Source organism: Streptomyces sp. NPDC046203 (assembly GCF_040646255.1).
GTDB lineage: Bacteria > Actinomycetota > Actinomycetes > Streptomycetales > Streptomycetaceae > Streptomyces.
On the sequence record NZ_JBEYZX010000003.1, the window covers coordinates 171,752 to 229,262 of the forward strand.

The 57,511-nt window shown below is 72.2% G+C and carries 46 protein-coding genes and 2 pseudogenes (1 of these 48 only partly in view); 13 read left to right on the plus strand and 35 right to left on the minus strand.

Features of this window, described 5'->3' with window-relative positions; all coding sequences use genetic code 11:
* Positions 1 to 36 precede the first annotated feature (36 nt).
* The 9 genes and pseudogenes from ABZ990_RS04050 to ABZ990_RS04090 form a co-directional block, all read right to left on the minus strand.
* Positions 37 to 489 carry a hypothetical protein gene (locus tag ABZ990_RS04050; RefSeq protein ID WP_361224838.1) on the minus strand — a complete coding sequence of 151 codons (453 nt, stop codon included), beginning with the start codon at positions 487 to 489 and terminating at the stop codon, positions 37 to 39.
* A 69-nt stretch (positions 490 to 558) separates the two neighbouring features.
* Entirely contained in the window at positions 559 to 1,581 is a 1,023-nt protein-coding gene (locus ABZ990_RS04055; protein WP_361224841.1) for an agmatine deiminase family protein, read from the minus strand.
* A 68-nt stretch (positions 1,582 to 1,649) separates the two neighbouring features.
* Positions 1,650 to 3,332, minus strand: a complete 1,683-nt coding sequence (locus ABZ990_RS04060; protein WP_361224844.1) for an urease subunit alpha — start codon at positions 3,330 to 3,332, stop codon at positions 1,650 to 1,652.
* Between the two features lie 242 nt (positions 3,333 to 3,574).
* Positions 3,575 to 4,294 (minus strand): annotated as a pseudogene (gene ureA, locus ABZ990_RS04065) (urease subunit gamma); the annotation flags it as partial.
* Positions 4,295 to 4,585: 291 nt separating this feature from the next.
* Positions 4,586 to 5,698, minus strand: coding sequence for a branched-chain amino acid aminotransferase (locus ABZ990_RS04070; protein WP_361224847.1), 1,113 nt, complete (start codon positions 5,696 to 5,698; stop codon positions 4,586 to 4,588).
* A gap of 262 nt (positions 5,699 to 5,960) precedes the next feature.
* Positions 5,961 to 7,001, minus strand: a complete 1,041-nt coding sequence (locus ABZ990_RS04075) for a 3-isopropylmalate dehydrogenase (RefSeq protein ID WP_361224850.1) — start codon at positions 6,999 to 7,001, stop codon at positions 5,961 to 5,963.
* 168 nt (positions 7,002 to 7,169) lie between these two features.
* Positions 7,170 to 7,301 (minus strand): hypothetical protein, encoded by a 132-nt coding sequence (locus tag ABZ990_RS04080; RefSeq protein ID WP_361224853.1) that lies wholly within the window; start codon positions 7,299 to 7,301, stop codon positions 7,170 to 7,172.
* 589 nt (positions 7,302 to 7,890) lie between these two features.
* Complete coding sequence (pruA, locus tag ABZ990_RS04085) at positions 7,891 to 9,531, minus strand: L-glutamate gamma-semialdehyde dehydrogenase (protein ID WP_361224856.1); 1,641 nt, start codon at positions 9,529 to 9,531, stop codon at positions 7,891 to 7,893.
* A gap of 33 nt (positions 9,532 to 9,564) precedes the next feature.
* A complete protein-coding gene (locus ABZ990_RS04090; protein ID WP_361224859.1) occupies positions 9,565 to 10,491 on the minus strand; it encodes a proline dehydrogenase family protein in 927 nt (308 codons plus the stop codon).
* A gap of 192 nt (positions 10,492 to 10,683) precedes the next feature.
* Here ABZ990_RS04090 and ABZ990_RS04095 point away from each other — a divergent pair, with 192 nt between their 5' ends.
* Complete coding sequence (locus ABZ990_RS04095; protein ID WP_361224861.1) at positions 10,684 to 11,907, plus strand: helix-turn-helix domain-containing protein; 1,224 nt, start codon at positions 10,684 to 10,686, stop codon at positions 11,905 to 11,907.
* Positions 11,908 to 12,005: 98 nt separating this feature from the next.
* Here ABZ990_RS04095 and serA read toward each other — a convergent pair whose 3' ends face one another.
* The 6 genes from serA to ABZ990_RS04125 form a co-directional block, all read right to left on the minus strand.
* Entirely contained in the window at positions 12,006 to 13,595 is a 1,590-nt protein-coding gene (gene serA, locus ABZ990_RS04100) for a phosphoglycerate dehydrogenase (RefSeq protein ID WP_361224864.1), read from the minus strand.
* Between the two features lie 362 nt (positions 13,596 to 13,957).
* Positions 13,958 to 14,956: a ketol-acid reductoisomerase gene (gene ilvC / locus ABZ990_RS04105; protein WP_361224866.1), complete on the minus strand. Its 999-nt coding sequence runs from the start codon at positions 14,954 to 14,956 to the stop codon at positions 13,958 to 13,960.
* 158 nt (positions 14,957 to 15,114) lie between these two features.
* Positions 15,115 to 15,642 (minus strand): acetolactate synthase small subunit, encoded by a 528-nt coding sequence (gene ilvN, locus ABZ990_RS04110; protein WP_361224869.1) that lies wholly within the window; start codon positions 15,640 to 15,642, stop codon positions 15,115 to 15,117.
* 38 nt (positions 15,643 to 15,680) lie between these two features.
* Positions 15,681 to 17,528 (minus strand): acetolactate synthase large subunit, encoded by a 1,848-nt coding sequence (locus ABZ990_RS04115; protein ID WP_361224872.1) that lies wholly within the window; start codon positions 17,526 to 17,528, stop codon positions 15,681 to 15,683.
* 233 nt (positions 17,529 to 17,761) lie between these two features.
* A complete protein-coding gene (locus tag ABZ990_RS04120; RefSeq protein ID WP_361224875.1) occupies positions 17,762 to 20,905 on the minus strand; it encodes an EAL domain-containing protein in 3,144 nt (1,047 codons plus the stop codon).
* A 611-nt stretch (positions 20,906 to 21,516) separates the two neighbouring features.
* Entirely contained in the window at positions 21,517 to 22,479 is a 963-nt protein-coding gene (locus ABZ990_RS04125) for a 2-hydroxyacid dehydrogenase (RefSeq protein ID WP_361224878.1), read from the minus strand.
* Between the two features lie 74 nt (positions 22,480 to 22,553).
* Here ABZ990_RS04125 and ABZ990_RS04130 point away from each other — a divergent pair, with 74 nt between their 5' ends.
* Complete coding sequence (locus tag ABZ990_RS04130) at positions 22,554 to 23,555, plus strand: aldo/keto reductase (protein ID WP_361224880.1); 1,002 nt, start codon at positions 22,554 to 22,556, stop codon at positions 23,553 to 23,555.
* A 197-nt stretch (positions 23,556 to 23,752) separates the two neighbouring features.
* Here ABZ990_RS04130 and ABZ990_RS04135 read toward each other — a convergent pair whose 3' ends face one another.
* Positions 23,753 to 24,343 carry a hypothetical protein gene (locus ABZ990_RS04135; protein WP_361224883.1) on the minus strand — a complete coding sequence of 197 codons (591 nt, stop codon included), beginning with the start codon at positions 24,341 to 24,343 and terminating at the stop codon, positions 23,753 to 23,755.
* A 148-nt stretch (positions 24,344 to 24,491) separates the two neighbouring features.
* Here ABZ990_RS04135 and ABZ990_RS04140 point away from each other — a divergent pair.
* Positions 24,492 to 24,656, plus strand: a pseudogene (locus ABZ990_RS04140) (DUF6191 domain-containing protein); the annotation flags it as partial.
* Between the two features lie 75 nt (positions 24,657 to 24,731).
* Here the strand turns inward: ABZ990_RS04140 and ABZ990_RS04145 are convergent.
* Complete coding sequence (locus ABZ990_RS04145) at positions 24,732 to 27,773, minus strand: AAA family ATPase (RefSeq protein ID WP_361225096.1); 3,042 nt, start codon at positions 27,771 to 27,773, stop codon at positions 24,732 to 24,734.
* A 71-nt stretch (positions 27,774 to 27,844) separates the two neighbouring features.
* Complete coding sequence (locus ABZ990_RS04150) at positions 27,845 to 28,030, minus strand: hypothetical protein (protein WP_361224885.1); 186 nt, start codon at positions 28,028 to 28,030, stop codon at positions 27,845 to 27,847.
* Between the two features lie 390 nt (positions 28,031 to 28,420).
* On the opposite strand from ABZ990_RS04150, the gene ABZ990_RS04155 reads away from it, so the two are divergent.
* Positions 28,421 to 29,476: an AraC family transcriptional regulator gene (locus ABZ990_RS04155; protein ID WP_361224888.1), complete on the plus strand. Its 1,056-nt coding sequence runs from the start codon at positions 28,421 to 28,423 to the stop codon at positions 29,474 to 29,476.
* A gap of 132 nt (positions 29,477 to 29,608) precedes the next feature.
* Entirely contained in the window at positions 29,609 to 30,019 is a 411-nt protein-coding gene (locus tag ABZ990_RS04160) for a peptidoglycan-binding domain-containing protein (protein WP_361224890.1), read from the plus strand.
* Between the two features lie 95 nt (positions 30,020 to 30,114).
* Here the strand turns inward: ABZ990_RS04160 and ABZ990_RS04165 are convergent, their stop codons facing one another.
* Together ABZ990_RS04165 and ABZ990_RS04170 are read right to left on the minus strand one after the other, a co-directional pair.
* On the minus strand, positions 30,115 to 30,720 hold the full coding sequence (locus ABZ990_RS04165) for a GNAT family protein (RefSeq protein WP_361224893.1): 606 nt from the start codon (positions 30,718 to 30,720) through the stop codon (positions 30,115 to 30,117).
* An 89-nt stretch (positions 30,721 to 30,809) separates the two neighbouring features.
* Entirely contained in the window at positions 30,810 to 33,098 is a 2,289-nt protein-coding gene (locus ABZ990_RS04170; RefSeq protein ID WP_361224896.1) for an MMPL family transporter, read from the minus strand.
* A gap of 250 nt (positions 33,099 to 33,348) precedes the next feature.
* Between ABZ990_RS04170 and ABZ990_RS04175 the strand changes: the two genes are divergently transcribed.
* Positions 33,349 to 34,092 carry a hypothetical protein gene (locus ABZ990_RS04175; RefSeq protein WP_361224899.1) on the plus strand — a complete coding sequence of 248 codons (744 nt, stop codon included), beginning with the start codon at positions 33,349 to 33,351 and terminating at the stop codon, positions 34,090 to 34,092.
* A 73-nt stretch (positions 34,093 to 34,165) separates the two neighbouring features.
* Here ABZ990_RS04175 and ABZ990_RS04180 read toward each other — a convergent pair whose 3' ends face one another.
* A complete protein-coding gene (locus ABZ990_RS04180) occupies positions 34,166 to 34,615 on the minus strand; it encodes an ATP-binding protein (RefSeq protein ID WP_361224901.1) in 450 nt (149 codons plus the stop codon).
* Positions 34,616 to 34,727: 112 nt separating this feature from the next.
* On the opposite strand from ABZ990_RS04180, the gene ABZ990_RS04185 reads away from it, so the two are divergent.
* From ABZ990_RS04185 to ABZ990_RS04195, 3 genes are all read left to right on the plus strand, one after another.
* Entirely contained in the window at positions 34,728 to 35,552 is an 825-nt protein-coding gene (locus tag ABZ990_RS04185) for a helix-turn-helix transcriptional regulator (RefSeq protein WP_361224904.1), read from the plus strand.
* Positions 35,549 to 35,791 (plus strand): DUF397 domain-containing protein, encoded by a 243-nt coding sequence (locus ABZ990_RS04190; RefSeq protein ID WP_361224906.1) that lies wholly within the window; start codon positions 35,549 to 35,551, stop codon positions 35,789 to 35,791. The genes ABZ990_RS04185 and ABZ990_RS04190 overlap by 4 nt, the downstream gene beginning before the upstream one ends.
* A 126-nt stretch (positions 35,792 to 35,917) precedes the next feature.
* Positions 35,918 to 36,220, plus strand: coding sequence for a DUF397 domain-containing protein (locus tag ABZ990_RS04195; RefSeq protein WP_361224909.1), 303 nt, complete (start codon positions 35,918 to 35,920; stop codon positions 36,218 to 36,220).
* 83 nt (positions 36,221 to 36,303) lie between these two features.
* On the opposite strand, the gene gatB is transcribed toward ABZ990_RS04195, so the two are convergent.
* From gatB to ABZ990_RS04230, 7 genes are all read right to left on the minus strand, one after another.
* Complete coding sequence (gene gatB / locus ABZ990_RS04200) at positions 36,304 to 37,815, minus strand: Asp-tRNA(Asn)/Glu-tRNA(Gln) amidotransferase subunit GatB (RefSeq protein ID WP_361224912.1); 1,512 nt, start codon at positions 37,813 to 37,815, stop codon at positions 36,304 to 36,306.
* 15 nt (positions 37,816 to 37,830) lie between these two features.
* Positions 37,831 to 38,073, minus strand: coding sequence for a hypothetical protein (locus tag ABZ990_RS04205; RefSeq protein WP_361224915.1), 243 nt, complete (start codon positions 38,071 to 38,073; stop codon positions 37,831 to 37,833).
* Complete coding sequence (gene gatA, locus ABZ990_RS04210; protein ID WP_361224918.1) at positions 38,070 to 39,572, minus strand: Asp-tRNA(Asn)/Glu-tRNA(Gln) amidotransferase subunit GatA; 1,503 nt, start codon at positions 39,570 to 39,572, stop codon at positions 38,070 to 38,072. Before gatA ends, ABZ990_RS04205 begins: the two co-directional genes overlap by 4 nt.
* 7 nt (positions 39,573 to 39,579) lie before the next feature.
* Entirely contained in the window at positions 39,580 to 39,876 is a 297-nt protein-coding gene (gene gatC / locus ABZ990_RS04215; RefSeq protein ID WP_361224921.1) for an Asp-tRNA(Asn)/Glu-tRNA(Gln) amidotransferase subunit GatC, read from the minus strand.
* 115 nt (positions 39,877 to 39,991) lie between these two features.
* Positions 39,992 to 42,229, minus strand: coding sequence for a bifunctional diguanylate cyclase/phosphodiesterase (locus tag ABZ990_RS04220; RefSeq protein ID WP_361224924.1), 2,238 nt, complete (start codon positions 42,227 to 42,229; stop codon positions 39,992 to 39,994).
* 431 nt (positions 42,230 to 42,660) lie between these two features.
* A complete protein-coding gene (gene ligA / locus ABZ990_RS04225; RefSeq protein WP_361224927.1) occupies positions 42,661 to 44,850 on the minus strand; it encodes an NAD-dependent DNA ligase LigA in 2,190 nt (729 codons plus the stop codon).
* Positions 44,851 to 44,882: 32 nt separating this feature from the next.
* The gene (locus ABZ990_RS04230) at positions 44,883 to 45,857 is read right to left on the minus strand and encodes a methionine synthase (RefSeq protein ID WP_361225099.1); all 975 of its coding nucleotides are present in this window, start codon (positions 45,855 to 45,857) and stop codon (positions 44,883 to 44,885) included.
* Positions 45,858 to 46,185: 328 nt separating this feature from the next.
* Between ABZ990_RS04230 and ABZ990_RS04235 the strand changes: the two genes are divergently transcribed.
* Entirely contained in the window at positions 46,186 to 46,404 is a 219-nt protein-coding gene (locus ABZ990_RS04235; protein WP_361224930.1) for a hypothetical protein, read from the plus strand.
* Positions 46,405 to 46,590: 186 nt separating this feature from the next.
* On the opposite strand, the gene ABZ990_RS04240 is transcribed toward ABZ990_RS04235, so the two are convergent.
* The 4 genes from ABZ990_RS04240 to ABZ990_RS04255 all read right to left on the minus strand — a co-directional run bounded on the left by ABZ990_RS04240 (position 46,591) and on the right by ABZ990_RS04255 (position 50,762).
* Complete coding sequence (locus ABZ990_RS04240; protein WP_361224933.1) at positions 46,591 to 47,280, minus strand: SDR family oxidoreductase; 690 nt, start codon at positions 47,278 to 47,280, stop codon at positions 46,591 to 46,593.
* Positions 47,281 to 47,404: 124 nt separating this feature from the next.
* The gene (locus tag ABZ990_RS04245) at positions 47,405 to 48,025 is read right to left on the minus strand and encodes a hypothetical protein (RefSeq protein WP_361224936.1); all 621 of its coding nucleotides are present in this window, start codon (positions 48,023 to 48,025) and stop codon (positions 47,405 to 47,407) included.
* Entirely contained in the window at positions 48,022 to 49,809 is a 1,788-nt protein-coding gene (locus ABZ990_RS04250) for an alpha/beta hydrolase (protein ID WP_361224941.1), read from the minus strand. The genes ABZ990_RS04245 and ABZ990_RS04250 overlap by 4 nt, the downstream gene beginning before the upstream one ends.
* A gap of 416 nt (positions 49,810 to 50,225) precedes the next feature.
* Positions 50,226 to 50,762: a TIGR00730 family Rossman fold protein gene (locus ABZ990_RS04255; RefSeq protein ID WP_361224944.1), complete on the minus strand. Its 537-nt coding sequence runs from the start codon at positions 50,760 to 50,762 to the stop codon at positions 50,226 to 50,228.
* Positions 50,763 to 50,868: 106 nt separating this feature from the next.
* On the opposite strand from ABZ990_RS04255, the gene ABZ990_RS04260 reads away from it, so the two are divergent.
* Positions 50,869 to 51,528, plus strand: a complete 660-nt coding sequence (locus ABZ990_RS04260; protein ID WP_361224947.1) for an alpha/beta hydrolase — start codon at positions 50,869 to 50,871, stop codon at positions 51,526 to 51,528.
* Positions 51,529 to 51,799: 271 nt separating this feature from the next.
* The gene (locus ABZ990_RS04265; protein ID WP_361225102.1) at positions 51,800 to 52,801 is read left to right on the plus strand and encodes an endonuclease/exonuclease/phosphatase family protein; all 1,002 of its coding nucleotides are present in this window, start codon (positions 51,800 to 51,802) and stop codon (positions 52,799 to 52,801) included.
* A 147-nt stretch (positions 52,802 to 52,948) separates the two neighbouring features.
* Here the strand turns inward: ABZ990_RS04265 and mnmA are convergent, their stop codons facing one another.
* Positions 52,949 to 54,085, minus strand: a complete 1,137-nt coding sequence (mnmA, locus tag ABZ990_RS04270; protein ID WP_361224950.1) for a tRNA 2-thiouridine(34) synthase MnmA — start codon at positions 54,083 to 54,085, stop codon at positions 52,949 to 52,951.
* Between the two features lie 247 nt (positions 54,086 to 54,332).
* Here mnmA and ABZ990_RS04275 point away from each other — a divergent pair, with 247 nt between their 5' ends.
* Positions 54,333 to 55,016, plus strand: coding sequence for a peptidoglycan recognition family protein (locus ABZ990_RS04275; RefSeq protein WP_361225105.1), 684 nt, complete (start codon positions 54,333 to 54,335; stop codon positions 55,014 to 55,016).
* A gap of 97 nt (positions 55,017 to 55,113) precedes the next feature.
* On the opposite strand, the gene ABZ990_RS04280 is transcribed toward ABZ990_RS04275, so the two are convergent.
* Complete coding sequence (locus ABZ990_RS04280) at positions 55,114 to 56,277, minus strand: cysteine desulfurase family protein (RefSeq protein WP_361224953.1); 1,164 nt, start codon at positions 56,275 to 56,277, stop codon at positions 55,114 to 55,116.
* Positions 56,278 to 56,692: 415 nt separating this feature from the next.
* A protein-coding gene (locus ABZ990_RS04285) for a thioesterase family protein (protein WP_361224956.1) crosses the window boundary here: on the minus strand, positions 56,693 to 57,511 show its 3' portion. The gene runs 69 nt beyond the window's last position; only the last 819 of its 888 coding nucleotides appear in the window; the start codon falls outside the window, past its right edge; it ends in the stop codon at positions 56,693 to 56,695.

A 57,511-nucleotide genomic window follows, 5' to 3' on the forward strand; every position in this document is an offset into this window, starting at 1 on the left:
CTTCCCTGTCAGGGATCCTCCCCAGGGGATCCCCTGTCAGGGGCCCTCCGGCAGGCTTCCGTCCGCTCCACGCCCGAAGGCGTGGTGCATCACGTCGGCCAGATCGGCCTCGGGTACGGTGCCGCGCAGCCCGGCGAGCACGGGGGCGACCTCTTCGTCGCCGATCACGCCGAGGTACTCCTCGCGCAGGGTCCGGATCGCCTCGACGGTCTCCGGCCGAAGCGCCATCCACGCGCGCGAGGTGCGGATCTCTTCCTCGACGTTTTCCAGGAACCAGCGCATGACGTCGTACGGGATGTCCTGGTGGCCGGCGACCGGGTCGTAACGGACGGTCGGCTCGCGCGCCGGGTCCTCGTCGGGCACGACCCCGGTCAGCACCGTCCGCCCGCCGGCGGCGAGGTCGTCCAGCTCCACGTACCAGGCGTCGTCGGGCAGGGAGTAGTGGAAGGTGAGCGCGTACGCGCCGGGGCGGGGGTTCGGGCCGGGCATGCCGGTCAGCCTGGCACGCCCACTCCGTGCCCCGCACCCGCGTTTCCCCGGGCCTTTCTCAAGGGAATCTCACCCGGCGGGCTGCTGCTGGGTGATGCAGTGGACGCCTCCCCCGCCCGCGAAGATCGGGCGGGCGTCGACCAGGACGATCTCGCGCTCGGGGAAGAGCCGGCGGAAGATCCCGGCCGCGATCTCGTCGTGCGGGTCGTCGAAGGCACAGAGGATCACGGCGCCGTTGCAGAGGTAGTGGTTGATGTACGAGTAGTCGGCCCAGCCGCCGTCCTCGTTCTTCAGGACGGTCGGGGCCGGCACCTCCACGACCTCCAGCGCGCGGCCCCGGGCGTCGGTCGCGCCGCGCAGCAGGTCGGCGTAGAGGCGGGAGCGCTCGTGGTCGGGGTGCTCGGGGCTGCGCTGGCTGTGGACCAGCACGGTGCCGGGGCGGGCGAAGGAGGCGACGATGTCGACATGGCCCTGGGTGCCGTAGCGGCCGTAGTCGCCGGTCAGTCCGTGCGGGAGCCAGATCGCCTTGGTGGTGCCGAGCCGGGCGTGGATCTCCCGCTCGACGTCCTCGCGGGTCCAGCCGGGGTTGCGGTCCGGGCCGAGCTGGACGGTGTCGGTGAGCAGGACGGTGCCCTCGCCGTCGACGTGGATCGCGCCGCCCTCGTTCACCAGTGGGGACGGCAGGACGGGCACCCCGGCCGCGCCGGCGACCCGGCGGGCGATCTCGGCGTCGTGTTCCCAGCGGGCCCAGTCCTGGTCGCCCCAGCCGTTGAACACCCAGTCCACGGCGGCCGGCCGGCCCTCCTCGTCGAGGACGAAGGTGGGGCCGATGTCGCGCATCCAGGCGTCGTCGAGCGGGCATTCCAGCAGGTCGACGTCCTCCCCCACGAGGGCCCGGGCGGACGGTGCGTCGCCGGGCGCGACGACCAGCGTCACCGGTTCGAAGCGGCGTACGGCCCGGGCGACCGCCGCCCAGGCGGCGCGCGCCCCGGCGAGTTCGGCGTCGTTCGCGAAGGTGGGGTTGGGGCTGGGCCAGGCCATCCAGGTGCGGGCGTGCGGGGTCCACTCGGCGGGCATGCGGTAGGTCGTCATGAGGGGCTCCTGGCGAAGGCGGTACGGGGGCGCGGAGGCGGCGCGGGGCGCGGAAGCGGGGGAGGAAGTCAGAGGAAGTACAGGCGGTTGAGCGCGACCGACTCGGCGGCGTCCGCGCGGATCGGCGCGCCGTCGAGCGAGACGAGTCCGGTGCGGTCGTCGACCTGGACGTGTCCGGTACGGGAGTTGAGCCGGAGGTCCGCCGGGCCGATGCCACGCGTGCCGCGTACCGGGACGCGGCGTCGGCGGGTGGGCATCCGGTCGGCGCCGAGGCCCACCGCCGCCTGGGCGACGAAGGCGACGGACAGGTCCGCGGCGGTGGCGCCGTGGGCGCCGAACTGGGGCCCGAGGACGAGGGGTTCGCAGGCGTCGGTGGCGGCGTTCGGGTCGCCGACCACGCCGTACGCCGGGAAGCCGGACTTCAGCACCAGCTGCGGCTTCGCGCCGAAGAACGCGGGCCGCCACAGCACGATGTCGGCGAGCTTGCCGACCTCGATCGAGCCGATCTCGTGCGCGAGCCCGTGGGCGATCGCCGGGTTGATGGTGAGCTTGGCCAGATAGCGCAGCACGCGCGCGTTGTCGTCGTGCGGGCCGTCGTCCGGCAGGGGGCCGCGCTCGGCCTTCATCTTCCCGGCCATGGCGAAGGTCCGGCGTACGGTCTCGCCGGCCCGTCCCATCCCCTGCGCGTCGGAGGAGGTGATGCCGATCGCGCCGAGGTCGTGCAGGACGTCCTCCGCGCCCATCGTGCCGGCCCGGATCCGGTCGCGGGCCATGGCGGCGTCGCCGGGCAGGTCGGTCTTGAGGTCGTGGACGGAGACGATCATCCCGTAGTGCTCGGCGACCGCGTCGCGCCCGAAGGGCAGCGTCGGGTTGGTGGAGGAGCCGATGACGTTCGGGACGCCCGCCATTCGCAGCACGTTGGGGACATGGCCGCCGCCGCAGCCCTCGATGTGGAAGGCGTGGATCGTGCGGCCGTCCAGGACACTCAGGGTGTCCTCGACCGACAGGCACTCGTTCAGCCCGTCGCTGTGCAGGGCGACCTGGACGTCGTGCTCCTCGGCGACCCGCAGCGCGGTGTCCAGGGCCCGGGTGTGGGCGCCCATGTCCTCATGGACCTTGAAGCCGCAGGCGCCGCCCTCGGCGAGGGCCTCGGTCAGCGGGGCCGGGTCGGAGGAGGAACCCCGGGCGAGGAAGCCGATGTTGACGGGCCAGGCGTCGAAGGCGTTGAAGGCGTGCCGCAGCGCCCACGGCGAGTTGACGCCGACGCCCCACACCGGCCCGAACTCCTGACCGATGACGGTGGTGACACCGCTGGCCAGCGACGCCTCCATGATGCGGGGCGAGAGCAGATGGACATGGGTGTCGATGGCGCCCGCGGTGGCGATCAGGCCCTCGCCGGAGACGATCGACGTCCCGGTGCCGACGACGACGTCCACACCGTCGAGGGTGTCGGGGTTCCCGGCCCGCCCGATGGCGTGGATCCGGCCCTCGCGGATGCCGATGGAGGTCTTGCGGATACCGGCGACGGCGTCGATGACCAGGACGTTGCTGATCACGATGTCGCAGGTGTCGCGGACGGCGGCGGCCTTGAGGTGCAGTCCGTCGCGGGCGGTCTTGCCGAAGCCGGCGAGGAACTCGTCGCCGGGCTTCTGGGCGTCGGACTCGACGCGGACGACGAGCCCGGAGTCGCCGAGGACGACACGGTCGCCGGCCCGGGGGCCGTGCACGGAGGCGTACTCGTAGGGGTCCATCACTCGCCTTCCTGAGGGGATGCCGTACGGGACACCGGCAGGGGTGCCGTACGGGACGGCTCGCGGGATCCCGTACGGGATGCCCTACGGGACCCTGTACGGGATGCCGGATCCGGCACGGAGTCCGATACGGCGTACGGCTCGACGCCCGGCACGGCCCCCGGTCCCGCACCCGGCCCGACTCCGTCCCCGCCTCCGCGCCCGTCCCCGTCCCCGCCCCGGTCCCCGTCCGCGTCCGGCCCGGCGCCGAGGTAGCCGCAGGCGGCGGCCCGGCGCAGGGCCTCCGCCCGGGCGCCGGGGGCGTCCAGCGGACCGTCGACCAGACCCGCGAAGCCGACGGCCACCCGGGCTCCGCCGAGCGGGACGAGCCCCACCTCGGCGCTGCCGCCCGGGTCGAACCGGAAGGAGGCCCCGGCCGGGAGCGCGAGCCGCATCCCGTAGGCGGCGGCGCGGTCGAAGGCGAGGCGCGGGTTCGCCTCGAAGAAGTGGAAGTGGGAGGTGACGCTGACCGGGACGGTGGCGGTGTTGCGTACGGTCAACCGGACGTCCGGCACGGTCTCCTCGTACCCCTCCCCCGGCCCGGGCAGCAGAGCGCCCGGCACCGGCGCCGACCCCGCCCCCGACACAGACACCGGCTGCGACTCGGGCGCCCCGACCTCCCCGCCTATGGGGTCGGTGACGACCGCGAGCCGCGAACCGTCGTCGAAGACGGCCTCGACCTGCACCTCGGTGACGATGCCGGCCACGCCCGGCAGCACGTCCGCCGGTCCGAGTACGGCCCGGGCCGCCTCGATCGCCTCGGCGAGTCGCCTGCCGTCGCGGGCCGCCTCGCAGACGGTGTCGGCGATGAGCGCGGTCGCCTCGGGCACGTTGAGCCGCAGACCGCGGGCACGCCGGGCGCGGGCCAGCTCGGCGGCGCCGAAGAGCAGCAGCCGGTCGCGCTCGGTGGGGGTCAGTCGCACGCCGTACACCTCTTGATCGAACCGGTCCAACATTTAGAGCAGCACTCTAAATGCCGAACAGGGATCTTCCAAGGCGTGATCACCAGCTGGACCACAGCACACCGGCACCGCACCCACAGAGCGATCAGAAGTCATTGAGCAGCACTCGAACCACCCCTCCGGACGCTACTCGCCCGACACAGCCCCGGATACGCCGGAGCGCCCGGGCGGTGAAACCACCCGGGCGCTCCGATCGAAGGACCACTCCGGCCCTCCCGCGGGCCTTCCTCCGGCCCTTCGAGCCCTTACTTCTTACTTCTTGCCGAGTTCGTGCATCCAGCCGTGGACGTCCTCGACCTTGCCGGTCTGGACGGCGAGCAGCGCCTCGCGCAGCTTCATCGAGACCTCGCCCGGCTCGCCGCCCGAGTGCTGCCACTCGCCGCGCTCGGCCTTGACCGTGCCGACGGGGGTGATGACGGCGGCGGTACCACAGGCGAAGACCTCGGTGAGGGTGCCGTTCTCGGTGTCGTTCTGCCACTGGTCGATGGAGACGCGCGCCTCCTCCGACTCGTACCCGAGGTCGCGGGCGATCTTCAGGAGCGAGTCACGGGTGACACCCGCGAGCAGCGAGCCCGTGAGGGTCGGGGTGACGATCCGCGTCGGAGCGCCGTCGCGGCCCCCGTACACGAAGTACAGGTTCATGCCGCCCAGTTCCTCGACCCACTTGTGCTCGACGGCGTCGAGGTAGCAGACCTGGTCGCAGCCCTTCGCCGCCGCCTCGGCCTGCGCGAGCAGGGAGGCCGCGTAGTTGCCGCCGGTCTTGGCGTCGCCCATGCCGCCGGGGACGGCGCGGACGCGGTCCTCGGAGGCCCAGATGGAGACGGGCTTCACGCCGCCCGGGAAGTACGGGCCGGCCGGGGAGGCGATGACCACGAACAGGTACTCGTTGGCCGGGCGGACGCCCAGGCCGACCTCGGTCGCGATCATGAACGGGCGCAGGTAGAGGGATGCCTCGCCGCCGTGCGCCGGCACCCACTCCTTGTCCTGCTGGACGAGGAGGTCGCAGGCCTCGATGAAGGTCTCGACCGGCAGCTCGGGCATGGCGAGCCGGGCGGCCGACGCCTGGAAGCGGCGGGCGTTGGCGTCGGGACGGAAGGTGGCGACCGAGCCGTCGGGGCGGCGGTACGCCTTCAGGCCCTCGAAGATCTCCTGCGCGTAGTGCAGGACGTTGGTCGCGGGGTCCAGGGCGAGCGGGCCGTACGGCACGAGCTGGCCGTCGTGCCAGCCGCGGCCCTCGGTCCAGCGGATGGTGACCATGTGGTCGGTGAAGTGCCGGCCGAATCCCGGGTCGGCCAGGACGGCCTCGCGCTCTACGGCGGACAGCGGGCTGGAGGAGGGCTTGAGCTCGATCGTGGGCGTCGTCATGTGCGTGTCCTTCACCGTTGTGTGTGTCGGACCGCGCTCACGCCGCTCCGCAGCCACTCACGTCACATGTCATGTCACGTGAGCCACTGCCAGGACGTCCGAGCATTCACGCATGCCGCGGCCCCACGTTCGATTATCGCGCGTGACGGCCGGTGCACGAAACGGTGTGGACGCGGTCCGAAGTGATGGTGCCCTCCGCGACCGTCGTCGGTACAGCCGCCGGGCGTCTGCGACCCGGCGGCTGCCTTGCGGAACCGGCGGGTCAGCTCGCTACGCGTACCACGAGCGCGTCACCGATCTCGTCCGTCGTACGGACGCGGTCGCCGCGCTCGATGAGGTCGGCGGCGACGGCCGCCTCGACCCGGGCGGCCTCGGACTCGTGTCCGAGGTGGCGCAGCAGGAGGGCGACCGAGAGCACGGTGGCCGTCGGGTCGGCCTTGCCCTGGCCCGCGATGTCCGGGGCGGAGCCGTGCACCGGCTCGAACATGGAGGGGAACTCGCCGCTCGGGTTGATGTTGCCCGAGGCGGCGACGCCGATGCCACCGGAGACGGCGGCGGCGAGGTCGGTGATGATGTCGCCGAAGAGGTTGTCGGTGACGATCACGTCGAACCGGGCCGGGTCGGTGACGAGGAAGATCGTCGCGGCGTCGACGTGCAGATAGTCGCAGGTCACCTCGGGGTACTCACGGCCGACCCGCTCGAAGACGTCCGTCCAGAGGTGGCCCGCGAAGGTGAGCACGTTGTTCTTGTGGACCAGCGTGAGCTTCTTGCGGGGGCGGGCCTGGGCGCGGGCGAAGGCGTCGCGGACGACCCGCTCGACGCCGAAGGCCGTGTTGACGGAGACCTCGGTGGCGACCTCGTGCGGGGTGCCCTTGCGGATGGTGCCGCCGTTGCCGGTGTACGGGCCCTCGGTGCCCTCGCGGACCACGATGAAGTCGATCGCGGGCTGGCCGGCGAGCGGAGTGGCGACGCCGGGGAGCAGCTTCGAGGGGCGCAGGTTGACGTGGTGGTCGAAGGCGAAGCGGAGCTTCAGCAGGAAGCCCCGCTCCAGGACGCCGGAGGGGACCGACGGGTCACCGATCGCGCCGAGCAGGATGGCGTCGTGCCGCTTGAGGGCGTCGAGGTCGGCGTCGGTGAGGGTCTCGCCGGTGGCGTGGTAGCGCCGGGCGCCGAAGTCGTACGTGCTGGTCTCCAGCTTCACATCCTGCGGGAGGACGGCCGCGAGGACCTTGAGGCCCTGGGCCACGACCTCCTGGCCGATGCCGTCGCCGGGGATGACTGCGAGATCGATGCTGTGAGACATGCGGGTACCTTACGTGCCGTCCCACCGTCTGACACATGACGTCCACGATGCGGACGGCTCCGCTTCCTGGATCGCGGACCCGGCGCTCCGGGGAGCACCGGCCGTACGCCGGAGCCCGAGAGATGCCGGTCCCCCGGGAAGACGGGGTACGACGGGGGCGAAGAGGGATCAGTGACCGGTGGAGCCGCCGTTGTCGCGGCGGTCGAGGGCGCGCTGGAGGGCGGCCGCGGCGTTCTGGCGGGCCTCGTCGGTGGAGCGGGCGGCGGAGTGGCGGACGCGGCGGGCGGTCTGAGCGGCCATGAGAGATCGACTCCTTGAGATCCACGATCATCCGGACGTGCGGAGATCCACGGTGAGCGAAGGTGCGTACGTGCATACGTGCGTACGTGCATACGTGCATACGTGCGTGCAGGCGCCGGAAGGGGCGGAGAGCGCCGCCGCAGGGGTTGCCTGCGCGGGGCGTCGCGCTCTGGGCCGCCATTCGCTGATGAAGCGAGACGTTCGGCTTCTACAAAGCTAGGACAGACCTTCGCACTTGTCTCCACAAATACTCGGGCTTCCTACTATCTGAGACGGCCGCGCGAGCGCCCTGCCGGACCGCCACCGGAACGCGCCCTTCCGACAGACGTACGACAAGCCTGCGGGAGCCGAGAGCGGGAGCCGAGAGCGGGAGCCGAGAGCGGGAGCCGCTGCCGACAGCGGGAGTCATGTCCCCTGTGCCGAAAAGTAAGAACCCCGGCCGCTGGAACCAGGACCCGCCGCGAGAGCCGGGTCCGGCACCGACACCGGGAAATGGAAACCGCCCCCGTCCTCGGTTGGGGGACCGGGGAAGGGGGCGGTGTCAGGGGCCGGGCCGCACGCGCGGGGCGGCGGCCCGGAAGAGGGCTGGTCAGCCCATGTGCGGGTAGCCGTACTCGGTCGGCGAGACCAGGCTCTCCTTGATGGCGCGGGTCAGCGTCCAGCGCATCAGGTTCTGCGGGGCGCCGGCCTTGTCGTTGGTGCCCGACGCGCGGCCGCCACCGAAGGGCTGCTGGCCGACGACGGCACCGGTCGACTTGTCGTTGATGTAGAAGTTGCCGGCCGCGAAGCGCAGCTTCTCCATCGTGTACGCGGCGGCGGCGCGGTCACCGGAGATGACCGAACCGGTGAGGGCGTAGTCCGAGACCGACTCCATCTGGGTCAGCATCTCGTCGTACTTCTCGGCAGAGCTGTCGTCGTATACGTGGACTGCGAGGATCGGACCGAAGTACTCGGTCGTGAAGACCTCGTTCTCCGGGTCGGAGCACTCGATGACGGTCGGGCGGACGAAGTAGCCGACCGAGTCGTCGTAGGTGCCACCGGCGACGATCGTGCAGGTCTCGTCGGCCTTCGCACGGTCGATCGCGGCCTTGTTCTTGGCGAACGATCGGTCGTCGATGACGGCGCCGATGAAGTTCGACAGGTCGGTGACGTCACCCATGGTGATGCCGTCGACCTCGGCCGCGAACTCCTCCTTGAACCCGTCGTTCCAGATGGAGGCCGGAACGTACGCACGCGAGGACGCGGAGCACTTCTGGCCCTGGAACTCGAAGGAACCGCGGGTCAGGGCGGTCTTCAGGACGGCACGGTCGGCGCTCGGGTGGGCGACGACGAAGTCCTTGCCACCGGTCTCGCCGACGATCCGCGGGTACGAGCGGTAGTTCTCGATGTTGTTGCCGACCGTCTTCCACAGGTGCTGGAAGGTCTTGGTCGAGCCGGTGAAGTGGATGCCGGCCAGGTCGCGGTGGTTCAGGGCCACCTCGGAGACGGCGATGCCGTCACCGGTCACCAGGTTGATGACACCCTTCGGCAGACCGGCCTCCTCCAGGAGCTCCATGAGGAGCACGGCGGAGTGGGTCTGGGTCGGGGACGGCTTCCAGACGACCACGTTGCCCATGAGGGCCGGGGCGGTCGGCAGGTTGCCGGCGATGGCCGTGAAGTTGAACGGCGTGATCGCGTAGACGAAGCCCTCGAGCGGGCGGTGGTCCAGACGGTTCCAGACGCCCGGCGCGTTCGCCGGCGGCTGCTCGGCCAGGATCTGGCGAGCGTAGGACACGTTGAAGCGCCAGAAGTCGACGAGCTCGCACGGGGTGTCGATCTCGGCCTGCTGGGCGGTCTTCGACTGGCCGAGCATGGTGGACGCGGCCAGCGTCTCGCGCCACGGGCCGGCCAGCAGCTCGGCGGCGCGCAGGATGATCGCGGCGCGGTCGTCGAAGGCCATCGCGCGCCACGCCGGGGCGGCGGCCAGGGCGGCGTCGATCGCGTCCTGGGCGTCCTGCTGGGTGGCACCGCGGAGGGTACCGATGACGGCCTTGTGGTTGTGCGGCTGGACGACCTTGAACTCGTCGCCGCCGCCCATGCGCTTGACGCCACCGATGGTCATCGGGAGGTCACGCGGGTTGTCGGCCAGCTCCTTGAGCTTGACCTCGAGGCGCGCGCGCTCGGGGGAGCCGGGGGCGTAGCCGTGCACCGGCTCGTTGACGGGAGTGGGGACCTGGGTTACAGCGTCCATGTCTCTCGGGACTCCTTCAAAGAGGTAGTGGGCTCAGCCCTTGGTCAGGATGGAGCGGACGAAGAAGAGCAGGTTGGCCGGCTTCTCCGCCAGACGGCGCATGAAGTAGCCGTACCAGTCGGTGCCGTACGCGGTGTAGACACGCATCCGGTGACCCTCGGCCGCCAGCCGGTTCTGCTCCTCGGTGCGGATGCCGTAGAGCATCTGGAACTCGTACTCGTCCAGCTTGCGGCCGGCCTTCCGGGCCAGCTCCTGGGCGATGGAGATCAGGCGCGGGTCGTGGGACCCGATCATCGGGTAGCCCTCGCCGTCCATCAGGATCTTCATGATCCGGACGTACGCCTTGTCGATCTCCGCCTTGTCCTGGATGGCGACCGACTCGGGCTCCTTGTAGGCACCCTTCACGATACGCACCCGGGAGCCGGCGGCGGCCAGACGGCGCGCGTCCTCCTCGGTACGGAAGAGGTAGGCCTGGATGACACAGCCGGTCTGCGGGAAGTCCTTCCGCAGCTCCTCGTGGATGGCGAACATCGAGTCGAGGGTGGTGTGGTCCTCGGCGTCGAGGGTGACCGTGGTGCCGATCTCGGCGGCGGCCGCGACGACCGGGCGGACGTTCGCGAGGGCCAGCTCGTGGCCGTTCTCCAGGGACTGGCCGAACATCGACAGCTTGACCGACATCTCGGCGCGGGCGCCGAGGCCGAGGTCCTTCAGCTTGCCGATCAGCTCGAGGTACGCGTCACGGGCGGCGTAGGACTGCTCGACGGTGGTGATGTCCTCACCGACGACGTCGAGGGTGATCTCCAGGCCGCGGGCGGACAGGTCCCGCACGATCGGGACCACGTCGTTCACCGTCTCACCGGCGATGAAGCGTGCCACGACCTGCTTGGTCCCGGGGGCGGCCGAAACGAAACGGCGCATTTTGTCGCTGCGCGACGCGGCGAGGATCACGGGAGCCAGCACGAGGCACCTCCAAAGGCAAGGGTGACGAATGTGCCGTACCCGATCTTTGCGAATCGCCGGGAACAGCACGAAGAACCACTCTGAAACCTATGGACCACTCGCGTCGCCCGCCATCTACAGCTGTCACGCATCCATGACCACGCGCTTGGACATGTGTCTGAAATATGACGCCCACGGTGCGAGAATGGCGCCGTGAAGGGCGATTACCAGGAGCTGGTGGACGAGATCTCGACACTGCTCGACACCCCGGCGACCCTGGAGAACCGCGATTTCGGGCTGATCGCCTTCGGTGCGCACGACAGCGACGACGACAGCGCCATGGACCCGGTCCGTACCCGGTCGATCCTCACCAAGAAGTCCACCCCGGCGGTCCGCGCCTGGTTCGAGGGCTTCGGGATCACCCGGGCGACCGGCCCGGTGCGGATCCCGGCCACCCCGGACGCGGGTGTCTACCGGGACCGGATCTGTCTGCCCGTACGCCACCGGGGCGTGGCCCTCGGTTACGTGTGGCTGCTCGACGCCGAGCCGGGCCCCTCACCCGAACGGCTGAGCGCCGCGATGGACGTCGCGGCCCGGATCGGCGATCTGCTGGCCGCCGAGGAACGGGCCGGTGCGGACGTCTCCCGGGAGCTGCGGACCACCCTGACGGCGGAACGCGGCCGGCAGTACGACACGGCGGTGGCCGACCTGCGTGCGGCGCTCGGCCCGGACGCGGACGGGCTGCACGCGCTGGTCTGCCTGGCGCCCTGGCCCGGCGAGGACTCCCCCTCGCCCCGGTCCGTCCCGGCCGCCTCGGCCCTGTGCACGGTGCCGTGGACCGCGCCGGGCGGTCTGCTCACCGGTGGCCCGGCCGCCCACGGACCCGACGGATCCGCCGACCCCGCCGGACCCGCGCCGGGCGCCCCGGCGGGACGCGCGCTCGCCGTGCTCGTACGGCTGAGAGCGGCCGACAACCTCTCCCCCGCCGCCACCGCGGCCGGCCGGCTGCGCACCGCCGCGGGCGACGCCGCCGGGATGGCCGGGATCGCCGCGCCCCGGCGGGGGCTCGCGGACCTCGACGTCTCGTGGCGCGAGGCGTCCTCGGCCGCCCGCGCGGCGACCGCGCATCCGCACCTCGGACCGCTCGCCGAATGGTCGGCCATCGGCCCGTACCGGATGCTCACCGCGCTCCCCCGGACCGGGCCCGACCCGGTGGTGCGCGCCCTGCTCGCCCCCGCCCACACCGAGCTGGCGCGCACGGCCGAGGCGTTCCTCGACCACGCGGGACAGGCGGGGCGGACGGCGACCGTGCTCGGGATCCACCGCCAGACCTTGTACTACCGGCTGTCGCGGGTCGAACAGCTGACCGGTCTCGACCTCGACGAGGGCGAGGACCGGCTGCTGCTGCACATGGCGCTCAAGGCGGCCCGGCTCTGACGTCGCTCTCCGTCGTACCCGGCCGAAGGGGCCGGGTACGACGGCTGCGGGATCCGCGAAAGAGCAGGTCAGGGCAGGTCAGAGCGAGTCAGGGAGGGTCAGACCAGGTTGACCGAGCTGGCCGCGGCCGCGCCGATCGCCTCCGAGATCTCGGCGAGCACGCCCGCCGGGACGTTGTCGTCGACCGAGAGCACGACGAGCGCCTCGCCGCCCTCCTCGGTACGGGAGACCTGCATGCCCGCGATGTTCAGCCCGGCCTCGCCGAGGATCCGGCCGACGGTGCCGACGACGCCCGGACGGTCGTCGTAGCGCAGCACCAGCATGTGGTCGGCGAGCGCCAGGTCGACGTCGTAGTCGCCGACGGCGACGATCTTCTGGAGGTGCTTCGGGCCGGCGAGCGTGCCGGAGACCGAGACCTCCTGGCCGCCGGCGAGGGTGCCGCGCACGGTGACCATGTTGCGGTGGTCGGGCGACTCGGAGCTGGTGGTCAGACGCACCTCGACGCCGCGCTCCTGCGCGAACAGCGGGGCGTTGACGTACGACACGGTCTCGTCGACCACGTCCTCGAACACGCCCTTGAGCGCGGAGAGTTCGAGCACCTTGACGTCGTGCTGGGTGATCTCGCCGTACACCTCGACGTCGAGCCGGACGGCGACCTCGCCGGTCAGCGCGGTGAAGATGCGGCCGAGCTTCTCGGCCAGCGGCAGACCCGGCTTCACGTCCTCGGCGATGACGCCGCCCTGGACGTTGACCGCGTCCGGGACCAGCTCGCCGGCGAGCGCGAGGCGCACCGACTTGGCGACGGCGATGCCGGCCTTCTCCTGGGCCTCGTCGGTGGAGGCGCCCAGGTGCGGGGTGCAGACGACCTGGTCGAGCTCGAAGAGCGGGGAGTCCGTGCAGGGCTCCTTGGTGTACACGTCGAGGCCGGCGCCGGCGACCCGGCCCTCCTTGATCGCCGCGTACAGCGCGGCCTCGTCGACGATGCCGCCGCGGGCGGCGTTGACGATGCGGACGCTCGGCTTGACCTTGCGCAGCGCCTCGTCGCCGATGAGACCGAGGGTCTCCGGGGTCTTCGGCAGGTGGACGGTGACGAAGTCGGCGACTTCGAGCAGCTCGTCCAGGGAGAGCAGCTTGACGCCCATCTGGGCGGCGCGGGCGGGCTGCACGTAGGGGTCGTACGCGACGACCTTCATGCCGAAGGCCGACATGCGCTGGGCGACCAGGACGCCGATGCGGCCGAGGCCGACGACGCCGAGGGTCTTCTCGCTCAGCTCGACACCGGTGTACTTCGAGCGCTTCCACTCGCCGTTCTTCAGCGCGGTGTTCGCCTGCGGGATGTTGCGGGCGGTGGCGAGGAGCAGACCGCAGGCCAGCTCGGCGGCGGTGACGATGTTGGAGGTCGGGGCGTTGACGACCATCACGCCGGCCTTGGTGGCGGCGGAGACGTCGACGTTGTCCAGGCCGACCCCGGCGCGGGCGACGACGCGCAGCTTCTTCGCGGCCGCGATGGCCTCCGCGTCGACCTTGGTGGCCGAACGGATGAGGATGGCGTCGACATCGGCGATCGCGGGGAGCAGCTCGGCGCGGTCGGCGCCGTTGCAGTGCCGGATCTCGAAGTCCGGTCCGAGTGCGTCGACGGTGGCGGGCGACAGCTCTTCAGCGATGAGTACGACGGGTTTCGAGCTCACGTGAGTCCTCACAAGGGCAGTGCGGACGGCCGTCCCGACGGCCGAAGCGGTGGAGGGGGCTTGCCGCGTGGAAGCGCACGACGCTGTGGGCTGGACGCGATGTTGTTGTGCAGTGTAGGTGGTGCGCCGGAAGGTCTTGTACGCCGCGTTGGAAGGATCACCCGTCCGTGGTTGGCCGGGGTGTCCAAGCGCCGTACGGGGCGGGCGACCTGGGCCGTACGGGGTCCGGCGCGGCCCGCAGGAAAAGGGTGACGCGCCCCGTACGGGGAGGTGGCGTGTCCCGTACGAGACGCCGATTCGGCCCCGTACGGGACATGCCGAGGTGCGGGCCGGACGCAACGTCCGGCCCGCACCCAGGAGGCTTACGCCTCGTCGTTCACCCAGCTCATGAGCTTGCGCAGCTCCTTGCCGGTGGTCTCCAGGAGGTGCTGCTCGTCCTGGGTCTTGTACTCGTTGTACTTCTTCAGACCGCCGTGGTACTCGTCCATCCAGTTCTTGGCGAAGGTGCCGTCCTGGATCTCCGTGAGGACCTGCTTCATCTCGGCCTTGGTGGCGTCGGTGATGATCCGCGGGCCGGTGATGTAGTCGCCCCACTCGGCGGTCTCGGAGACGGACCAGCGCATCTTCTCCAGGCCGCCCTCGTACATGAGGTCCACGATCAGCTTCAGCTCGTGCAGGCACTCGAAGTAGGCGATCTCCGGCTGGTAGCCGGCCTCGACCAGGGTCTCGAAGCCCGCCTTGACCAGGGCGCTGGCGCCGCCGCACAGCACGGCCTGCTCGCCGAAGAGGTCGGTCTCGGTCTCCTCGGTGAAGGTGGTCTTGATGACACCGGCGCGGGTGCCGCCGATGGCCTTGGCGTACGACAGGGCCAGGGCGAAGGCGTTGCCGGTGGCGTCCTGCTCGACGGCGGCGATCGCCGGGACGCCGCGGCCTTCCTCGTACTGACGGCGGACCAGGTGGCCCGGGCCCTTCGGGGCGACGAGGGCGACGTCCACGCCGGCCGGGGGCTTGATGAAGCCGAAGCGGACGTTGAAGCCGTGCGCGAAGAAGAGGGCGTCGCCGTCCTTCAGGTTCGGCGCGATGGACTCCTCGTAGACCTTGGCCTGGATCGGGTCCGGGATCAGGATCATGATCAGGTCGGCCTCGGCGGCGGCCTCGGCCGGGGTGACGACGCGCAGGCCCTGCTCCTCGGCCTTGGCCTTGGACTTCGAGCCCTCGTGCAGGCCGACGCGGACGTCGACGCCCGAGTCACGCAGCGACAGCGCGTGGGCGTGGCCCTGGCTGCCGTAACCGATCACCGCGACCTTGCGGCCCTGGATGATGGACAGGTCGGCGTTGTCGTCGTAGAACAGCTCGGCCACTGGGGGTCTCCTTGAGGTGCTGGTGATGCGTCCCACCGTACGGTGCGGCGCGGAAGGTCGGGGTGCCGGGTCTTGCCTGGTCGGCCGCCCGATGAGGGGGCGGCCGGGGCCTTTTGACGGCATGACACGCGGCGGTCGTGCCGGGTGCTGCGGGAGGGTCAGGCGCTGCGGTCGTGGGCCCGCAGGGACCGGTCGGTGATGGACCGGGCGCCGCGCCCTATGGCGATGGTGCCGGACTGGACGAGTTCCTTGATTCCGAACTGGTCCAGCATCTTGAGCATCGCTTCGAGCTTGTCACCCGAACCGGTGGCCTCGATGGTGACCGCCTCCGGCGAGACGTCGACGGTCTTCGCGCGGAAGAGTTCGACGATCTCGACGATCTGGGAGCGGGTCTCGTTGTCGGCGCGGACCTTCACCAGGACGAGCTCGCGCTGGATCGCGGCGCCGGGCTCGAGTTCGACGATCTTGAGGACGTTGACCAGCTTGTTGAGCTGCTTCGTCACCTGCTCAAGGGGCAGGTCCTCGACACTGACCACGATGGTGATGCGGCTGATGTCGGGGTGTTCGGTGACACCGACCGCGAGCGAGTCGATGTTGAAGCCTCGTCGGGAGAACAGGGCGGCGATCCGGGCGAGGATGCCGGGGGTGTTCTCGACCAGGACGGAGAGCGTGTGCTTGGTGGACATGGTGGGGATCTCTTCCTGTCTTCCGGTTCGCTCTGCCGTCAGTCGTCCGCGCCGTCGCCGAAGTCGGGGCGCACCCCGCGGGCGGCCATGACCTCGTCGTTGGACGTGCCGGCGGCGACCATCGGCCAGACCTGGGCGTCCTGGTGGACGATGAAGTCGATCACGACGGGGCGGTCGTTGATGGCGTTCGCCTCGGCGATCACCCGGTCGAGGTCGGCCGGGTCCTCGCAGCGCAGCGCGACACAGCCCATGGCCTCGGACAGCTTGACGAAGTCCGGGACGCGGGTGCCCTTGGCCGCCGGGTCGACGTTGTCGGGGCCGGAGTGCAGGACGGTGTTGGAGTAGCGCTGGTTGTAGAACAGGGTCTGCCACTGGCGGACCATCCCGAGCGCGCCGTTGTTGATGACGGCGACCTTGATCGGGATGTTGTTCAGGGCGCAGGTGGTGAGTTCCTGATTGGTCATCTGGAAGCAGCCGTCGCCGTCGATCGCCCAGACGGTGCGCTCGGGCATGCCGGCCTTGGCGCCCATGGCGGCGGGGACGGCGTAGCCCATGGTCCCGGCGCCGCCGGAGTTGAGCCAGGTGGCGGGCTGCTCGTAGCCGATGAAGTGGGCGGCCCACATCTGGTGCTGGCCGACGCCGGCGGCGAAGATGGTGCCCTCGGGGGCGAGTTCGCCGACCCGCTGGATGACCTGCTGCGGCGACAGGCTGCCGTCCTTCGGCAGGTCGTAGCCGAGCGGGTAGGTCTCGCGCCAGCGGGCGAGGTCGCTCCACCAGGCGGTGCAGTCGCCCTTGTTGCCCTCGCTGTGCTCGGCCTGGACGGCCTGGACCAGGTCGGCGATGACCTCGCGGGCGTCGCCCACGATCGGGACGTCGGCGGCGCGGTTCTTGCCGATCTCGGCCGGGTCGATGTCGGCGTGGACGATCTTGGCGTACGGGGCGAAGCTGTCCAGCTTGCCGGTGACGCGGTCGTCGAAGCGGGCGCCGAGGGCGACGATCAGGTCGGCCTTCTGCAGCGCGGTGACGGCGGTGACCGAACCGTGCATGCCCGGCATGCCGACGTGCAGCGGGTGGCTGTCGGGGAACGCGCCGAGCGCCATCAGGGTGGTGGTGACGGGGGCGTTGGTGAGCTCCGCCAGCACCTTCAGCTCGGCGGTCGCGCCGGCCTTGATGACACCGCCGCCGACGTACAGGACGGGCCGCTTGGCGGCGCTGATCAGCTTGGCGGCCTCGCGGATCTGCTTGGCGTGCGGCTTGGTGACGGGGCGGTAGCCCGGCAGGTCCAGTTGCGGCGGCCAGCTGAAGGTGGTCTTCGCCTGGAGGGCGTCCTTGGCGATGTCGACGAGGACGGGGCCCGGGCGGCCGGTGGAGGCGATGTGGAAGGCCTCGGCGATCGTCTTCGGGATGTCCTCGGCGCGGGTGACCAGGAAGTTGTGCTTCGTGATCGGCATCGTGATGCCGCAGATGTCGGCTTCCTGGAAGGCGTCGGTGCCGATGGCGTGCGAGGCGACCTGACCGGTGATCGCGACCAGCGGGACGGAGTCCATGTGGGCGTCGGCGATCGGGGTGACCAGGTTGGTGGCGCCGGGGCCGGAGGTGGCCATGCAGACGCCGACCTTGCCGGTGGCCTGGGCGTAGCCGGTGGCGGCGTGGCCCGCGCCCTGCTCGTGACGGACCAGGATGTGGCGCACCCGCCGCGAGTCCATCATCGGGTCGTACGCCGGCAGGATCGCTCCGCCCGGAATGCCGAAGACGGTGTCGGCCCCTACTTCCTCGAGAGAGCGAATGAGGGACTGCGCACCCGTGACGTGCTCGACGGGGGTGGCGGTCGGTGCGCCGTGACGGGTCCGCGGCTGCGGATGGTGCCCGGTGGCCTGCTCGGTCATCAGCAATCTCTTCTCGAAGCAGAGGGTTTGTGCGAGGTGTCTTACGGGGGTTTGAGACGACTTCGGGGTGAGCCAGTGCAACAAAAAACCCCTCGTGCCCGGAGGCAAGCGAGGGGAGCGCGTCGGTGTTGTGTCAGGGGGCCTTTCGCAGGCCCTCCTCAACCGACGCGCTGTCCAAGTACGAGAATTCGGGTGCGCATGTCACTGACCCTCCCCCCGGCGCACGGTTACTGTCAAGTGGGTGGGATGGGCGTCTCATCATGTGAGCGCAGCGAGGGTCCGTTTCCGGCGGTCACGGGGACGCCCGCCTCCGCCGCCACCGGCAGCGGGTAGCCGCCCCTGACCAGGGCACGGCGCAGCCGGTACTCGTCGAGCGGGCCGGCGAAGGCGGCGCCCTGGGCGTGGGTGCACCCCATGGCGCGCAGGGCGAGCACCTGCTCCGGCTGGTCCACGCCCTCGGCGACGGACTGCATCCCGAGATCGCCGGCGATCCGCAGCAGACCGCTGGTGATCTTGCGCAGTCTGGCCGATTCCACGATGCCCTCGACGAGGTTGTGGTCGATCTTGAGGATGTCGACGGGGAGGCCGCGCAGGGCGTCGATGGCGGCGTGTCCGCTGCCGAAGCCGTCCAGGGCGATCCGGACGCCGAGGCGGCGCAGGGCGGCCAGGCGCTGTTCCAGTTCGGCGAAGGCGACCCGGGGGTCCCGGACGTCCCTGGGACCTTGGGGGTCGCAGTCGGCGAGCTCGACGATCAGGGCGCCGGAGGGCAGCTTGTGCCGGGTCAGCAGGGCTTCCACGGTGCCGAGCGGCATGGACCGGTCGAGCAGCCTGCGGGCGGTGAGCCGGACGGTGACGGGGGTGCGGTGGCCGCTGCTCACCCGGTCGGCGGCCTGCTCGACGGCTTCCCGCAGGAGCCAGTGGCCGAGTTCGGCGGTGCGTTCGCCGTCGTCGGAAGCGCGCAGGAACTCGGCGGGGGTGAACAGGATGCCCTGGGTGGAGCGCCAGCGGGCCTGGGCGGCGACGGCGGCGATCCGGCCGGTGGCGAGGTCGACCACGGGCTGGTGCAGCAGGGCGAACTCGCCGTCGTGCAGGGCGGTGCGCAGCCGGGTGGCCAGTTCGGTACGGCGTTCCACCTCGGCCTGCATCTGCGGGGCGTACAGCTCGACCCGGTTCTTTCCGGCGGCCTTGGCCCGGTACATGGCCAGGTCGGCGTTGCGCAGCAGGTCCCCGGAGCCGACGCCGGGGTCGGCGAAGGCCACGCCGATGGAGGCGGCGACCCGCACCTCGGCGCCGCCGCCGACGCGGTACGGCTGGGACAGGGTGGCGCGCAGCCGGTCGGCGATCTCGTGGACCCGGTGTTCGCGGGCGGACCGGTCGTGGGTGCCGTCGCCGAGGATGAGCGCGGCGAACTCGTCGCCGCCGAGCCGGGCGGCGGTGTCCCCGGCGCGGACGGAGTCCTGGAGGCGGTGAGCGGCCTGGACGAGCAGGTCGTCGCCGGCCTGGTGGCCGAGGCGGTCGTTGACGGCCTTGAAGCCGTCGAGGTCGATGAAGAGCACGGCGGTGCCGGGGTCGGTGGCGCGCCGCCCGCTGAGCGCGCCGCGGACCCGGTCGGTGAACAGCGCCCGGTTGGGCAGGCCGGTGAGCGGGTCGTGTTCGGCGTTGTGGCGCAACTGGGCCTGGAGCCGGACGCGTTCGGTGACGTCGCGGCTGTTGAAGAGCAGCCCGCCCTGGTGGCGGTTGACGGTGGACTCCACGTTGAGCCAGCTGCCGCCGCCGGAGCGGAAGCGGCACTCGATGCGGGTGGTGGGCTCCTCGGCCGGGGCGGCGGCGAGGAACCGGCGCACCTCGTGGACGACGGCGCCGAGGTCCTCGGGGTGGATGAGGGAGGCCAGCGCGGAGCCGACCAGTTCCTCGGCCTCGCGCCCGTAGACCCCGGCCGCGGCGGGGCTGACGTAGCGCAGCACTCCGGAGGGCGCGGCGATCATGATGACGTCGCTGGAGCCCTGCACGAGGGACCGGAAGTGGTTCTCCTTCTGGGCCAGTTCGTGGGTGAGGGCGATGTTGTCGACCAGCATGATCGCCTGGCGGACGACGAGCGCGAGGACGACCGCGCAGCCGGTGAGGACGACGACCCGGTCCACCCGGCGGCCCTCGACCACGTTGTACAGGATGCTCAGGGTGCAGACGGCGGCGGCGAGGTACGGGGTGAGCGCGGCGAACGGACGGCTGCGCGGACCGCGGGGCCGCGGGGCGGGCGGGGGTACGGGGGCGCGGTGCGCCTCGGCGGCGCGGCGGGCGCCCCAGGGCGCGTAGGCGAGGAGCAGGGAGCCGGCGAACCAGCCGGCGTCCAGGAGCTGGCCGGAGCTGTAGTGCTCGCGCAGCAGCGGCGAGGTGAACAGGGCGTCGCACAGCACGGTGAGCGCGAGGGCGGCGATGGCGGTGTTGACCGCCGAGCGGTTCAGGTGCGAGCGGCGGAAGTGCAGGGCGAGCACCATGCTGACCAGGACGATGTCGAGCAGCGGGTACGCGAGGGAGAGCGCGGCCCGGGTGACGCTCTCGCCCGGCAGATAGGCCGTGTGCGCGAGCGCGAGGCTCCACGACAGGGTGAGCAGCGAGCCGCCGATCAGCCAGGAGTCGAGGCCGAGGCAGACCCATCCGGCCCGGGAACGGGGCCGTTGGGCGAGGACGAGCAGGCCGACGATGGCGGGCGGTGCGAAGAGTAAGAAGCAGAGGTCGGCGAGGGACGGGCTGGGCACCGGGCGGTCGAGGACGACCTCGTACCAGCCCCAGACGCCGTTGCCGACGGCGGCCATGAACGAGGAGACGGCGAAGAGCAGCCAGGCGGGGCGGACCCCCCGGTGGGGGTGCTGGAGGCGGGCGTAGAGCAGGCAGGAGACCGTGGCGGCGAGCGCGGCGCCGCTCAGTCCGAAGTCGCCCATGACGACCGCCAGTTCGGCCGAGCCCCAGCCGAGGGCCGCGCCGGTCGCGTATCCCCCGCAGATCAGCCCGAGGCCGATCTGGGCGAGCACCGTGCCGAGGCCGGGAGCGGAGCGGGCGGCCCTGCCGGGCGGTCCGCCGACGCCCTCGGGGTCTTCGGGGCCTTCGGAGCCTTCGTGAGCGGCGCCACGGGACCGATCGGCATGACCCGTGTGACCGGTGCGACCGGCGGGACCGGTGCGATCCGCCGGGTCGGCGAAGTCCGTGAAGCCGGTGAAGTCGGGGTAGTCGGCCGGGCCGAACCGGTCGTCGGGGTCGGGGTGGCCGATCCACGGAGCGTGTCCGGTCGTGCCGACCACGCCCTTGGTGCCGGCCGTGCCTTCGGCGAGCGCCCCGGCGATCATCGCCCACCCCCGCGTCTCACCCGGGTGCTGCCGCACCCTCTGGCCTCCGCCGCCCTCGTCCGCTCCGGCGGCCGTGTGCCCGCCGCGCGGGGCGGGCACACCGCGACTGAGCGCGGAGCGGCTCGCCTCCGGGTCCGGCCACGCCAGGGCGGCATGACCACCGCCCGCGGCGCAGCCACAGCCGCATCCGCAGCCGCAGCCCCGGTCCACGCGGGCGGCGTCACCGGGGCCGTCGGCGGCCCCGGGCGGCGGCGCTCCACCCGCCGCGGGGCGGATGCACACACAGGTCCCCGCCCCCTCGGCCGCGCGGGGGGCCGGGAGGGCGATGCGGTATGAGAGGGCGGCCGGCGGCGGCATCGCGGCACCGGACCGGCGGTCGTCCGTCCGTACGTCATCCGTCGCCCCCCTCGGAATCTGATGTCCCGTCACGTCACTCCCCAGCGTCCGCTCGTACTCGACGCAGTCCCCCGCTCCGGGACCATACACCAGGTTCGTCACTCAGGGACAGGGTCGCAGCACTCTCCGTGACGGCCTGGGGGTGGCGCGATGCGCACGCGGGGGCGCACGCCGTCGCAGCGCCCTGCGGGGGGTGCCGTGCCGATCATGCCCAGCTCGCACGGTCGCCAAGACACCCCCTATCGGGCAACTCAGGTCGTGAGGACGACGTTCACCGGCTCCTCGCCCGCCGCGAAGCGGGTGAGCTGGGCCGCGAGCAGCCGCTTGGCGCGCGGCATGAAAGCGGAGGTGGAGCCCCCCACATGCGGGGTGACCAGGACACCCGGCGCGTGCCACAGCGGGTGTCCGGCGGGCAGCGGCTCCGGGTCGGTGACGTCCAGGGCGGCCGTGATCCGGCCCGTCTCGACCTCCTTCAGGAGCGCCTCGGTGTCCACCACCGGCCCACGCGCCACGTTGACGAGCAGCGCGCCGTCCTTCATCCGGCCGAGGAAGGCCGCGTCGGCGAGATGCCTGGTCTGCGGGGTGAGCGGCGTGGACAGCACGACGACATCGACCTGCGGGAGCAGTTCCGGCAGGTCGTCCAGGGCGTGCACCGGTCCGTGCTCCCCCATGCGCGGGGAACGTGCGACGCGTACCACCCGCGCACACTCGAAGGGCGTGAGCCGGTCCTCGATCGCGGCGCCGATGGAGCCGTACCCAACAATCAGAACTGTTTTGTCGGCGAGGGCGGGGTAGAAGCCGGACCGCCACTCCTCCGCGTCCTGACCTCGGACGAAGCCGGGGATGCCGCGCAGCGAGGCGAGTATGAGGGCGAGCGTCAGTTCGGCCGTGCTGGCCTCGTGGACGCCCTTCGCGTTGCAGAGCCGGACGCCGGACGGCAGCAATCCGATTCCGGGGGTCACATGGTCGATGCCGGCCGACAGCGTCTGCACGACGCGGACCCGGCTCATCCCGGACAGCGGGCGCACCGCGATCTTCTCGCCCTTCATGTACGGCACGACATAGAAGGCGCAGTTCGCCGGATCACCGGGAAGATCCGGTCCGCCGTCCCAGAAAAGGTAGTTCAGGCCGGACACGCCCGGTTCGGGGAGTCCGTCGATCTCGTCGGCGGGAATCGGAAGCCATACGTCCAAGGGAGTCTCATGCACAGTCATGACCGGGAGGCTATGCGAAGAATCCCGCACCTCATTGGTTACTTTGGGGGAGGCACAGGGAGGGGTACCGGCAAGTGGAGCGCAGGACGATCGGGGCGACGGCGCTCGGTGTGGGTGCGGTGGGCCTCGGATGCATGCCGATGAACTGGGCGTACAGCGCCTCCCAGCGGCGTGGCGACCTCTCGTTGCGGACGGTGCACGCGGCGCTGGACGCCGGGGTGAACCTGCTCGACACAGCCGACATGTACGGGCCCTTCACCAATGAACTGCTGCTGGGCCGGGTGCTGCGGCAGCGCCGGGCGGACGCCTTCGTGTCCACGAAGTGCGGGCTGCTCGTGGGCGATCAGCACGTGGTGGCCAACGGCCGGCCCGGTTATGTCCGGCGGGCCTGCGACGCCTCGCTGCGGCGGCTCCAGACGGATGTGATCGACCTCTACCAACTGCACCGGGCCGACCCCGAGGTGCCGATCGAGGAGACCTGGGGCGCCATGGCCGATCTGGTCCGGGCGGGCAAGGTCCGCGCGCTCGGGCTGTGCGCGGTCGGCGCACGGACCACCCGCCGGCGCACCCTCGGCGGCGGCCATGCCGGAACGATCCGCCAACTGGAGCGGATCCAGCAGGTCTTCCCGGTCAGCGCGGTCGAGGCCGAGCTGTCGGTGTGGTCGCCGGAGGCCCTGGAACGGCTGCTGCCCTGGTGCGCGGCGCGCGGGGTGGGGTTCCTCGCCGCGATGCCGCTGGGCAGCGGTTTTCTCACCGGCACGCTGACGCCGGGCGTCGGCTTCGAGGCGGACGACCCGCGCGCCCGGCACCCCCGGTTCACGGCCGAGATGATGGCCGCGAACCAGGCGCTGCCGGCGGGCCTGCGCCGGGTCGCGGCCCGGCACGGCGCCGGGGTCACCGCGGCGCAGGTGGCACTCGCCTGGGTGCTCGCCCAGGGGCGGCACGTGATCCCGATCCCGGGCACCAAGCGCGAGTCGTGGGCCGTGGAGAACGCGCGCGCGGCGGAGCTTGTCCTGGACGCGGCGGATCTCGCGGAGATCGCGGCACTGCCGGTGCCCCGGGGCTCCTGGGACTGACGGGAGATGGGAGGGGGCGCGGGGTTCGGGGTTCGGGGTGCGGGGTTCGGGGTGCGGTGGCCCCGCTGTCTCCGGACCCGGGGAACATCACGCTTCACTCGGTGGGGTTCAGGGGGTGATGCGGGACGGCCGGGGGTGGGACGGCGAGGGCGGGCCGCCGGATCTCGCGTACCGGAACGGCCGGCTGTACGCCTGCCTCACCACCCGCCCTGGGACTCCCCCAGCACGGTGCTGCCGAGATACGCGGCGAGGCTCTCGGCCCGGGGAAGATCGCCCCGCTTGTCGACGTGAACGAACACCGTGTGGCGATCGCTTGGCCGCAACCAGTTCACGTCGTCGCAGTTGAAGAGGACCTCCACGCCGTCGTACGTCGAGCAGCCGTACGCATCCGTCTCCGGATCCTCGGGCCACCTGCCCCGCAAGCCGATCGAGGCGATGCCCCGGCCCACCGCCTCCACGAACCGGCGCTCCACGGTGCCCGGTGCGACGCAGTGAAGGAAGGACAGCGGAAGTTCCTTCTCCAGGGCGGAGTGCTCCGCGGTGCCGATGTCCAGGCCGAAGGTCAGGAAGTCACCCGTCGCCGGGTCCGTCCGGGGCTCCTCGTAGTCGAATTCCGCGTCGGGCAGCACCGCGGCCATCCGCCGCGCGTCCTCGACGGTCAGCAGATCGGCCATCAGGATCACCTCGTCGTCCCGCTCCTCCAGCAGGGCGTTCAGGCGAAGTGCCTGCGCCCATGCCTCTTCGGCGCTGGTGGTACGGAGAACCGGATAAGCCCGCGAGTTGCCCATGCGTGCCACCCTCGCACGCCGTCCCCGGCCCCTGCCTGCGGGTTTCGGAGTGCGGCGAGGACCCCTCGCGGGAACGGAACTCCCCGGGCGGCCCCGGGCGTTCTTCACGCGGTAGGCACTCCTGGTAGCCGGTGCGGTGGGAGGAAGCATGTTCAACGTCGCGGAGGAGTTCTTCGCTCCCGGTCGCAAGCACACGGACGACGAGCGGCAGCGTCTGGCGCTCACCCGGGAGGATCTGGGTGACGCCGATCCGTACCGGGGCCCGATAGATCTCGCCTCGGGCAAGGTGACGATACGGATCCCGGCCCCGGCCGGTCCCGCCCCGGCCGGGGCTACGGAACCGGAGCCCGAGCCGGGACCAGGATCGGATCGGGGACCAACTCCGGGATCAGACCGGGCTCTCCAGAAGCCGCAGCCGGTGCGCCAGCGCGGCGGCCTCGCCCCGGCCGGAGACACCGAGCTTGGCGAGGATGTTGGAGACGTGGACGCTGGCCGTCTTCGGTGAGATGTAGAGGGTCTCGGCGATCTGCCGGTTGGTGCGGCCCTCGGCGACCAGCCGCAGCACGTCCTGTTCGCGCGGGGTGAGCCCGAAGGTGTCGTCCTGCCCCGGCTCGGGTGCGGCGGGCGCGGCCGGTTCGCCGGTGAGCGGGGCCAGCCGGGCCCGGGCGGCGAGGAGTTCGGTGTCCTCGCGCAGCGGCTGCGCCCCGAGGCGTACGGCGGTGGTGTGGGCGTCGCGGAGCAGGGCGGCGGCCTCGTCGCGCCGGCCGCCTTCGGCGAGCTGGGCGTCGGCGAGCCGGTAGCGGACGCGGGCCAGCTCGTGGGGCCGGTCCAGGGGGGCGAAGGCGGCGGCGACCTCGGTCCAGCGGGCGGCGGTGTCGCGGCCCTCGGCGCGGGCGAGTTCGGCGGAGACGTAGAGGGAGTACGCCTGCCAGACGGGGTGCGGGGCGGCCAGGCTCAGCAGGCAGCGGCGGATCCGTTCGAGGGCGTCGGCCCGGCCCTCGTCGGCGGCCGGCAGGCCCCGGAGGTCGGCCTCGGCGACGGCGGCGGCGAGCAGCAGCGGCCATCCGTAGCGGTGGGTGCCGGGCGGGAAGCCGCTCTCGACGGCGGCGGCGAGGCCGTCCCGTACCTCTTCGATCCGGCCCTCGACGGCCGCGACGGCGACGGCGGCCCGGGTCGTGGGCAGGGTGTACTGCGGGATGGGGTCGTGGGCGGTGCCGTACCGGGTGCGGGCCTCGGCGACCTGGGCGGTGGCCGTCGCCGTGTCGCCGCGCAGCAGGGCCAGCCGGGCGAGCTGGAGCAGGGCGGTGCCGCCCGGCTTGGAGGACGCGGCGGCGGTGCGCAGCAGCAGTTCCGACTCCTCCTGGACGCGGTCCCACTCGCCGAGCGCGAAGAGCGACTCGACGAGGTTGGCGCGGATCCAGCCGCCGGATTCGAGCAGGCCGTGGGCGCGGACGAAGGCGATCCCGTCGGTGGCGACCTTCACGGCCTCCCGGGAGCGGCCGAGTCCTTCGAGGCTGGAGGAGATGTTGATGTAGGCGCGGGCGGCCTCGTGCAACTGGCCGAGGACGGTGGTCCGTTCGCGTACGGCGTGCATCTCGGCGAGTCCGGCCTCGGTGTCCCCGGCGGCGACCATGATGGTGCCGAGGGTGAGCCGGGCGGTGAGTTCGGTTCCCTCGGCCTTGACCAATCGGGCGTATTCGACGGCGCGTTCGGCGGCGGCGAGGGATTCCGAGCCGGGCAGACGGAGCATGCCCCAGCCGGCGGCGATGGCGAGCACGAGGGCGTGTACGGCGGACGGCGGCAGGCCTCGGACGAGTTCCTGGGCGCGGCTGATCTCGGCCCAGCCGTCGCCCCGGCCGAGCTGGGATTCGAGGCGGGCCCGCTCGACGTGGAACCAGGCGGCGCGCAGCGGGTCGTCCGCCTCCTCGCCGCCGAGGAGTCGCAGCGCGGTCCGGCCGATCTTCAGGGCGCGTTCGCGGGCGCCGGACAGCCGGGCGGCGACGGCGGCCTCGGCGAGCAGGTCGAGGTAGGTGAGCGGGGTGTGTTCGGGGTCGCAGCCGCAGGCGGGGTACGACTCGGCGTAGTCCATGGGGCGCAGCGCGCCGCGGACCTCGTCGGGGACGGTGTCCCAGAGTTCCATGGCCCGTTCGAGGAGCCGGAGTTGTTCGGCGTACGCGTGACGCTTGCGGGTCTCGACGGAGGCGCGCAGGACGGCGGGCAGGGCGCGGGCGGCGTCCTGCGCGTGGTACCAGTACGTGGCGAGCCGGCTGGCGCGTTCGTCGGCGCGGACCAGAGCGGGGTCGGCTTCCAGGGCTTCGGCGTAGCGGCGGTGCAGCCGGGAGCGTTCGCCGGGCAGCAGGTCGTCGCCGACGGCCTCGCGGACGAGGGAGTGCCGGAAGCGGTAGCCGTCGCTGTCGGGGGCGGGGACGAGGATGTTGGCGCCGACGGCGGCGCGCAGCGCCTCGATCAGGGCGTCCTCGGACAGTCGGGTGACGACGGCGAGCAGGCCGAACTCGACGGTGGAGCCGCCTTCGGCGACGGTGCGGACGACCTGCTGGGTGGTCTCGGGGAGGGTCTCGACCCGGATGAGGAGCAGGTCGCGCAGCGAGTCGCTGAGGGAGCCGACGGTGCGGCCGCACGCCTCGGAGGCGACGAGTTCCTCGACGAAGAAGGCGTTGCCGTCGGAGCGGCTGAAGATCGCGTCGAGGAGGGCGGGGTCGGGTTCGGCGGCGAGGATGCCGGTGAGCTGGCGGTGGACCTCGGCGCGGGTGAAGCGGGCGAGTTCGACGCGGCGGACGGAGCGCAGCCGGTCGAGTTCGGCGAGCAGGGGCCGCAGCGGGTGGCGGCGGTGGATGTCGTCGGAGCGGTAGGTGGCGACGACGGCGATCCGGCCCCGGGCGAGGGTGCGGAAGAGGTAGGCGAGCAGATGGCGGGTGGAGGCGTCGGCCCAGTGCAGGTCCTCCAGGACGAGGACGACGGTGTGGTCCTGGGCGACGCGTTCGAGGAGCCGTGCGGTCAGCTCGAAGAGGCGGGCGGTGGCGTCCTCGGCGGCGGGGTCGTGTCCGGTCGGGTCGCCGATCTCGGGGAGCAGTCGGGCGAGTTCGCCCTCCTGGCCGCGGGCGGCGGTGTCGAACTCGGCGGGCAGCGCGCGGCGCAGGGCGCGCAGGGCGGCGGAGAAGGGCGCGAACGGCAGTCCGTCCGCGCCGATCTCCACACAGCCGCCGACGGCGACGACGGCGCCCCGGTCCGTGGCGAGGCGGGTGAACTCCTCGATGAGGCGGGTCTTTCCGACGCCCGCCTCGCCGCCGACGAGCAGCGCCTGCGGTTCTCCCGCGCCGGCGCGGGGCAGCGCCTCGGTGAGGGCGGCGAGTTCGCTCGCCCGGCCGACGAACACGGGGCTGACTGACCTGGTCTCCACGGCGCCGAGCATCGCACAGGCGACCGCCCCCGCGCTCGGGCCACCGCTCACGCGGCCGGCCGGGCTCACGTGGCCGGCCCGGCTCACGCGGCGCGTGCGAAGCGGTCGGCGAGGGTGCTCACCCGCCCCTCCGTTTCCTGGCGTCCGCTGCGGCGGCCGGCGCGGGCGGCGCTCCGGGTGGCCCGGGCGGCTTCCCGGGCGAGGCGGCGGGTGTCGGCCTGGCGGACCAGCTCGGCGTGCTGGGCGCGGTGGAGTTCGTACGTGAACATGGCCATCTCCTCTGGTTTTTCGGGGCTGTTCGCCGTTTCTGGTGGTGCCCCTTGCGATGTCTCCACTCTGCTCGCCGAGGGGGTGCGGTCGCATCGGGAGGGTGCCGCATGTTCGGCGTAGGCAGGTCCTTAGGGCATGCCTGGGGGGCCTTACGAAGCCCTGGGGCGTGTACGGAGGGCCTTACGAAGCCGCTCCGGACGCCGCACCGGCCGTACTCCCTCGCCCCAGGCCAAATCTGACGGTTCGTCATGATGTGCGACACGCCGATCGCCCACCGCCCCGATCTCCTTTGCCCCGCCGCCCCTCGGGCTCCACAGTGGGGCGGCGGCCTCCGCGTGGGCGGCGCGCACGGGATCCGATCACTACGGGGGTGGGAATTGGCGAGCCTGGTGAGCGCCGCACCGGCGCACGGGGCCGGTACGGGGGGTCCGGTCCCGATCTACGAGGGCGGGGACATCGAGGAGCTGCGCCGGATCGTGGGCGGGCGGCTGTCGCCGCACCGGCTGACGGTCCTGGGCGAGCAGCGGCTGCCCGGCCGGTTCCGGGCCTTCCACGAGGGCCCGGTGGGACTGTACGACCTCGCCTACGGCACCCCGGTGCGGCTGCTGGTGAGGGAACTTCCCGACTTCTACAACGTCATCCTGCCGCAGGCCGGCGGCGGGGTGGTGACCGTCAACGGCACGGCGCTGACCTCCCCGCTGTCCGTCGCCGGGCCCGGGGACGTAGTGTCGATGGAGTGGGACCCCCGGGCCGTCAACGGGGCGTTGTCGCTGTCCCGGCGGATCGTGGACGAGATGCTCACCGTACGCCTGGGGGACGTACCGACCGGGCCGCTGCGGTTCCACCGGCACCAGCTCGACCCGGCGGACCCGGCCGTATGTTCCTGGCTGGCGCTCGTCCACGCCTTCCGGCTGTTCGTCGCCTCCCCGCTGGCGCACCACTCCGACCTGGGCGTACGGCACTTCGAACGCCTCCTGGCCGACACCCTGCTGGACGTCCAGCCGCACTCCTGGAGCGGCGCGGCGGCCGGCGGCGGGGCGGCCGGTGCCTCAACCGGCGGCGGCGCGACGGCGATGCTGCCGAGCGCCGTGCGCCGGGCGACGGCCTACTGCGCGGAGCACGCGGACGAGGCCGTCTCGGTCTCCGACATCGCGCGGGCGGCCCGGGTCGGCGTACGGACCCTGCGGGAAGGGTTCCGGACCCATCTGGACACCACACCGCTGGCGTATCTGCGCCGGGTCCGGCTCGACCGTGTCCATCACGAGCTGACGGCCATCGCGGAGGGCCGGGCCACCGGTTCGGTCACCGAGGTCGCCTGCCGCTGGGGCTTCACCCACCTCGGCCGGTTCAGCGCCGAGTACCGGCGGGCGTACGGCCGGCTGCCCTCGGATACCTCACGGGGCCGGCCCCCGCTATCCGCAAACGCGCCGGGCTCCGGCCCCTGAGCGGATAGTCCGGGGATCACGGCCCGGGACAGTCTGGTTCCCGTCGGGCGGCGGCCACGCCGCTCCGCCCGGCAAACGAATCCGACAACCAGACAGTCGGACAACCAGACAGACGGAAGGGACACGGTCTCCATGGCAACGAAGACGCGCAAGGGTCTGCTCCGGGCCACCGCGGCGAAGGCGGCCGGCCTCACGGCCGCGGTCGCGCTCCTCACGGTCGGCACCATGACGCAGGCGCAGGCGTCCACGAGCGCCGGTTACATCGGCGACGGCTACGCCAACAACACGCACGGGGTGTGGTGCGTGCAGCATCTCCTCAACGACGTCGCCGAGGGCCTGGGCCACGGCCGCCCGCTGACCGAGGACGGCCAGTGGGGCCCCAACACCAAGAGCTGGGTCAAGTGGTACCAGGGCACCGCGCCCTTCAACCTCACGCCGGACGGCATCGTCGGCAAGAGCACCGGCGGCTGGCTGCTGATCGAGGGCGACCAGTACTACGGCGGCACCAACTACTGCTACAACTACGTCCCGTCGAACTTCTGATCCGACCGTCCGGCCGAGGGGGACGGTCCGGCAGCGGATGACAGGAACGGCGAGGCCGGAGCCCATGGAGAAGGGGCTCCGGCCTCGCCGGCCGTTCAGCTCGCGGTCACCCCGGCCCCGGCTTCCGCCCCGGTGTCCGTAGCGGCGGCCGCCTTCGCCGCCCGCCACTCGTGGGCCAGGACCGACCAGACCTCCATGTCGGCGCGCTTGCCCCGGTACGGGTACTGCTCCCGCAGCACTCCCTCGCGGCTCATGCCGAGACGGCGGGCGACGGCGAGGCTGGGGGTGTTCTCGGACGGCGCGACCCACTCGATGCGGTGCATGCCGCGCTGTTCCACAGCCCAGTCGATGATGGCCCGGCAGGCGCGGGTGACCAGGCCCTTCCCGGTGGCGGACTCCTCCACCCAGCAGCCGACCTCGGCGGTCTCGTTGGTGGTGTTGAAGGTCCGGAACATCAGACCGCCGACCAGCCGGCCGTCGAGGCGGATGCCGTAGAGGTACCCCGCGTCGTCGACGCTCTTCTGCGCGTACGCCCGCAGGAAAGCCCGGGCGGCGGCGAGGTCGGAGACGGCGTCGGGCATCCCGATGTGGGCACCGATGAACGCGCGGGAGCCGTCGATGTGGGCGAAGAACTCCTCCGCCTGCCAAGGCTGGAGCGGGGTCAGCTCGGCACCGTCGTCACCCAGCGATATCGCGAACATCCTTGTTTTTCCTCCGGCTGTATCAGGGTCACTTGTCGCGCGGGGATCTTCGCACGGCGGGCGCCGGCGGCGCGGCCGATTTCCGCCGCTCAGGCCCCTGACCTGGTCTCTTCGCGTGCTTCGGTACGGGTATCGGTACGGATTTCGGTACGAGTCCCAGTACGGGTCCCGGCGCCGGCTCCCGTACCGGATCCCGCACCCGCTTCCGCTTCCGTACGCGCCTCGGCGGCCACCCGGCACTCCGGCGGCTCGATGCTGATCCGGGGCAGGATCCGGTCGAGCCGGCGCGGCAGCCACCAGTTGGCCCCGCCGAGCAGGTGCATGAGCGCGGGCACGAGCAGGGTGCGCAGGACGAACGCGTCGAGCGCGACGGCGGCGGCCAGCCCGATCCCGAACATCGCGATGACCCGGTCGCCGGAGAGGACGAAGGCGAGGAAGACGGAGATCATGATGACCGCCGCCGAGTTGATCACCCGGCTGGTCTCGGCGAGCCCGACCCGGACGGCCCGCCGGTTGTCGCCGGTCTCCAGCCACTCCTCGTACATCCGGCTGACCAGGAAGACCTGGTAGTCCATGGAGAGCCCGAAGAGCACCGAGACCATGATCACGGGCAGGAAGGGTTCGATGGGCCCGGCGCTGCCGAGGCCGAGCAGTTCACTCCCCCAGCCCCACTGGAAGACGGCGACGACGATGCCGAAGGCTCCGGCGACGGCGGCGATGTTCATCGCGGCGGCCTTGAGCGGGATGCCGATCGAGCGGAAGGCGAGCAGCAGCAGGAGGCAGCCGAGGGAGATCACGACGCCCACGAACAGGGGCAGTTTGCCGACGAGGGTCTCGGCGAAGTCGTCGTACGAGGCGGTGACTCCGCCCACGTGGACCTGGAGCGAGGTGCCCTGCGCGGCGGGGGGAAGAACCTCGGCGCGGATCCGGTGGACCAGTTCGCTGGTGGCCTTGTCCTGGGGTGAGGAGTCGGGGACGACGGTGAGGAAGGCGATGTCGCCGGCCGGGCTGTAGGTGATCGGGGAGACGGAGGCGACGCCCTCGGTGTGCGCGAGGCGGGCGGGCAGCGCGTCGAGGGCGGGGCGGTCGTCGGCGCCGTCGAGGGCGGCGACCAGGGTGAGCGGTCCGTTCACGCCGGGGCCGAAGCCGTCGGCGATCAGGTCGTACGCCTTGCGGGTGGTGGCGCCGGCCGGGTTGTTGCCCTGGTCGGAGGTGCCGAGGTGGAGGGAGAAGGTGGGCAGCGCGAGCAGCAGTATGGCGGCGGCGGCGAAGGCGCCGAGGAGCTTCGGGCGGCGTTCGACGAAGGCGGACCAGCGGGCCGCGAAGCCGGTGGGCAGCTCGGGCCGGGGGCCGTGTTCGGCGAGCCGGCGGCGTTCGCGGCGGCTCAGCGCGCGCATGCCGATGAAGGAGAGCAGCGCGGGCAGCAGGGTGACGGACGCGGCGACGGTGAGGACGACGGTCAGGGACGCGGCGACGGCGACGCCGTTGAGGAAGCCGAGCCGCAGGATGAGCATGCCGAGCAGCGCGATGCAGACGGTGGCCCCGGCGAAGACGACGGCCCGGCCGGTGGTGGCGACCGCGATCCGGGCGGCCTCGGCGACGGGCAGACCGCGTTTGAGCCCGGCGCGGTGCCGGGTCACGATGAACAGCGCGTAGTCGATGCCGACGCCGAGGCCGATGAGCAGGCCGAGCATGGGGGCGAAGTCGGCGACCGTCATGAGGTGCCCGAGCAGCACGATGGCGGAGTACGCGGTGCCGACGGACACGAGCGCGGTCGCGATGGGCAGCGCGGACGCGGCGAGCGAGCCGAAGGCGAGGAAGAGGACGACGGCCGCGACGATCACTCCGATGGCCTCGGCGAGATGCCCGCCGGGTGCCTCGGTGAGGCCGACGGCCTCGCCGCCCAGTTCGACCTGGACGCCGTCCCCGGCGGCGGTCCGGGCGGTGTCGACGAGGGCCTGGGCCCGTTCGGTCACCACCCCGTCGGCCTGGGAGGCGAAGGTGACGGAGGCGTACGCGGTACGGCCGTCGGCGCTGATCCTGCCGGGCGCGGAGCCGTACGGGGAGGCGACGGAGGCGATCCCGGGCAGTTCCTCCACCCGGTGGAGCATCGCGGCCATCCGCTGTTCGACGGCGGGATCGCGCACGCTGCCGCGTTCGGTGTGCCAGACGATGGTGCCGCCGTCGCCGCCGATGCCGGGGAAGCCGCGGTCGAGCAGGGCGAGGGCGCGGCCGGACTCGGTGCCGGGCTCCTCGTAGTCGGAGGAGTACGCGCTGCCCGCGACGGCCGCGCCGGCGACGGTCCCGCCCAGGGTGAACAGCCACAGGAGAACGACGACGAGGCGGTGCTTGACGCACCACCGTGCGATGGCTGCCACGGGCGTGCTCCCAGGGTGGATGGGCGGTGCGGCCACTCTTGCAGCCAATAATGATCCTTTGCCCTTTTCGTGGCGTTCCTCACAAGGCATATGCGCGAGGGGGTCCGGCGGGCCGGGGAGGGCGGCCGGGCGAGGCACTGGGAGAGGCACTGGGAGAGCGACCGGGCGGAGGACGTACGGATCAAGCGCTCTCCCGGCACATTCATCGCCTGTTGACGGGCCGGTGAACGGCGCGCGCTGACATGGCGGCATGAACCTGAGACGAACCCTGGCGGGCACCGCCCTCGCCGCCACCCTCGCCTGCGGCCCGCTGGCGACCGGCGCCGTCGCCCAGTCGGGTCCGGCCACGGCCCCGACGACCACCGCCGCCACCACCACCGCCACCGCGCACACGACGGTCGCCACGCCCCACCCGGGGCCCGACGCATCCGCCCGCCCGAAGAAGGGGGACCGCACGGTCCCCGTCCTGCCGTCCGCACCCCTCGACGGCCTGCCGACCTTGCGGGAGGCCCAGGAGCGGGGCCTTCTCGCGGGGCCCGTGACGGCCCCGGGCGAGGCGACGACCCAGGACTTCCCCGGGCCCGGCTGCTCCACGCCCCCGCAGGGCTGGAGCTACCACGACTATCTGAACCCCGGCGAGTGCCTCACCTCGGACACGTACATCGCCGTCAACGTCATGTTCAACCGCTGGTACGAGCTGTGGGTCCAAGCCGACGGCAACCTCGTCTTCTACGACCACAACGAGTCGCCCTACAAGGCCCTGTGGCAGACCGGGACCCAGGGCAACTGGAAGACGTCGCTGTGGATGCAGTGGGACGGCAACGTCGTCCTCTACGACGGATGGGGCAACCCTCTGTGGAACACGGGCACGAACGGCTGCGGCGGCCTGGGCGCCTGGCTGCGGGTCCAGAAGGACGCCAACATCGTCCTGTACGCCCGCGACTGGTCCCCGATCTGGGCCCGCTTCGACGGCCCCGGCTCCCGGCCCTGCTGAGCCGCACCTCCGAGTGATGTTCGCGCGCGGCGAGCCGCGCGCGAACATCGCCGGGGGGGGCAGGGCTACGGCGTCAGACGCGGACCGAGGAGACCTCGGGTTCCCCTCGGACCGACTGCGTCGGCAGCGGCTCGTTCACCGCGAATTGGCACCAGACGATCTTGCCGGGGTCCCGCTCGGCCACGCCCCAGAGGTCGGACAGGGCGTCGACGATCTGGAGGCCGCGGCCCGATTCGCCGTCGGGGGTGCGGACCGCCGGGGTGCCGTCGCCGCTGTCGTGGACTTCGACGCGGAGGAGAGCGGGGTGGTGCAGAAAGAGGACGAGACGGAAGCCCCGGCCGGGCGGGACGCCGTGGCGGAGGGCGTTGGTGGTGAGTTCGCTGACGCACAGGAGTACGTCGTCCGCACGGGTGTGCGCGCCCCAGTCGGCCAGAGCCTTCCGGGTGAAGTCCCGCGCGAGCGGGACGGACAGGCGTTCGCGGCGGTAGAACGCCTCGCGAAACAGGGGGAGTTGGTCGTTCACGGCGCCCACAGTGGACTCTTCCGCCCCACCCGCCCCAGGGACCCGACCCGTACAAATTCGTTGTACGGGTTTGTCGTGCATCGCGTCCGTGTGTCGTGGGGATGGACCGCTCATGCAACACACCAACAAGACCAAAAAAGTCCCGTCCTGGGAAGTGGTCGGCGCGCTCCTGGCGCTGTACCGCAGGCAGGCGGGGCTGACACAGCCGCAGTTGGCCTCCCAGGTGAACCTGGGCCTGGAGACGCTCGGATCGATCGAGCAGGGGCGCCGGGCACTGCGACTGAAGCTCGCCGGCGAAATGGACGACCTGCTGAACACCGGTGGGGCGCTGTCGGTGGCGGTCGCGAAGGCACCGCAGAAAGAGCGCTACCCGGTCTTCGTACAAGACTTCATTGAGCTGGAGGCGCAGGCGATCAGCCTCTGCTCGTACCAGAACGGGGTTGTCCCGGGGCTGCTCCAGACGCCGGAGTACGCCCGCGCGGTCTTCGACTGCCTGTACCCGCCGATCACTCCGCAGGAGGCGGAGGACCGGATGCTCGACCGGATCGACCGTCAGCGGATCTTCGACAAGACGCCGTGGCCGCCGCTGATGTCCTTCCTGCTGGACGAGTCCGTCTTGGAGCGTCCGATCGGCGGGCCGGAGGTACTGCGGGGGCAGATCCTCCATCTGCGCGAGATGGCCGAACTCCCCACCATCGGACTGCAGATCGTTCCGAAGTCGCGGACGAAACACGCGGGGCTCGCCGGGCCCATGGTGCTCATCGAAACGCCTGACCACGAACACGTGGCCTACATCGAGGGGCAGCGGGTCAGCTTCCTCATCGACGACCCCGACGAGGTCGGGATCCTCCAGGCCAAGTATGGAATGCTGCGCTCACAGGCCCTGACGCCGGAAGAAACCATGGGCCTGTTGGAACGTACGGCAGGAGTGACATGAGCGCAGCAGCACTTTCGTGGTTCAAGTCCAGCTACAGCAGCGATGAGGGTGGCGACTGCCTCGAAGTCGCCTACGACTGGCGCAAGTCCAGCTACAGCGGCAGCGAGGGCGGTGATTGCGTCGAGGTGGCCACGCACCCCGCCGCCGTCCACGTCCGCGACTCCAAGCTCGGAGAGACCAGCCCCGTCTTCACCGTCTCCCCCACCACCTGGAACGCGTTCGTCGACACGACCCACTGACCGACCGCACGAGAGAGCGGCCCACACCCCCTGGGGTGCGGGCCGCTCTCTCGTTTCGTCGGCATTCTCCAAGCCGCGAGGGGAATGCTGCGCTCGCAGACCCTGGATACCTCCGACAGGAGAGACATGAACGCAGCACCACTTTCGTGGTTCAAGTCCAGCTACAGCGGCAGCGAAGGCGGCAACTGCCTCGAAGTCGCCTACCAGTGGTTCAAGTCGAGCTACAGCGGTGACGAGGGCGGTAACTGCCTGGAGATCGCTTACCACTGGTGCAAGTCGAGTTACAGCAGCGACGAAGGCGGCGCCTGCGTCGAAGTCGCCGCCCACCCCACCGCCGTCCACGTCCGCGACTCCAAACTCGGCGAGACCAGCCCCGTCTTCACCGTCTCCCCCACCGCCTGGAACACCTTCCTCGGCACCACGCACTGACCGACCGCACGACAAGCAAAGAGCGGCCCACACCCCTCATCAGGGTGCGGGCCGCTCTCTCGCGTCCGTCGAAACGGGGCGGATCAGCCCTCGCTGACGCCCAGCTTCTCCAGGATCAGGTCCTTGACCTTCGCCGCGTCCGCCTGGCCACGGGTGGCCTTCATGACCGCGCCGACCAGGGCGCCGACCGCGGCGACCTTGCCGCCGCGGATCTTGTCGGCGATGGCCGCGTTGCCCGCGATGGCCTCGTCCACGGCCGTGCCGAGCGCGCCGTCGTCGGAGACGACCTTCAGACCGCGCTTCTCCACGACCTCGTCCGGGGTGCCCTCGCCCGCGAGAACGCCTTCGATGACCTGACGGGCCAGCTTGTCGTTCAGGTCGCCGCCGGCGACCAGGGCGGAGACCCGGGCGACGTCCGCCGGGGTGATCGGCAGCTCGTCCAGGGCGACACCGCGCTCGTTGGCGTTACGGGCGAGCTCGCCCATCCACCACTTGCGCGCCGACGCCGCGTCCGCGCCCGCCTCGATGGTGGCGACGATCGGGTCGACCGCGCCCGCGTTGAGGATGGACTGCATCTCCAGGTCGGCGACGCCCCACTCCTCGCGCAGCCGGTTGCGGCGCAGCCTCGGCAGCTCGGGCAGACCCTTCCGCAGTTCCTCGACCCACTCGCGCGCGGGGGCCACCGGCACCAGGTCCGGCTCGGGGAAGTAGCGGTAGTCCTCGGCGTTGTCCTTGATGCGGCCCGAGGTGGTGGAGCCGTCGTCCTCGTGGAAGTGACGGGTCTCCTGGATGATCGTGCCGCCGGCCTCCAGGACCGCCGCGTGACGCTGGATCTCGAAGCGCGCCGCACGCTCGACGGAGCGCAGCGAGTTGACGTTCTTCGTCTCCGAGCGGGTGCCGAACTGCTCGGCATCCTTCTTCATCAGCGACAGGTTGACGTCGCAGCGCATCTGGCCCTTGTCCATGCGCGCCTCGGAGACGCCCAGGGCACGGATCAGCTCGCGCAGCTCGGCGACGTACGCCTTGGCGACCTCGGGGGCCCGCTCGCCCGCGCCGACGATCGGCTTGGTGACGATCTCGATCAGCGGGATGCCGGCCCGGTTGTAGTCGAGCAGCGAGTGCGAGGCGCCGTGGATGCGGCCGGTCGCGCCACCCACGTGGGTGGACTTGCCGGTGTCCTCCTCCATGTGGGCGCGCTCGATCTCCACGCGGAAGATCTCGCCGTCCTCCAGCTGCACGTCGAGGTAGCCGTCGAAGGCGATGGGCTCGTCGTACTGGGAGGTCTGGAAGTTCTTCGGCATGTCCGGATAGAAGTAGTTCTTCCGGGCGAAGCGGCACCACTCGGCGATCGAGCAGTTCAGCGCGAGGCCGATCTTGATGGCGGACTCGACGCCGATCTCGTTGACGACCGGCAGGGCGCCGGGCAGGCCGAGACAGGTCGGGCACGTCTGCGTGTTGGCGTCCTGGCCCAGCTCGGTGGAGCAGCCGCAGAACATCTTCGTCTTCGTGCCCAGCTCGACATGGACCTCAAGGCCCATGACGGGGTCGTACACGGCGAGAGCCGCCTCGTACGACAGCAGTTCAGTGACAGTCACGGTGGAACTTCCCTCTCAGCCCAGCAGGACGTCGTCGTCGCCGAGGCGCTTCAGCTCGCGGTACAGGATCGCGAGGCCGGTCACGATGGCGGCGGCGGACACGACGGCGTCGATGAGCTGGAGCGTGTCGTGCTCGGAGCGCGCCTTCTTGACCTGCTTGGCGACGCCGACGGCACCGAACGCGGTGGTGCCCATGGACAGGTACGTACCGGTCTTGGACTTCTTGAAGCCCTTGGCCTTCTGCAGTGCACTGGTCACAGCGACGGAGCCTCCTCAAGCAGCGGGTGACCCCACTTTTCCACGAAGGCGGCCTCGACGGCGGCACCGACCTTGTACAGGCGGTCGTCCTTCAGGGCGGGGGCGATGATCTGCAGGCCGACCGGCAGGCCGTCCTCCGGCGCGAGGCCGCAGGGCAGCGACATGGCGGCGTTGCCGGCCAGGTTGGTCGGGATGGTGCACAGGTCCGCGAGGTACATCGCCATCGGGTCGTCGGCGCGCTCGCCGATCGGGAAGGCGGTGGTCGGCGTCGTCGGGGAGACGAGCACGTCGACCTGCTCGAACGCCTTCTCGAACTCGCGGGTGATGAGGGTACGGACCTTCTGGGCCGAGCCGAACCACGCGTCGTAGTAACCGGAGCTCAGGGCGTACGTACCGAGGATGATGCGGCGCTTCACCTCGGGGCCGAAGCCGGCCTCGCGGGTCAGGGCGGTGACGTCCTCGGCGGACCGCGAGCCGTCGTCGCCGGCCCGCAGGCCGTAGCGCAGACCGTCGAAGCGGGCCAGGTTCGAGGAGCACTCGGACGGCGCGATCAGGTAGTACGCGGACAGCGCGAGGTCGAAGGTGGGGCAGTCCACCTCGACGATCTCGGCGCCCAGCGACTTCAGCAGCTCGACGGACTCGTCGAAGCGCTGCACGACACCGGCCTGGTAGCCCTCGCCGCGGAACTGCTTGACGACACCGACGCGCATGCCGGCGACGGAGCCGTTGCGGGCGGCCTCGACGACCGGCGGGACCGGGGCGTCGATGGACGTCGAGTCGAGCGGGTCGTGGCCGGCGATGGCCTCGTGCAGCAGGGCCGCGTCGAGGACCGTACGGGCACACGGGCCGCCCTGGTCGAGCGAGGACGAGAAGGCGACCATGCCGTAGCGGGACACCGAGCCGTAGGTCGGCTTGACGCCGACGGTACCGGTGACGGCGGCGGGCTGGCGGATGGAACCGCCGGTGTCCGTGCCGATCGCGAGCGGGGCCTGGTACGCGGCGAGCGCGGCCGAGGAACCGCCGCCGGAGCCGCCGGGGATCCGGGTGAGGTCCCAGGGATTGCCGGTCGGGCCGTAGGCGCTGTTCTCCGTGGAGGAGCCCATCGCGAACTCGTCCATGTTGGTCTTGCCCAGGATGACCACGTCCGCGGCCTTCAGGTTCTTGACCAGCGTGGCGTCGTACGGAGGGATCCAGCCCTCCAGCATCTTCGAGCCGACCGTGGTGGGAATGCCCTGGGTCGTGAAGATGTCCTTGAGCGCGAGCGGGACGCCGGCCAGCGGGCCGAGCTTCTCGCCCCGGGCGCGCTTCTCGTCGACGGCGCGGGCCTGGGCGAGGGCGCCCTCCCGGTCGACGTGCAGGAAGGCGTGGACCTTCTCGTCGACGGCGTCGATCCGGGCCAGGTGGGCCTCGGTGACCTCGACGGCGGTGAGCTCGCCGGAGGCGATCTTCGCCGCGATCTCCGCGGCGGTGAGCTTGATGATGGTGCTGTGGTCCGTCATGGAGTGGTCAGTCCTCCCCGAGGATCTGCGGCACCTTGAAACGCTGCTGCTCCTGGGCGGGGGCGCCGGAGAGCGCCTGCTCCGGGCTGAGCGACGGTCGGACCTCGTCCGCGCGCATGACGTTGGTCAGCGGCAGCGGGTGGGAGGTCGGCGGTACGTCTTGGTCGGCGACCTCGGAGACGCGGGCGACCGCGCCGATGATGTCGTCGAGCTGTCCGGCGAAGTGGTCGAGTTCTTCTGCCTTGAGCTCCAGACGTGCCAGCCGTGCGAGGTGGGCGACCTCCTCGCGCGTGATGCCAGGCATGCGGATCCTCACGGGGTGAGTTTGATGGTGTTGGGGCCAATCCTATGGGGCCCGCGCCACTGCCCGTGAACTGAGCAAGTAAGTAAGTAAGTGAACCAGCCCCGCCCGCGCCCGCCTACCGCGCCACCTGCCCCGACGGACGGTCCAGGTCCGTCACCGCCGTGATCCCGGTGTTCACCGCCGTGATCCCGGTGTTCGCCGCCGTCTGAGCCGCCGCTTGCGCTGCCACCTGCGCTGCCACCTGTGCCGCCGCTTGCGCGGCAGCCTGCGCGGCCGCCTCCGCGGCGATCTCGGAGGGGCGGCGCCAGCCGTGCTCGCCCCGGGCGCGCAGCCAGGCGGTGGCCTCGGCGGGCGGCATGGCGGCGGCGACGAGCCAGCCCTGGACGGCGTCACAGCCGAGGTCGCGCAGCCGCTCCCAGGTCTCGTCGTCCTCGACGCCCTCGGCGACGACCAGCAGGCCGAGGGAGTGGGCGAGGTCGACGGTGCAGCGCACGATCTCGGCGTCCTCGGTGTCGACGGCGAGACGGGCGACGAAGGAGCGGTCGATCTTCAGCTCGCTCACCGGGAGGCGGCGCAGATGGACGAGCGAGGAGTAGCCGGTGCCGAAGTCGTCGAGGGACATCTTGACGCCGTGGCCGGTGAGGCCGGCCATGGTGTCGGCGGCCCGCTGCGGGTCCTCCAGGAGGACGTGCTCGGTTATCTCCAGCTGGAGCGCGCCGGCCGGGACGCCGTGGCGGGCGAGGCGGGCGGCGACGGCGCCGGCGAAGCCGGGGGTGTGGACGTCGCGCGGGGAGACGTTGACGGCGACGGGTACGTCCAGGCCCTGCGCCCGCCAGCGGGCGACCTGGGCGAGCGCGGTCTCCAGGACGTACTCGGTGAGGTGCGGCATCAGTCCGGAGGACTCGGCTATCGCGATGAACTCGTCCGGCGGGACCTTTCCCCGGTCCGGGTGGACCCAGCGGACCAGCGCCTCCAGACCGGCGACCTGGCCGTCGAAGCGGACCTTGGGCTGGTAGTGGAGTTCGACGTCGCCGGCGTCGAGCGCGCGGCGCAGGTCGCCGAGGAGGCCGAGGCGGTCGGGGGTGTTGGAGTCGCGCTTCGACTCGTACACCTCGACGCCCGTACGGTCCCGCTTCGCCTGGTACATGGCGACGTCGGCGCGGCGCAGCAGGCCCTCGGCGTCCAGGGCGTGCTCGGGGAAGACGGCGACGCCGGCGCTGGCCTCCAGGACGAGGGTGAGGCCGTCGAGGTCGAGCGGGGAGGACAGCTCGGCGACGAGGTGGCGGGCGACCCGCTGGGCGCTGGTGGTGGAGTCGGCCGTGGGCAGCAGGACGGCGAACTCGTCGCCGCCGAGCCGGGCCGCCTCGGCGCCGCGCGGCAGGGCGAGCCGGAGCCGTTCGGCGATCTGGAGCAGCAGCCGGTCGCCGGCGAGGTGGCCGAGGGTGTCGTTGACGGACCGGAAGCGGTCGAGGTCGATGAGGACGAGGGCGGAACGGACGCCCTGGCCCTCGGCCTCCTCCAGGGCGGTCCAGGTGCGTTCCAGGAGCCACTGGCGGTTGGGCAGGCCGGTGAGATGGTCGCGGAGCTGTTCCTCGGCGCGGGCGCGGGCGATCCACAGGGTGGAGTCGAGGGCGATCAGCGGGACGGCGAAGAGCGGCAGGAGCGCGGGGCGCGAGGCGGTGACGACGCAGACGAGCGGGGCGATCGCGAACAGCGCGAGGGCGACGAGGCCCTGGCGGAGCAGGGCGCTGCGGGCGATGGTGGGCAGTCCGCCGCCCTGCGGCGCGAGCGCGTACCAGAGCAGCAGGCGGGTGCAGACAAGGTAGGCGACGGCGGCGAGCACGATCTCGGGGACGTCGGCGATACCGCCGTCCAGGGGCTGCCAGGGGTGGGCGACGGTCGGGACGTCGCCGAAGGTCGCGAGGACGAGCGCGGCGGCGCCGGTGCCGAGGACGTCCACGGCGCCGTGCAGCAGGCCCTGGCGCCAGCGGTGGCGGCGGGCGGCGGCGACGAGGACGACGACGGAGAGCGAGACCAGAGCGGCCGGCACCCAGCCGTACAGGAGGAGGACGGCGAGGGTGAGCGCGGCGCCGGAGCCGGTGCCGCCCCACCAGCGGTCGCGGCCGAGCGCGACGAGGTGGCCCACGATGAGGCCGGTAAGGACGGCGAGGGACCAGCCGGCCGCGCCGTCGGGGAAGAGTGCCTGACCGGTGCTCAGGGTGTGGTGGAGTCCTGCGGCGAACGCGACGGCGGCGATGCCCACCAGCGCCGCGGGCAGCCCGGAGGCGAAGCCCACGAAGGCCGCGCGGGCCTGGGGCCGCGCGATGGGGGCGGCGCTCTCGGTCGGTTTCATTCCCGTCCCTCTCACAGCCGGCGGTGCCGTCGCGACACGGCGCCGCCGACCTGCCGCCGGCAGGTCCGTCGCCATGCCGCCGGGCGGTCGCCGCGCCGAGTGTTGTCCGAACCGCGTGTTCCGCTGTCGCGCCGGCTGGGCCCTCGCACGGCCGTGCGCGACGGACGCACAGTCACCACAGTAGGCCGCGAAGGGCCGCTGCGGGCAGTGCTCTCCTTCTCTTGCCCGAATGCGACCCCGCCACCCGTAACGATCTGGTATGCGCCGAACGGGTGAGCTAGCCCGGTCCCCGAGGGGCCTCCGGGGGCCCCGGCCGCGGCCGGAAACCGTCCGTGCGCCTCCCCCGAGGGGCGCACGGACGACCCCGCCGCGGACCGGATCCGGGCGGGGCCGGACGGGGTCCGGGCCGGTGCCGCAGCGGGGCCCGGGGGCTATTCGGCGACGGGCAGAGCGGCGTCCCGCGCGGCGTCGGGGCCCTGTTCGAGCAGGACGGCGAAGCCCGCCTCGTCCAGAACCGGAACCTTCAGCTGCATCGCCTTGTCGTACTTGGAACCAGGGTTGTCACCGACGACCACGAAAGCGGTCTTCTTCGAAACGGAACCGGTCACCTTCGCTCCGAGGTTCTGGAGCGACTCTTTTGCGCCATCCCTGGTGTAGTCCTTCAGAGTGCCGGTGACGACCACGGTCAGTCCGTCCAGCGGACGGGGACCCTGCTCCTCCCCCGCGCCCTCGTCCTCCAGGGCGACTCCGGCCGCGCGCCACTTGCGCACGATCTCGCGGTGCCACTCCTCCTCGAACCACTGCTTCACGGACGCGGCGATGATCCCGCCGATGCCGCCGGTCGCCGCCGCCAGCTCCTCCTCCGTGGCCTGCTCGATCCGCTCCAGGGAGCGGAACTCGCGGGCCAGCGCCTCGGCCGCGACCGGTCCGACGTGACGGATCGACAGACCATTGAGGAAGCGGGCCAGCGGGCGGGTCTTCGCCTCCTCGATGTGCTTCAGCATGGCGAGCGCGTTCTTCTTCGGCTCGCCCTTCTGGTTGGCGAAGACCGAGACGATCTTCTCCTCGCCGGTCTTCGGGTCCCGCTTGGGCAGCCCGCTGTCCGGGTCGAGGACGTACGCCCGGATCGGCAACAGCTGCTCGATGGTGAGGTCGAACAGGTCGCCCTCGTCGCTCAGCGGCGGCTCGGCCGGCTCCAGCGGGCGGGTGAGCGCCGCCGCCGCGACCATGCCGAAGTTCTCGATGTCGAGGGACGAGCGGCCGGCGAGGAAGGCCAGCCGCTCGCGCAGCTGGGCGGGACACGTCCGCGCGTTGGGGCAGCGCAGATCGATGTCACCTTCCTTCATCGGCTTCAGCGGCGTCCCGCACTCGGGGCACTCGGCCGGCATCACGAACTCGCGCTCGGTGCCGTCCCGCAGGTCCACCACCGGGCCGAGGATCTCCGGGATGACGTCACCGGCCTTGCGCAGCACGACCGTGTCACCGATCAGCACGCCCTTAGCCTTGACGACCTCCTGGTTGTGCAGGGTGGCGAACTCGACCTCGGAACCGGCCACCGTCACCGGCTCGACCTGCGCGTACGGCGTGACGCGCCCGGTGCGGCCGACGCCGACCTTGATGTCGATCAGCTTGGAGTTGACCTCCTCCGGCGCGTACTTCCAGGCGATCGCCCAGCGCGGGGCGCGCGCCGTGGAGCCGAGCCGGCCCTGGAGCGGGATCTCGTCGAGCTTGACGACGACGCCGTCGATCTCGTGCTCGACGGAGTGCCGGTTCTCGCCGAAGTACGTGATGAACTCCCGTACGCCGTCGAGGGAGTCGACCACCTTGTTGTGCCGGGCGGTGGGCAGGCCCCACTCGTGCAGCAGCTCGTAGGCGTCCGAGAGACGGGCGATCTCCAGGCCCTCGTGCGCGCCGATGCCGTGCACCACCATGTGCAGCGGCCGGGTCGCCGTCACCTTCGGGTCCTTCTGGCGCAGCGAACCCGCCGCCGCGTTGCGCGGATTGGCGAACGGCTTGTCCCCGGCCTCCACCAGGCGCGCGTTCAGCGCCTCGAAGCCGGCCATCGGGAAGTAGACCTCGCCGCGGATCTCGACCAGCGCCGGGACGCGCTCGCCGCGCAGCCGGTGCGGGATGTCCGCGATCGTGCGCACGTTGGGCGTGATGTCCTCGCCCGTACGCCCGTCGCCGCGGGTCGCGGCCCGGGTCAGCCGGCCGTTCTCGTACGTGAGGTTGACGGCGAGACCGTCGACCTTCAGCTCGCACAGGAAGTGGTACGTGCCCGCGCCGACGTCCTTGGCGATCCGCTCGGCCCAGGCGGCCAGCTCCGCGTCGTCGAACGCGTTGTCCAGCGACAGCATCCGCGAGCGGTGCTCGACGGAGGTGAACTCCGTCTCGTACGAGCCCGCCACCTTCTGGGTCGGCGAGTCGGGCGTCCGCAGATCCGGGTACTCCTCCTCCAGCTCCTCCAGCGACCGCAGGAGCCGGTCGAACTCCGCGTCGCTGACGACCGGCTGGTCCTTCACGTAGTACCGGAAGCGGTGCTCCTCGACCTGCTCCGCCAGCTCGGCGTGCTTCTCCCGCGCCTCGGCGGGGGCGGCGGAGGCCCCCTGTTCGACTGTCACCGTTTCTCGTCCTCCCGTAGCCTGGAATCCGGTCACTCTGGGTTGTCCGCGAGCGAGCGAGCCGCCCGCGCACAGTGGGCGAGAGCCTTGCGCGCGTACGCCGGCGAGGCACCCGCCAGACCACAGGCCGGGGTGACCACCACGGACTCGGCGAGAGTCCCCGGATTCAGCCCCAACCTGCGCCACAGCGTCCTGACACCCATGACGCTACCGCCCGGGTCCGACAATCCCCCCGCGACCGCCCCCGCGGCGGCGTCCGTGGCGGGCACCACACCGGCGAACAGCTTCGTACCGGCCTCCACGGCCTCGCCGATCGGCTCCTCGTCACGCTCGGTGAGAAGCGAGAAGTCGAACGAAACCCCGGCCGCCCCGGCCCGGCGCAGCAGCGCGAACGGCACGCCCGGCGCGCACGAATGCACCACGGTGGGCCCCTCGTGCGCCCCCATGACCTCGCGCAGGGTGCTCTCCACCACCTGCCGGTCCACGGCCCGGTGGGTGCGGTAGCCGCTGGCCGTACGGATCTGCCCGAGGAGCACGGAGGTCAGCGACGGCTCGTCGAGCTGGAGCACCACCCGGGCTCCCGGCACCCGCTTGCGCACCTCGGCCAGGTGCAGCCGCAGTCCCTCGGCGAGCGAGCCGGCCAGATCGCGGCAGGCGCCGGCGTCGGACAGCGCCGCCTCGCCGCCGCGCAGTTCGAGCGCGGCGGCGAGCGTCCACGGCCCGACCGCCTGCACCTTCAACGCGCCCTCGTACCCCTGGGTGAACTCCTCCAGGGCGTCCAGGTCCTCGCCCAGCCAGGAGTGCGCGCGCCGGGTGTCGCGCCCGGGGCGGTCGCCGAGCCGCCAGCCGCTCGGCTCCACGCGCGCGTACAGCTCGACCAGCATCCCCGTGGTCCGCCCGATCATGTCCGCGCCGGGCCCGCGCGCGGGCAGCTCCGCGAGGAACGGGAAGTCCTCGAAGGAGCCGGTCACGGTCTTCGCCGCCTCCCGCGCGTCCCCGCCGGGCAGGGATCCGACGCCGGTGGCGGGGGCCCAGGGGAAGGGCGCGGGCTCGGCGGGCGCGGTGGTCTCGCTGGTGTTCTCGCTCACCCCGGAAGGGTACGCGGCGGGGGGTCGGCGACGGTTCGGGCGCGAAGGGGTGGGGCGGGGCCGGGGCGGGGTCGGGGTGGGGTCGGGGCGCGGCCCAGGGGAGGTGAACGTGGGAGCAGGAGCAGGAGCGGGGCCATGGCCTGGGCCCGGTCGGGGGAGTCCGGCCGTTCCCCTCAGGGTGTCGGCCGCCGCGCGGGGCCGCCGTGCGATGGGGTGGTCGCACATCCCCTTAAAACCTGGAGGAATCATGCGTGTTCGCAACCTGGCGGCTGCCGCGTTCGCGGGGCTCGCCCTGGCCCTCGCCGCCCCGGCGGCCGGGCAGGCGGCCGACGGCCTCGGGCAGATCGACATCAGCCACACCCAGACCGACACCGTCGCCATCCAAGGGTCCGGCATCGTGAACGCCGGAGATGTCATCTGGGACGGCAACACCACCGGGTCCGTCAGTCTGGGCGGAGAGGACTGAGGCCGAGGCTGAGGCCGGGAAGGCTGAGGCCGGGAAGGCTGAGGCCGGGAAGGCTGAGGCCGGGAAGGCTGAGGCCGGGAGGCCGGAGCCGCCGCCCGGGCGGGATCGGCCCGCCCGGGCGGCGGCCGTCTCCGGTCACCGCTCGTGTGCCGACGCGCGACCGCTGTCGTACGTCGGCACAGGCGTTCAGCGGCCCGGGCGGACCGTCAGATCGTTGACCTCGGCGTCCCTCGGCAGGTCGATCGCCATGACGATCGTGGTGGCGACCGACTCCGGGTCGATCCAGCGCTCCGCGTCGTACTCCTCCCCCTGCGCCTGGTGCACCTTCACCTGCATGGGGGTCGCGGTCCGGCCCGGGTACACGGACGTGACCCGCACCCCGTTGCCGTGCTCCTCCAGCCGCAGCGCGTCGGCGAGCGCCTTCAGGCCGTGCTTGGAGGCGGCGTACGCGCTCCACTCGGCGTTCGCGCGCAGGCCGGAGCCCGAGTTGACGAAGACCACGTGCCCCTTGCCGACCCGCAGCTGGGGCAGGAAGTGCCGGGTCAGTTCGGCGGGGGCGATCAGATTGACGTTCAGCTGATGGTGCCATGCCTTCGGGGTCAGCTCGCCGACCTGCCCGAGGTCGACGACACCGGCGACGTGCACCAGCGTGTCGACGCGCTCGGGCATCTTCTGGTGCGAGAACGCCCACGACAGGCGGTCCGGGTCCGCGAGGTCCCCGACGAGCGTCCGCGCCCCCGGGAATTGCGCCGCCAGCTCCTTCGCCCGCCCGGCATCGCGCGCGTGCAGCACGAGTTCGTCCCCGCGCGCGTGCAGCCGCCGCGCGACGGCGGCCCCGATACCCGAGCCGGCTCCGGTGATCACATGAGTAGCCATGGCCCCATGGTCTCACCAGGGAATCCGGCCAGGGGGCTCTGACCAGGGCTTGTGTCGGGAGCTTGGGCGGGGCCGGGCACGGGCAGAGGGCGGGGCTCGGGCGGGGGCCCGAGGGCCTTTGTCGTCAGGAAGAGGGCCGGGCGGGCGAGGGGACGGAGGGGGAGGGGGGAACCGGGGTGGTGGCGGACCAGAAGTCCGAGTGGACGTGCGGGGTGGGGATCTTGCCGTAGGCGTACCGAGGACCGTTGGGTGCGGTCACGGGCTCGGCGACGTCCGACTTCCCGGCGCAGGGCGTCGTCACGTCGAAGAACGCCTGCCCCTGGTGGCCGACCGTGAGATCGAACTGGAAGCCTTCGGGGCTCCGGGCGAAGATCGACGGCATCTCCTGATTCCGGTTGACCCCGGTGATCTCGTAGCCGCTCTTCTTCCAGGAGCGTTCGATCACCCCGAGGAAATTGCCCCGCCGCTGCTCGGAGATGACCGTCGTCACGGTCCGGCGCCGGGTCACCGTGCAACTCCCGCTGGTCCAGGTCTCATGGGCCCACTGGACCTCGGGCACGACGGCCTTCAGCGTCTCGTCCAGCATCCCGTCGGCGCGCTCCGCCGCCTCCTGCATGTTCATGTCCGTGCTTGCTCCTCCGCCGCTCCGCTGTCCGCAGCCGGCCACGATGACACCCGCCAGGACGACGGCCGGGACGACGACGGCGACGGCGCGCCGCAGCGGCCTCCGCTCCCCTCGCTTCACCGGTACGCCTCCCTGGTGATCTGGTCGGGCCGGCCGACGACGATCCGGCTGATGTTGTTGGCCGACTGACGGTCCAGTTCCGGCGTGAAGTACTGGGAATGCGCGTCGAAGCCGCCCAGATCCGCGACCATCCTGGGCCCGTCGTCGACCTCGAAGCGCTGCGCTCCGAAGCCGGCGGCGGCCGGGTCCCGGCCGAAGTAGAGATGGTCGGTGACACGGCTCGCCTGGAGCGCCCCGACAGGACCGGCGGTCATGACCGCCCCGAGGGCGAACTCGACCGGCGTGGGGAGGTGTGTCACCGGATCGTTCTCCGCCGACCCGACGAAAACGTGTTCCCTTCCCACGCCAAGGTCCTCGGCCCGGTCCACTCCCACCCCCGGACTGCCGAGCAGGATCACCTCGTCCACGCCCGGGATCCCGCCGCTTTGGCGGGCCGCCGTACCCACCGTCAGCGAGCCGTACGAGTGGCCGATGGCCGTGAGATGGGGATCGGCGTTCTTGTTCGTCGCGTCGAGTCCCTCCATGAACGCGCGGTACGCGGGCGCGCCCGCCGTCGCGTTGCCGGTGGACAGGACGGTCGCCGCGTTGGGCGCCTCGTAGCCGAGCCAGACGATCGCGGCGCTGGACGGGTCCAGCCGGCGTGCCCCGATGGCCGTGTCCTGGGCGCGCTTCATCGTGTCCGTCACGAAATCGGCGTCCAGTTTCGTGCCCAGTCCCGGCACGTACGCCGAAACGTTCCGGGACGTGTCCGGGTCGCCGTAGGAGACGATCGCGCGGCCGTTGCCCTTGTCGTCGACGTCGAGCAGGAACATCGGCGGCTCGCTCGGCTCGTCCAGCCGGTCCTGGATCATACGGAGAGCCTCGATCTTGGACTCCTGGCCGCCTTCCTCCTCCATCTCCTCGATGAGGAGCGGGAGATAGCGGCGGTTGGCCTCGTCGCGGACGGCGGCGGGGATGCCGTCGACGTCGCCGATCAGGTCGGGGGCGATGTCCAGGTACTCCCGGCGCTGTTCGTCGGTGAGCCCTTCCCACCAGGCGAGGCGGTCGGCGGGGCTCTTGTCCACGGGGACGGCGGCGACGAGGTGGTGGCCGACCGCCGAGCGGACGTCCGCCGTGTCGCGGGCCACGTCCTCCCAGGTCTTCCCGGTGACGTCGAGCCCCTCGGCGGCGCGGAGGCCGTCCAGGGTCCTGGCGAACGTCGCGTCGAGGGAGGCGGCGGTCGTGACGGCGTCGGCGATCCGGTCGGCGATGTCCTGGGCCCGCGCGGCATGCGGGTTGGCGGAGGCGAAGGGAAGGGGGTGCCGGGCGGCCTCGGCGAGGCGGCGCGGGTCCAGCGGGAGGCTGCCCCGGGCCGTACCGCCGGGGGCCGTGGTGTCGCCGACGCCCGGGACGGGGCTGTCGGCGGGGGCGGCCGGGTAGGCGACGGAGCCGTCCTCGTGGACGGTGAAGCCCCGTTCCTCGGCGTCCCGCAGTGCGTCCTGGAGCCGGCGCTGGGGTTCGGCCAGGTCCGCCGCCAGGGCGTCCAGGGTGGACCGGACCAGGCCGCACTCGGTGTGCAGGTAATGGAAGTTACGGCTCAGCCGGCGCAGCCGGCCGAGCGCGGCCTCGGCGGACTCGCCCGCCTGGGTCTCGCGCAGCCGCGCGGTCATCGCCCGGTCGACACGGCCCCGGTCGGTGCCGGCGCGGTGCGAGAGCTGCTGCCAGCCGTCGCCCGCCTCCGCCAGTTCCGTGAGCCTGAGATCCCGGAGCAGCCGCCAGGTCAGGGCGGGGCCTGCCGTGCTCATCGGCGCGGCCCGTACGGAGCGCGGGCGCGGGTGGTGAAGTGGGTCACGCGCCGACGCTAGTAGCGCCGGTCCCCTCCGGCGGTGCCGCGCGGCCGATCGGCACACGATCGGGTGGCCGGTACGTCAGCGGGGGAACACGGGCCACCCGATCGCGTATCGGAGACGGCGCACGCGTGGGCGTCGGACATGTCGTCGGACGCTACGTAGGACGGGGCGTCGGACGGGTCGGTGCACGCGTCGTCGGGCACGTCGTCGGACGGGTCGGTGCACGCTTCGTCGGACATGTCGTCGGACACGTCGGTGCCGGGGCACGCGGGCGAGGGGCTCGGACGTGACGGGGCGTGGACGCGGCAAGACCCGCCCGCGCGCGGTGAGGCGCGCGGACGGTCCGGACAGGGGCAGGGCCCCGCGCGCGGTCAGGCCTGGCGGCTCGACTCCAGGTAGGCCAGGGCGGCCTCGCCGTCCTCCGCGAAGAAGACCAGGTCGGCGAGGGGGACCGGCAGGAAGCCCTCCTCCTCCATGCGGCGGAACTGGCTCTTCAGGCCGTCGTAAAACCCGGCGGTGTTGAGCAGGACTATCGGCTTGTCGTGCTTGCCGTGCTTCTTCAGCTCCATGATCTCGGTGGCCTCGTCGAGCGTGCCCGTGCCGCCGACCATGACGACGATCGCGTCCGACTTGGCGAGGAGCAGGGCCTTGCGCTCGGCGAGGTCCTTGGCGATGACCATCTCGTCGGCGCCCTGACGCGCCTTGGCGGCGAGGAAGTCGACGGAGACGCCGACCAGCCGGCCCCCGGCCTCCTCGACACCGTCCGCGACGACCTTCATCAGGCCGGACTCGGAGCCGCCCCACACCAGGGTGTGGCCCGCCTTGCCCATGCGCTCCGCGAAGTCGCGGGCGGGGACGGTGTATCGGTCGGCGAGGTCGGCGGCGGAGAGGAAGACGCAGATATTCATGACAGAACCGTAGGCCCTGGCACTGACACCCTGTGACATCGGGGTTTTTTCGAGATTTTCCGACGGCGAGCGATGAGTTCCGCGCGGGCCTGCGGTCTCCTCTTTCATGGACGAGGTGACAACCACACCGGCCCGCACCAAGGGCCTGGTCAGGGCGCAGGACGGCACACGAATCGCCTACGAGCGGTGCGGGGACGGCCCGCCGCTGATCCTGGTGGGCGGCGTGCCGGGGGCGGCGACGGACGGGAGCGAGCGGGCGCTGGCCGCGCTGCTCGCCCGGCACTTCACGGTGGTCGCGTACGACCGCCGGGCCGGCCGGGAAGCGCGGGAGATCGGCGATCTGGCGGCGCTCGTCGAGGCGGTGCGCGAGGAGACCGGCACGACGGCGGCCATGCATGGCACGGCGTCCGGCGGCACGCTCGCCCTCGCGGCGGTGGCGGCCGGGGTTCCGGTGGGTCAGCTGTCGGTGTACGAGCCGCCGCTGCCGGTCCGCGCGGCGGCGGAGGAGGAGGGCGAGTGGGTGTCGGGGGGCGAGCGGGCGTACGGCGTGGTGGACGCGGGCGGGCTGGACCGGGTCCACGCGCGCGTACTCGTGGTCGACGGCGGGGCGAGCCCGGCCGGGACGCGGCGCGCGGCCCGTACCGTCGCCGCCGCCGTCCCGCGCGGCCGGCACCGTACCCTCACCGGCCAGACGCACGAGGTCGCCCCGCACGTCCTCGCGCCGGTCCTCGCGGACTTCCACGCGAGGGAACTGGCGGGGGTGTGATCCGGCGGGGCCGGGCGGGGTGGGGCCCGGGTCGGGTCGGAGCGGCGGTGCGAGGGTCCGCGTCATGAGGGGGTGAGGCCCCCTCCCCCGCCGCCGGGAGCGCGCGCACTGGGAGACTGCTTCCGTTCGCCGGCACGCGCGGGGCCGCCACCACGGCCCGGTGCTCCGGCCGTACGCACCACCCGCACCGCCCGCACCCCCGCACCCTCCCGAAGGACGACCGCCCGTGGACGACGCACGACGAGACGTTCCGGGCACCCGCCCGCGCCGCATACGACGGGCCGTCCCCGGCCTGGCCAAGCCGGGCCCGTGGACGCGCGGCCCGGTGCTCACGGTGGCGGCGCTGCTCCTCGGTCTGCTGCTCGCGCTGCACTCGGGGATCACGGACCGGGGTGGTCTCGGCAGCCTGGTGGAAACGTTCCTGCCCTGGTTCGGTCTGTTCGTCCCGCTGCTCCTCGCCGGGGCCCTGTGGCGTCGCTCGGCCGCGGCGGTCATTGCGCTGCTGCTGCCGGTGTCGGCGTGGCTGGCGCTCTTCGGCGGCCTGTTCTCCGACCGGTCCCAGCCGGGCGGCGACCTCACCCTGGTCAGCCACAACGTCAACGCCGAGAACGCCGACCCGGTCGGTACCGCCCACGATCTGGCCGCCGCCGGAGCGGACCTGCTGGCGCTCCAGGAGATGACTCCGCGGGCCGCCGACGTGTACGCGCGCGAGCTGGCGGCGGCCTACCCGTACCACTCGGTCCAGGGCACGGTCGGGCTGTGGAGCAAGCTGCCGCTGTCGGACTCCCGGGCGGTCGACGTCCTGCGGGGCGACGTCGGGCCGCTGGCGAAGACCCGGCGGTCCGAGGACCGTCCCGTGGAGCCGCCCCGGGCGCTGCGCGCCACGGTGACCACCGAACGGGGACCCCTCGCGGTGTACGTGGTCCACCTCGGGTCGGTACGGCTGATGCCCAGGGGCGGCTTCTGGACGGACTCGCGCGACGCCGGCGCCGTCGCGCTCACCCAGGCCGTCGCCGCCGAGCCGAACGAGCGGGTGGTGGTGCTCGGCGATCTGAACGGCACCACCGACGACCGCGTGTTCGACGGCCTGACCTCGCGGCTGCGTTCGGTCCAGGAGGCGGCCGGGCGCGGCTTCGGCTTCAGCTGGCCGGCGTCCTTCCCGGTGGCGCGGATCGATCAGATCCTGGTCGGGGGCCTCGCACCGAAGAGCTCGTGGGTCCTGCCGGACACGGGCAGCGACCATCTGCCGGTGGCGGCGCGCGTCGGCTGGTGACCGACGGGACGCGGGACATAGGGCATACGACATAGGACATAGGACACGGAAGAGCGGCCGGCCATCAGGCCGACCGCTCTTCTTCGTCATCGGGGCGCCCGGGCATCCGGGCCTACGGGCCTACGGGCCTACAGCCGGGACCGTTTCTCAGGCTCCGGCGGTGGCTTCCGCCGTCCGGCGCGTGGTCGTCGCGATCGTCGCCGAACCGACGACGCGGGTGCCGTCGTACAGCACGATCGCCTGCCCGGGGGCGATGCCCCGGACCGGCTCGTCGAAGGTGACGGACAGTCCGCCGTCCACCATGACCGCGCTGACCGGGGTCTCGTCGCCGTGCGCGCGGAGCTGCGCGGTGTAGCGGCCGGGGCCGTCGGGCGCGATGCCGCACCAGCGGGGCTTGATGGCGGTGAGCGCGGTGACGTCGAGGGCCTCGGCGGGGCCGACGGTGACGGTGTTGTTCACGGGCGAGATGTCGAGGACGTAGCGCGGCTTGCCGTCCGGCGCGGGGTGCCCGATGCGCAGGCCCTTGCGCTGGCCGATGGTGTAGCCGTACGCGCCCTCGTGGGTGCCCACCTTCGTACCGGACTCGTCGACGATGTCGCCCTCCGCCGTGCCCAGGCGGGAGGCGAGGAAGCCCCGGGTGTCGCCGTCGGCGATGAAGCAGATGTCGTGACTGTCGGGCTTCTTCGCGACCGCGAGACCGCGCCGCTCCGCCTCCGCCCGGATCTCGTCCTTGGTGGTGAGGGTGTCGCCGAGCGGGAACATGGCGTGCGCCAGCTGCTTCTCGTCGAGCACACCGAGCACGTACGACTGGTCCTTGGCCTGGTCGGAGGCCCGGTGCAGCTCGCGGACGCCGTCCTCGCAGGTGACGACGGTGGCGTAGTGGCCGGTGCAGACGGCGTCGAAGCCGAGGGCGAGGGCCTTGTCGAGCAGCGCGGCGAACTTGATCTTCTCGTTGCAGCGCAGGCACGGGTTGGGCGTACGGCCCGCCTCGTACTCGGCGATGAAGTCGTCGACGACGTCCTCGCGGAAACGTTCGGCCAGGTCCCACACGTAGAAGGGGATGCCGATGACGTCGGCGGCGCGCCGGGCGTCACGGGAGTCCTCGATGGTGCAACAGCCCCGCGCGCCGGTGCGGAAGGACTGGGGGTTCGCGGAGAGTGCCAGGTGCACACCGGTGACGTCGTGGCCCGCCTCGGCGGCACGGGCGGCGGCGACGGCGGAGTCGACTCCGCCGGACATGGCGGCGAGGACGCGGAGGGGGCGCTGCGGCGGGGTCTGAGTCATAGCCCTACCAGGGTACGGGGCGCCGGGAACCGGGGTCGCGGCCGTGCGCGTTCTTTCGTCATGTGGGGACAACGGGGATGCGGGCGGGGAAGCCGGCCGCGAAGGAGCCGGTGAGGACGTCGTGACGGATCCGGGGAAGAGATCGGCGGGCCGGGGCCGCGCCAGGGCCGAGAGCAGGGGTGTGGGCATGGGCGCGGGTACGGGTGGGGGCACGGGTACGGGCACGGGTGGGGGCGTGGGCAAGGGCATGGGTGCGGGTGCGGGTGCGGGCAAGGCGGCCGGGAGCGGTGCGGGGCCGGCGGGGCCCGGGCGACGGGCCGTGCTCGTCGGCGGCGCGGTCGCGGTCGCCGGGACGGCGGTGTTCGCCCGGGACGAGCTCGGCCGGCTGTGGTGGCGGCTGCCCGGGGTGGAGGCCAAGCGGGTCGAGGGCGAGCTGGATCACAAGGGCGCGGAGTGGGTGGCGGCGTCCCGTTACAACTGGCGGCGCGCCAACCGCCCCGGCGATTATCCGATCGACCGGGTCGTGATCCATGTGACGCAGGGCAGCTACGGCTCCGCGCTCAAGGTGTTCCAGGACCCGGGGCACGGGGCCGCCGCGCACTACGTGGTCCGCAAGGACGGGCACATCGCGCAGATGATCCGGGAGCTCGACGTGGCCTTCCACGCGGGGAACCGGGACATGAACGAGCGCAGCATAGGGATCGAGCACGAGGGGTTCGTGGACCGGCCCGAGGATTTCACGCCGGAGATGTACGAGGCGTCGGCGCGGCTCACGGCGGACATATGCCACCGCTACGGGATACCCGTGGACCGGCGGCACGTCATCGGGCACGTGGAGGTGCCCGGAACCGATCACACCGACCCGGGGCCGCACTGGGACTGGCCCCGGTATCTGCGGCTGGTGCGGGAGGCGCGGGCGAAGCTGGGCTGAGGGCCGGGAGTGGGGCCGGGTGGCCGGTTCCGAGACCGGCGCCAAACCCCCGACCCCGGATCCCGACCCCCGACCGATTGGCCCCGGGGCCGATCGGTCAGCTCAGGCCAGCGGCCCTGGCCCGTTCGACGGCGGGGCCGATCGCCTCGGCGACCGCCGCCACGTCCTCCTTGGTGGAGGTGTGGCCGAGGCTGAAGCGCAGGGTTCCACGGGCGAGGTCGGGGTCGGCGCCGGTGGCGAGCAGGACGTGGCTGGGCTGGGCGATGCCCGCGGTGCAGGCGGAGCCGGTGGAGCAGGCGATGCCGGCGGCGTCGAGGAGCAGCAGCAGCGAGTCACCCTCGCAGCCGGGGAAGGTGAAGTGGGCGTTGGCGGGGAGCCGGTCGACCGGGTCGCCGCCGAGGATGGCGTCGGGGACGGCGGTACGGACGACGTCGATCAGCTCGTCACGCAGGGCTCCGACCGTACGGGCGAACTCCTCGCGGCCTTCCGCGGCAAGCCGGGCGGCGACGGCGAAGGCGGCGACGGCGGGGACGTCGAGCGTGCCGGAGCGGACGTGCCGTTCCTGGCCACCGCCGTGCAGCACGGGTACGGGGGTGTGCTCGCGCCCCAGGAGGAGCGCGCCGATCCCGTACGGGCCGCCGATCTTGTGGCCGGACACGGTCATCGCGGCGAGTCCGGACGCGGCGAAGTCGACCGGGACCTGGCCGACGGCCTGGACCGCGTCGGCGTGCAGCGGAACCCCGAACTCGGCGGCGACGTCGGCGAGTTCACGGACCGGCATGACGGTGCCGATCTCGTTGTTGGCCCACATCACGGTGGCGAGCGCGACGGATCCGGGGTCGCGTGCGATCGCCTCGCGCAGGGCGTCGGGGTGGACCCGGCCGTAGGAGTCGACCGGCAGGTATTCGACGGTCGCGCCCTCGTGCGTGGCCAGCCAGTCGACGGCGTCGAGGACGGCGTGGTGCTCGACGGGGCTGGCGAGAACGCGGGTGCGGGCCGGGTCGGCGGCGCGGCGGGACCAGTACAGGCCCTTGACGGCGAGGTTGTCCGCCTCGGTGCCGCCGGACGTCAGGACGACCTCACTGGGCCGGGCCCCGAGCGCCCCGGCGAGGGCTTCACGGGCCTCCTCCACGGTCCGCCGGGCACGCCGGCCGGCGGCGTGCAGCGAGGAGGCGTTGCCCGTGACGGCGAGCTGGGCGGTCATCGCCTCGATCGCCTCGGGGAGCATGGGCGTGGTCGCGGCGTGGTCGAGGTAAGCCATGGTGGGACCGATTCTACGAGCCCGCCCACCCGTCGCGGGAGGGTGTCCGGGGTGCGGGGCCGGGACTGAGACGGGTGTCACCCGGGGACGGCACATCTTTTTTGTGCCTCGGTTCGCCTCCGGGGTGCTGGAGTCGGACTCACAGCACCGATCGTGCTCGGCCCACTCGTTCCTCGCGGGCCTGTGCGCGTTCGGCACTGTTCCCCCGACGCACCCCTTCGGCTCACTCGGCCGTAGAGGCCGGCCCGCACAAAGACGTGACGGCATGGGTGTGGCCCGCACTCACGGGGCCTCCGGTGGCGGGCCCAGCCTCAGCGCCGCACCTACCCCCAACCCCCACAGCCGCGAACCCCACTCCAGCACCCCGACCCTCCCCCGCCTTCGGCAGGGGAGAGCCACGGCGCGACGCGCGCCACTAACCCCGCGGTGCGCGCGCCAGCTGGCGGGACTGGGCGACCAGGCGGTCGGCGGAGTCCCAGACCTCGGCGTCCTCTTCGAGGAAGCCGCCCGCGAGGTTGCGGGTGGTGATGGAGACGCGCAGCGGGCCGGGGGCCGGGCGGCAGCGGATGTGGGTGGTGAGTTCGACGGTGGGGGTCCAGCCCTTGAGGCCGAGCTCGAAGGAGGTCGGCGGCAGCGCGTCGACGGCGAGGAGCAGGGACAGCGGGTCGGGGTCGCGGCCGTCGGCGAGGCCGAACCAGGCGCGCATCTCGCCCTTGCCGGAGGGTGCGCCGATGGCCCAGCCGACGGTCGACGGGTCGAGCCGCAGGTCGAGGCGTTCGGTGATGGCCGAGGAGCCGGGGATGTCGGGGGTGGGGCCGTCGGAGGTGCCGAAGCACTGGTCGATCGGGGCGAGCGCGGGCGGCGTCGCGGAGGTGCGGACGTCGTCGGGGAGCGTGTCGAGGTCGCCGTAGGAGGCGAGGACGCGGATGCGTTCGACCTCGGTGCCGTCCTCCGCGTACTGGAAGAGGGACGCCTGGCCGGTGGAGAGGGTCCGGCCGGTGCGGACGGTCTCGGTGCGGATGACCGCCGGGCCCGGCACGGACGGGGTGAGGTAGTACGCCGAGATCGTGAACGGGTCCGGGTGCGGCAGGTGGTCGCCGAGCGCGCGGCCGAGGAGAGCGAGGAGGTAGCCGCCGTTCACGGCCTGGATGATCGTCCACCCGGCCGACAGTTCGGCGTCGTAGACGCCGGGCTCGCGCAGGGCGATGGCCGTGTCGCGGTCGAACTCGCTCGT

Excerpts from the sequence above, each read along its gene's own strand:
- ABZ990_RS04050 (WP_361224838.1), bottom strand. The coding sequence starts at position 489 with ATGCCCGGCCCGAACCCCCGCCCCGGCGCGTACGCGCTCACCTTCCAC.
- ABZ990_RS04055 (WP_361224841.1), bottom strand. The coding sequence starts at position 1,581 with ATGACGACCTACCGCATGCCCGCCGAGTGGACCCCGCACGCCCGCACC.
- ABZ990_RS04060 (WP_361224844.1), bottom strand. The coding sequence starts at position 3,332 with ATGGACCCCTACGAGTACGCCTCCGTGCACGGCCCCCGGGCCGGCGAC.
- ABZ990_RS04070 (WP_361224847.1), bottom strand. The coding sequence starts at position 5,698 with ATGACGACGCCCACGATCGAGCTCAAGCCCTCCTCCAGCCCGCTGTCC.
- ABZ990_RS04075 (WP_361224850.1), bottom strand. The coding sequence starts at position 7,001 with ATGTCTCACAGCATCGATCTCGCAGTCATCCCCGGCGACGGCATCGGC.
- ABZ990_RS04080 (WP_361224853.1), bottom strand. The coding sequence starts at position 7,301 with ATGGCCGCTCAGACCGCCCGCCGCGTCCGCCACTCCGCCGCCCGCTCC.
- pruA (WP_361224856.1), bottom strand. The coding sequence starts at position 9,531 with ATGGACGCTGTAACCCAGGTCCCCACTCCCGTCAACGAGCCGGTGCAC.
- ilvN (WP_361224869.1), bottom strand. The coding sequence starts at position 15,642 with ATGTCCACCAAGCACACGCTCTCCGTCCTGGTCGAGAACACCCCCGGC.
- ABZ990_RS04115 (WP_361224872.1), bottom strand. The coding sequence starts at position 17,528 with ATGACCGAGCAGGCCACCGGGCACCATCCGCAGCCGCGGACCCGTCAC.
- ABZ990_RS04125 (WP_361224878.1), bottom strand. The coding sequence starts at position 22,479 with ATGACTGTGCATGAGACTCCCTTGGACGTATGGCTTCCGATTCCCGCC.
- ABZ990_RS04135 (WP_361224883.1), bottom strand. The coding sequence starts at position 24,343 with ATGGGCAACTCGCGGGCTTATCCGGTTCTCCGTACCACCAGCGCCGAA.
- ABZ990_RS04145 (WP_361225096.1), bottom strand. The coding sequence starts at position 27,773 with ATGCTCGGCGCCGTGGAGACCAGGTCAGTCAGCCCCGTGTTCGTCGGC.
- ABZ990_RS04150 (WP_361224885.1), bottom strand. The coding sequence starts at position 28,030 with ATGTTCACGTACGAACTCCACCGCGCCCAGCACGCCGAGCTGGTCCGC.
- ABZ990_RS04160 (WP_361224890.1), top strand. The coding sequence starts at position 29,609 with ATGGCAACGAAGACGCGCAAGGGTCTGCTCCGGGCCACCGCGGCGAAG.
- ABZ990_RS04165 (WP_361224893.1), bottom strand. The coding sequence starts at position 30,720 with ATGTTCGCGATATCGCTGGGTGACGACGGTGCCGAGCTGACCCCGCTC.
- ABZ990_RS04175 (WP_361224899.1), top strand. The coding sequence starts at position 33,349 with ATGAACCTGAGACGAACCCTGGCGGGCACCGCCCTCGCCGCCACCCTC.
- ABZ990_RS04185 (WP_361224904.1), top strand. The coding sequence starts at position 34,728 with ATGCAACACACCAACAAGACCAAAAAAGTCCCGTCCTGGGAAGTGGTC.
- ABZ990_RS04190 (WP_361224906.1), top strand. The coding sequence starts at position 35,549 with ATGAGCGCAGCAGCACTTTCGTGGTTCAAGTCCAGCTACAGCAGCGAT.
- ABZ990_RS04195 (WP_361224909.1), top strand. The coding sequence starts at position 35,918 with ATGAACGCAGCACCACTTTCGTGGTTCAAGTCCAGCTACAGCGGCAGC.
- gatA (WP_361224918.1), bottom strand. The coding sequence starts at position 39,572 with ATGACGGACCACAGCACCATCATCAAGCTCACCGCCGCGGAGATCGCG.
- gatC (WP_361224921.1), bottom strand. The coding sequence starts at position 39,876 with ATGCCTGGCATCACGCGCGAGGAGGTCGCCCACCTCGCACGGCTGGCA.
- ABZ990_RS04220 (WP_361224924.1), bottom strand. The coding sequence starts at position 42,229 with ATGAAACCGACCGAGAGCGCCGCCCCCATCGCGCGGCCCCAGGCCCGC.
- ABZ990_RS04235 (WP_361224930.1), top strand. The coding sequence starts at position 46,186 with ATGCGTGTTCGCAACCTGGCGGCTGCCGCGTTCGCGGGGCTCGCCCTG.
- ABZ990_RS04240 (WP_361224933.1), bottom strand. The coding sequence starts at position 47,280 with ATGGCTACTCATGTGATCACCGGAGCCGGCTCGGGTATCGGGGCCGCC.
- ABZ990_RS04250 (WP_361224941.1), bottom strand. The coding sequence starts at position 49,809 with ATGAGCACGGCAGGCCCCGCCCTGACCTGGCGGCTGCTCCGGGATCTC.
- ABZ990_RS04255 (WP_361224944.1), bottom strand. The coding sequence starts at position 50,762 with ATGAATATCTGCGTCTTCCTCTCCGCCGCCGACCTCGCCGACCGATAC.
- ABZ990_RS04260 (WP_361224947.1), top strand. The coding sequence starts at position 50,869 with ATGGACGAGGTGACAACCACACCGGCCCGCACCAAGGGCCTGGTCAGG.
- mnmA (WP_361224950.1), bottom strand. The coding sequence starts at position 54,085 with ATGACTCAGACCCCGCCGCAGCGCCCCCTCCGCGTCCTCGCCGCCATG.
- ABZ990_RS04275 (WP_361225105.1), top strand. The coding sequence starts at position 54,333 with ATGGGTGCGGGTGCGGGTGCGGGCAAGGCGGCCGGGAGCGGTGCGGGG.
- ABZ990_RS04280 (WP_361224953.1), bottom strand. The coding sequence starts at position 56,277 with ATGGCTTACCTCGACCACGCCGCGACCACGCCCATGCTCCCCGAGGCG.